The following is a 57,671-nucleotide window of genomic DNA, read 5'->3' as shown; positions in this document are numbered from 1 at the left end:
AAGACTAATCTTCCACAAGTCATCTGATGCTATCGTGAAAGAAAAAATGGCTGACTTAAAAGACAAGGGTATCTTTGAATTTAAGGGCGACTTCCATGAATTCTTGTGTGGTTTTGCCAAGGAAGATGAGACAAGGGAAACTATTAAGAAGGTCTTTGAAGAAGAAAAATATTTGATGGACCCCCACACAGGAGTGGCAAAAAACATTGTGGACAAGCTTGGCCTTGATAAGACAGTAATCTTATCAACAGCAAGTCCCTACAAGTTTTCTTCAACAGTCCTTGAAGCCTTAGGAGAAAATCTTTCAGATGACGAGTTTAAAAATATTGATTTACTTCATGAAAAAACTGGAGTTAAGATTCCATCTGAAATTAAAAAATTAAAAGATAAAAAAATTCTTCACAAGACAAAAATTTTAAAAAATGAAATTGAAGAAGAGGTCTTAAAATTTGCAAGACGTGGCAAGAGGATCTCCGTCCCAGCAAGTTCAGCCAATCTTGGACCTGGCTTTGACGTCCTTGGACTTGCCCTTGACCTTTCCAACACTTGCGAGTTTAAGTTAAGTGACGACAAAGAAGAATTTGAAAATAATTTGAATTCAAATTTAATCTACAAGGCCTACAAGTATGCCTTTGACTTTTATGGAGAGGAAGCCCTTCCTGTGGACTTTAATGTGGATACCAATGTTCCACTTTCTCGTGGACTCGGGTCTTCAGCTTCCTGCATAGTCATGGGGATCATGGCTGCCTTTGATGTCATGAAGAGAGACTTTGACAAGAAGGAAATTTTGAAACTTGCAACAAAGATGGAGGGCCATCCAGACAATGTAGCTCCAGCAATTTTTGGAAATGCTGTGGCATCAATCCTAAAAGATGACCAAGTTTACCTAGAAGAATTCGAAGTTTCAAATAATTTTAAATTCTTGGCAATAATTCCTGACTTTAAACTTCCAACTAAGGAAGCAAGAGATGCCTTGCCAAAAACTTACTCAAAGGAAGATGCTGTCTTTAACCTTTCAAGACTTTCCATGGTCATCTTGTCATTAATCTCTGGCAATGAAGAAAACTTAAAAGTTGCCCTTGATGATAAAATTCACGAGCCTTACAGGTTAAAATTAATTCCAGAAATCGACGAGATTGAAAAAATTATTGATGATTCAGAAGCCCTTGGCCACTACCTAAGTGGTGCCGGCTCAACTATCATGGTGGTCTTAAAGGCAAGCGACAAAACATCAGAAGACCAAATCAAAAATAAATTAGATAAGCTTTTAAATTCTTATGAAGTAAGACTTCTTGATATCGATGAGAAGGGCGCCTTCATAATTTAAAATCTTACAAAAAGTTTATAAATAAAAATTTTTAAAGCAAGGTCAATTGTCGACCTTGCTCTTTATTTATATGACAATTTCTGGTAAAATAATTCTAAATTATTTTTAAAAATGTGAAAGGAGCACTCATGAAAAATTTTAAGGTCAGAGACCTTGTCATCACTTCACTATTTATTGCACTTGTATATGTATTCACTTGGTTGGTAAAAATCCAACTACCCTTCTCCCCCAACGGAGGCCTAATTCACTTGGGCAATGTTCCCTTCTTCTTGGCTGCCATATTTTTTGACAAGAGAGTGGGCATGACAGCAGGAGCTTTGGGCATGGGACTCTTCGACCTAACAAGTGGATGGGTTCTTTGGTCTCCAATGACTGTGATCTCAGCCCTAATCATGGGCTACATCTTAAACAAGATGAACTACAAGAAGCACACTCTTAAAAGTTTAATTACATCTTTTATACTTGTTGCCCTTGTAAAAGTTGTGGTTTACTACATAGGAGAAATTTTTATCTTGTCTTCACTTGTCGCACCCCTTGCGTCAATCCCAGGCAACCTAATTCAAATTGCAGTTTCATCTGTCATAGTCCTTGTAGTTTTTAAACCCATGGAAAAAGTTTTTAACAATATAAGATAAAAGATCCAATAAAAAAGATAGCCGGATTAAATTTTCTAGCTATCTTTCTTTTTTTATAAAATTTTCTTTTAGTCTCTATAATCGATTTTAAAATAATCTAAATATGCCTTAAACCTATCTTGTGCTGAAAGGCAAGTTTCAACTAAGAATCCTCTTTCTTTTTTGTATTCTGCAAGCCCCCTATAATAGAAAAATTTTAGGTCTTCGCTAATTATAAAGGGAACAAAGTCATGCTTGAGACACTCTTTAAAAATAATAAGCCTTCCGACTCTACCATTCCCATCTTGGAAGGGATGAATTTTTTCAAACCTATAGTGGAAGTCAATTATATCTTCAAGTCTTTTCTCTTTCTTCTCATTGTAAGAATCTAGAAGTTTTTTCATTTCATGTGTCACATCTTCAGGCGAAGTCGTTTCATTTCCACCAACTTCATTTGGATAAGCCTTATAATCTCCAACCCTAAACCAATCTAGCTTGGAGTCACTTGTGCCAGCTTTTAAAACCTTGTGAAGGTCTTTTATATAAGCTTCTGTCAATTCTTCGTCATAGGAATCTATGACCTTATCAATTGATTGAAAATGATTTAAGGTTTCTATAATGTCATCGACATTTACTGATTCATTGACACCAAGTGTGTTGGTTTCAAATATCATCCTAGTTTGGTCTTCAGTCAACTTGCTTCCTTCTATGTGATTGGAGTTGTAAGTGAATTCAACTTGGAGTTTGTGATATATTCCACCACTTATTTTATTGTTTTTTTCATATTTTAAAACGTCTAATAATTTTCTACTCATAGGATCCTTACATTCCTTTAATTAATAATCATTAATTAATCAATATATATTAAATAGTTTTTAATTTATTTAGAAATTATCTTGGATTATAATTTCCCTGTTTTTATTTATGTCCTCGGCCTTCTTTAGCATTCTCTCAAGGTCTTCCTCGTCAAAATCGTAAACAGAGTTACAGAAGTAGCAATTCACTTCTGCCTTCTTATCCTCTTCTAGAATTTTTTTAATTTCTTGTGGTCCAACTGACACTATTGCATCTTCAACTTTATCACGAGAGCAATTGCACTTGTACTCAATTTCTCTCTTTTCTAGAACCTTGTAGTTCATGCCTTCCATTAAGATTTCAATTAACTTTTCTGCATCGTGGTACTCATCAATCACTGAAGTTACGTTGTTTATCTTTTTCAAGTTTTCTTCTAGTTTTGCAATTTCTTCTTCCCTGCAGTCCGGCATTAGTTGAACTATAAAGCCACCTGCTGCCTTGATTGAATAGTCAACATCAACAAGGACTCCAAGACCAACTGCTGATGGGACTTGGTCTGATTGCAAGAAATAAACTGCGAGATCTTCTGCGATCTCTCCACTTGTCAGGTTAACTGTTCCTGTGTAAGGCTTCTTCATCCCAACATCCATGGTCATAGTTAGGGTTCCTTGGCCAACGGCTCCAGCAACGTCAATCTTTCCATCAGACTCCCTTATTGGAAGGTCAGCTCCTGGTCTTGCTACATAACCCTTCACATAACCGTCATTTTTACAAGTTGCAACTATTGGACCTGCTGGACCATCTCCATTTATGGAAATAGTTACTGAATCCCTTTCATTTTTTTGCCATGATCCAATAATTGCTGTTGCAGTTAAAACTCTTCCCAGGGCTGCTGCAGTTGTCTTTGATAGTTTGTGAATCTTTGCTGCCTCTTCAACTACATCAGTTGTTATGGCAGCAGAAATTTTTATAGTTTCTGTCTCATCTATTGCTCTTAAAATATATCCCAAATTTACCTCCTTGCGGCTATTGTGTATCTTGAAGTTTTATCACTTGCTTCTTTAAAGTCATAGTCGTCATAAACTTCTAGATCACAAAATCCAATTTCTTCTAAAATATTTTTCACATAAGAAAGGTCATAGGCCCTCTCTAGGTGTTCTTCGTAAAATCTCTTGTAATTATTGTCTTCAGTGTTTCTGAAAAAATTAACTCCGTAAGTGTTTAGTTTTGATTCTTCATCAAAAATATTTTCCCAAATATAGAAGACATCTTCAACTTCGTCAACAGTTACAGGGTCAATATTCTTGAACTTGTACTCTGTGTTTAAGTCAAAGATAAAAATCCCACCCTCATTTAAGTGGTCATAGGCTGACTTTAAGGCAGCCTCAAAGTCTTCCTTATCTATTAAATAATTTAAGCTATCACCAACTGATACTATGGCGTCATAAGTTGATGGGGCAGAAAAACCTGCCATGTTTTGCTTAAAAAGTCTTAAGTTCCTGGTCTTAATCTTATTTTCACAAACTGCCAACATGTCCTCTGAAAGGTCAAAGGCATGGACCTTGTAGTCTTTCACTAGCTTTTCTGTGAGACCTCCAGTCCCACAAGCCATTTCTAAAATTAAGTCAGCTTCTAGAGTTTTTTTCCCTAGAAGCTCTCCTATAAATTTATAAATTTTTTCGTAGTCAAGGTCGTACATGAGTTTGTCGTAAAAATAAGCAAAATCTCCGTACATCATGATCTGGATTCAAGCTCCTTTAAAATTTCTTGTAAGACCCTAGTGGAGTTTTCGTGGATGACTACATCGGCACGCCTATCCATAGGTGTTGGGTCGTTGTTTATTATAATCAAGTGGTCCACATAGTTTGGCAAGAAGTTTACTGGTGAAACTGTAAGGGATGAGCCAACGACAATTAAGGTTTCTGTGGAGTCAAGTTCCCTTGCTCCCCTTTCAAAATCGTCAGGCATCATGTCGCCAAACATCACAACGTTAGGCCTGATCACTCCGCCACATTCATCACACTTAGGTGGAATTTCTCCAGCTTCAACCTTTTCTCTCATTACAGTAAAAGGATATTCCTTACCACACTTCATGCAGTGGGTTCCACGAGTTTCTCCGTGAACTTCATAAATATTTTTAGACCCTGCCTTGGCATGAAGGTTGTCAATATTTTGTGTGATTATACCAGCAAGATAACCTTCCTCTTCCATCTTGGCAAGAGCCTTGTGGCCTCCATTGGGTTCTTGGTCATTTAAGTCTTCTAAAATCTTGTAGCCTTCCTTGTAAAAAATTTCTGGATGGTTTAAAAGTCTGTCCTTGGAGAGGGCAAGGGCCGGGTCCATCTTTGAATAATAGCCAGATGATGACCTGAAGTCAGGAATACCTGAATCTGTAGAAATACCTGCGCCAGTTAGGGCAAAAACTTTCTTTGATTTTAAAATTAAATCTGCTGCTTCTCTTATCTTATCCATATCCTATCTCCTTAAAAAACAATGTAGTGATAGATGAAATACAAAATCACAAGGGCAATGAGGGGAACAAAGTTGAATAAATCAATTGCTTCCACGTCCCTATATCTTATCTTAACCTGACCTTCAGCCTTATTCTCCTCCTTCAAGCTTTTCATAATAAACCTGCCTAGGATTATTGAAAAAATTGAAAGGACAACTAGAATTATAATTATTGAAAGCTCAAGAGAGCCTATCTCACGAGAAAATTTAGTCTGTCTCAAAAAGTTAAAGAACCTTTCGTTTACATACCTGGCAGATAAAACTGCAAGAACATTGTTGACAAAGTGGGCCAAGATGGCAGGCAAAATTGAACCTGTGACTTCAATTAAACTTGCAAATAAAAGTCCCAACAAGAAGGGGGCTATAAAGTTTTGGATGTCAAAGTGGAAGAGGGCAAAGACAAGAGCCGATACCACTATGGCAAACCTCTCTCCATAGACATTGTAGGCATTGGTAAGAGTTCCCCTAAAGAAAACTTCTTCACAAATTGCCGGCACAAGACACATGAAAATCAAATAATTAAAAATTGGAACATTTTGTAGCATTAGCTCCATGGGAAAATTTTTGTATTCAATAAAGTTTGAAAGAAGGGACAAAAATACTCCATTGAAAAGCAAGATCACAGGATAAATTAATATCACAAGGATTATTGTAAGTCCCAGGCTCTTCATTGGGACCTTCTTGATCTTTAGAACCTCTTTTATCCTTCCTGTTGAAGAAATTAAAAGGGCAGGGATCAAAACTATGACCACCTCTGTTATAAAGGTTCCCCAAAAGCTAAAACGTTCCTGGATGTTAAATCCAATTGTCAAAAATATAATTGCAAGGACAAGGGTCAAGGAGTTGACGCTCATCACATTTAAAGTCTTCTTCTTAAAGTTTTTCATTTTTTTCTGTGTAAGTGTAGATGTAAGGGACATTTCTGTAGTGGTCGCCGTAGTTTAGGCCGTAACCAACTATAAAGAGGTCTTCAATTTCAAAACCAACATAGTCGGCACTTACATCTGCCTCTCTCCTTGAAGGTTTATCCAACAAGACACAAGTCTTTAAAGTTTTTGGCTTATAAGACATTAACTTTTCCTTCACAGCGTAAAGAGTGTTGCCTGTGTCCAATATGTCGTCAACTATTAAGACATTTCTGCCCTGGATATTAGTGCGAAGGTCTGTCAAAAACCTAACCTCACCACTGGAGCTTTCGCTGTGACCATAACTGGAAGTTGTTAAAAAATCTATCTCAACTAATCTATCTATCTCTCTAACTAAGTCTGCTGCAAAGATAAAACTTCCCCTTAAAAGAGAAATAACTACGAAATCATCTTCGAAGTCTTTTTCTATCATCTTGCCCAGGCTTACAACTTTTTCTTTGATCTCTTCACGAGAAAATAAAATTTCTTTTTCCATAATTCCTCCACCTACATTATATCAAAAACTTGTAAAAATTCATCTTTAATTGCCTTTATGAGCCTGGCTTTGGTATAATTACTTGGAAGGTGATCTTATGAAAAAAAGTTCTTTTGAACTTGCATTAAATAAATTATTAATCCTCTACATAATAGATAATTTCAATCACAGGCTCAAGGAAAATGACCTGTCCTATTTTGTATTGGATATTGAGCTCTTTAATTATTTTTACTTCAAGCAATATTTAAAGGAGCTAGAGTCAACAGGCCTTGTCCTATTTGACGACGACAAAAAATATTATCTTTCAGAAGATGGGACAAAGACCCTAAATATTTTCTACGAGCAAATACCTGAAGAAAATATAAAATTTTTAGACGAGAAGATGGAGGCCTACCACCACGACTTGCTCCTAAAAAATTCTGTATCAGGTCAAGTCATTGAAAGAGATGGAAGCCACTACGCTCATCTAAAAATTAGAGACGACGAGATTGATGTTCTTGATTTAAAAATCGAAACATCAGACCCCACTATGGCGAAAAAAATAACTACCAATTTCAAAAAAAATCCTGAAGAAATTTATTCAGAGATTTTGAGAATTTTGACAGAAGAAGAAAGTAAATAAGCATAGAAAAAAGGACCGCGAAGGTCCTCTTTTTTTTGAGATTTGGAAAAATATATTTTTACTTTTTTATTTACAAATTTATTTTAAATTGCGTAGTCCCTCATGTTTCTTCCTGCAATGGCAACTGTTGAGGCATTGTGGAGGAAGGCTGATCGAGTATTTGTCAAGTAACCCAAGACTCCTAGAATAATTAGGGCCCCGTTAAAGGAAATAATTTCCCTGTAATTTCTGTGGATCCTTCTCTCAAGTCCTCTTGCAATTTTTATTGCATCAACAAGTTCCTTTAAGGAGTCGGACTTAATAGAGATATCTGCAATTTCTTTTGCTATGTCTGCACCTTCATGCATGGAGATACCAACATCTGCCGATGATAGGGCAATGGAGTCGTTGATTCCGTCTCCAATCATGACAACAGTCCTGCCTGCTTCCCTTTCCCTGTCTACATAATTTTTCTTGTCTTCTGGCAAGACTTGTGACTCATAATAATCAAGTTCAAGCTCTTCTGCCACAGCTCTTGCAGAGTTCTCTGCGTCGCCAGTTAGCATGGCAATTTTTGTAAATCCAAGTTGTCTTAGGGCATCAATAGTAAGTTTTGCATCTTCACGCACTGGATCTTTTATACAAATTACTGCAATTAATTTCTCATCATAGGCTAGGTATAAGAGTGAGTAGTCTTCCTTTAACTCTTCAATCTTATCTTCTTGGGCCTTGTCGATTTGAATCTTTTCATCTTCAAGTATGAAGTGAGCCGATCCAATTAAGGCAGGTCTTCCCTCAATACTTGATTTTACACCATGAGCCACAATGTACTCTGGCTTCGAGTGCATCTCTTCATGCTTGAGGTCCTTATCCTTAGCGGCCTTAACAACTGCATTGGCAATGGAATGTGGGAAGTGTTCTTCAAGACAGGCTGCAATCCTTAGACATTCATCTTCATCGTGGTCGTAAAAGGCAATTACCTTCTCAACCTTTGGCTCAGACCTTGTAAGGGTTCCTGTCTTGTCAAAGACTATAGAGTCAGCTTGGGCCAACTTTTCAAGATACCTTCCACCCTTTACAAGGATTTCTCTTTCTGATGCCGATGAAATTGCCTTCATCGTTGCAATTGGCATTGTAAGTTTTAGGGCACAAGAGAAGTCCACCATTAAAAAGGACTTGGCCTTGATAAAGTTTCTTGTCAAAAGATAAGTTAGACCTGCTCCAAGGAAGGAATATTTTACAATAGAATCTGCAAGAGATTCTGCCCTCTTTTCTGCAAGGGACTTGTTCTTTTCACTTTCTCCAATTAATTCTATTATGTGATTGATCCTTGAGTCGTCATATTTTTTTGCAGTCCTCACTAAAAGAGCTCCCTCTTCAAGGGCAGTGCCTGCAAAGACAGTCTTGCCTTCAGTCTTCTTAACAGGAAGTGACTCGCCAGTTAGGGATGCTTCGTTGACCATGCCGTAACCTTTTACTATTTCTCCGTCAACAGGAATAGTTGACCCCATGCCGACTTCAACAAGCTCGCCAATCTCTACATCTTCAAGCTTCTTTAAATACTTCTTATCTCCATCAAGAACAAAGACCTTATCAACGTTTAACTTCAATGACTGAGCCAGGTTGTCCTTAGACTTTTTAAGTGTATAGTCTTCTAACTCTTCGCCAAGTTCTAGCAAGAACATAATGCTGCCTGCGTCAGCAAACTCTCCATCCAGTATTGAAACTCCAATAGCTGTGGCATCCAGTAGACTGACGTCAAGCTTTCTCTTCTTAAGGCTTTTTAGACCAGCCTTGATATAAGGAATAGACTTTATGATGACACCAATCGGCCTCAAGGGCATGGGCATAATTTTTGTAAAGAAAATCCTCCTATACATGGCATCACGCAAGATGTGAAAGACTTCCCTTTCATTTTGTGGGACAAAGTCTGAATCATCAATTTCAAAGTCATCTAAGTCACTTAAGTCGAAGTCCAAGATAAATCTTGCAATCTTTGGTAGAAACTTTTCTTCATAAGATACGACTATAGAATTAGCTAGTGGAGAAATTTTACAAAACTTAACTCCCTCAAGCTCTTCAATCTTGTATTTTAATTTATTTACATTGGACTCTGGCAGGATCCCCTCATAGGTGAAGCGAGTCCTTCCAATAGTCCTACTAGCAATAGAAGCAATCATCTTAGTCTTCTACTTCTTCTTCAACAACTTCTTCTTCAACAACTTCTTCTTCTACTTCTGCTTGGGAAACTTTTTCTATATCAACTTGAGCCTTTCTTTCAGCTTCCTTCTTTTCATCTTCTGCCTTTTTTACCTTTGCTTCGGCAAGAATGTCTTCACTAGAAACTTTTACAGCTTCAAGGTTTTTATCGATACCTTCTTTGATTTTTAGGCCACCAGCTACTGTGTTAACTGCTAATTTTTTTGCAGTTTCTGATGTAAGAATTTTCCCACCAAGGGCACCTGCTACTAAACCTAGTCCTAAATTAATTAATCTCTTGTTCATAATATCCTCCTAATAAAATCTATTTTAAGGATATAATAGCATTTATTTGTTTAGTTTTTTAAGAATATTAATCTTAATATTTTTAAAAAATCAAACAAAAAAGGACCGCGAAGGTCCTCTTTTTGTGTCTATAAAAATTTATAAAATTATTTTCTCTTTGGCTTCTTTAAAAGTAATTCAAAGGTCGTTCCTTGACCAAGTTGTGAATAAATCTTTACCTTGCCATCTATGTTTTGCAAAATGTGTTTTACTATTGAAAGGCCAAGACCTGTTCCACCAACTCTTCGTGACCTAGACTTGTCTACCCTGTAAAATCTTTCAAAAATCCTTGCAAGGTCTTCTTGTGGGATTCCAATTCCTGTGTCAGCAATGAGAACCTTGTAATTCTCCTCTTCTTCAGAAATTTTTATGTCAAGCCTTCCTCCCTCTTTGTTGTACTTAAGTCCGTTGTTGATTAAGTTGGAGAAAAGCTCCCAAATCATAGTCTTGTTTTCAAAAAGACTGCCATCTCCCTCAAAGTTAACTTTAATATTTTTTTCTTCAATTAAGCCTTCATAGCCCTTTAGGATTTCAGAAATTATTTCCCTTAGGTCAACTTCTTCCTTGTCATAGTCTCCTGCATTTTCAAGGCCTGAAATTTTCATAATATCTTCCACAAGACTTAATAGTCTCTTGGAGTCATTATAAATTAATTTATAAAAACCTTCCTTATCCTTGTCTTCTACCAAGTTGTTGACAAGAAGTTCTGAGAAACCAGAGATTGATGTAAGGGGAGTCTTTAACTCGTGACTAACATTGGATGAAAATTCTTCACGTAATCTTAGGGCCCTAATCTCTTCTGTCTCATCAATAAATAAAATTAAAAGTCCCCTAACCCTCTTGTCTTCAAAGACTGGATTTACGTAACACTTGTAGTCCCTGTTGCCAATTCTCGTTATGGCTTCAGTGCTCTTGCCCTCAAGAGCTTCATCAGCCATTTTTAAAATTTCTTCATCTCTAATAAGATTTATAATATTTTCTCCAAGAATGTCTCTCTTTGAATTAAAGATTTCTCTTGCAGAATCATTTACTGTCAAGAGATTTTTGTTTTCGTCAACAATAACAAGTGACTCCCTCATGTTTTTTAATATAGTATTTATTGTGTCCCTTTCTCTGGCAATCTCCTTGTAGTTTTCATCAATAGTTAGCTTTTGATTTTTAATCCTATTTATAAAAGGGCTTATCTCTGGAAAAATATTTGTGTCAATATTTATCAAATCTTCTTCAAGATTGTTTAGTGGATCAAAGGTCTTTTTAGTTAAACTACTTGAAACAAAAGTTGCAACAACAAAAATCGCAAGAGACATTAATATATCAAGGGGAAGGACCTTGGTGAAGGCACCAATTAAGTTGTCCATTTCTCTTGAAATCCTAATCATGTTTCCATCATCAAGCCTTAGGCTGACATAGTAGAGATCCTTGGATAGGGTGTTGGAATATCTTTCCACTTGGGCATAGCCAAGTTTTTTTGCTTCAATAACTTCTGGCCTGTCCTTGTGAGATGGCAAGAGTTTTACATCCTTCTTTGAATCATAAAGGACTTCTCCATCTTCTCTTATCAAGGTTATCCTAAAGTCTAATTTTTTATTTGCAAGTCCTTCCAAGTAAGCAATGTCATCTTCATGCTTGTTGAGACTTTCTCCCATAGTCATGACAATGTTTCTCAAGTCCTCGTTGGACCTCTTGGCGTAACCAGAATAAAATACAAACATGGAAGCCACAGTTGATAAAAATAAAGTCAAGAGGGCAATTCCAAGGAGGTATCTGAAAAATCTTTTTTTCATCTCATTCCTCCTTGGTCATCATGTAACCAATTCCCCTAATGGTTTTGATGCATCCCCTCTTGTCACCAAGCTTATCTCTTATTAACTTTATGTGCATGTCCACAGTCCTAGTTTCTCCCTCATAGTCGTAACCCCAAATTTCTGTCAAGAGTTTCTCACGAGAGATAACTATGTCCTTATTTAGAATTAAATATTTTAAAACTTCATATTCCTTTAAGCTAAAGTCAACTTGGGCTCCATCAATAGTGACAGACCTGTTCTTGTCTTTTATAACAATCCCATTGTAGTCAAGGACTCCTGTGTCCTTTGGCTTTTTGCTGGCTCGTCTTTCTACTGCCCCAACTCTTGATAAAAGTTCCATGACAGAGAATGGCTTCTTGATGTAATCGTCTGCTCCTTCGTCAAGAGCAGAAATCACGTCGTATTCTGAAGTCTTGGCAGTTATCATTATGACCCAGGTGTCAGAAGTTTCTTCTCTCTCCCTAAGCCTTTTTAAAATCTCGATTCCGTCCATGTCGGGAAGCATTATGTCAAGGAGGACTAAATCAGGCCTTTTTTCTTCAAGAACTTTAAAAAAGTCCTTGCCCTTTTCAAAGGCCCTGACCTCATAGCCCTTGGTATTTAGTGAGTATTCAATTAATTTTAAAATCGATGTATCATCTTCAACAAGATAAATTAGCATAAAATCATCCTTATTTTTTGATTTTTTTATTAGCTTCTTGAACCTTCTATAGTAAAGATCACCCAGTCAGCAATGTTAACTCCATGATCAGAAATTCTTTCCAAATATTTGGCAATCATTATATAATCAATGGCAGCTGCTGGATTAAAATCTGACTTTATTATATCAATTAACTGGTCCCTTATCATTACAAAATAATTGTCAATAACATCATCTTCGTCATCAATTTTCTTTGCAAGATCAAGATCTAAGTTTACAAAGGAATCAATGGACCTATTTAAAAGATTAACTGTTGCCTCTGCCATTTCCTTTATAAGAGGTAGGCTTGTAGTGTCACCGTCATCAGCTAGGCCCATGCAAATTTCTGCAATATCTCTTGCGTTATCCCCAATTCTTTCTAAGTCAGTAATCATCTTTAAGGCAGAAGAGACCCTTCTAAGGTCACTTGCTGCTGGTTGTTGCTCTACAAAAATTTTAAGGCATTGGTCTTGAATAATTTTTTCGTATTGGTCTGTCCTCTTTTCATCTTGGATGACTTCTTCTGCAATATTTTCGTCCTTTTCATCTAAAAGTGAAATTGCCTTTTTAATTGCAGATTCATTTAAACTTGCCATCTCTAAGACCAAGTCATTTAAGTGCCTTAATTCATCATCAAATCTTTTTCTCATTAGCCGAACCTTCCTGTTACATATAATTCTGTTTTTTCTTCCCTTGGGTTTGTAAAAATGTCCACTGTATTTCCCTTTTCAACAATAACTCCATTTAAGAAGAAGGCAGTTTGATCTGAAATTCTCGATGCCTGTTGCATGTTGTGGGTTACCATTACAATTGTGTACTTGTCCTTTAAGTCTTGGGCAAGGTCTTCAATTTTTCCTGTGGAAATCGGGTCAAGGGCAGATGTTGGTTCGTCCATTAATATTACTTCTGGATTAACTGCAAGAGCTCTTGCTATACAAAGTCTTTGTTGTTGTCCACCTGATATAGAAAGGGCAGACTTTTTTAAGTCATCTTTTACTTCATCCCAAATGGCAGCTTGCTTAAGTGATGACTCAACAATTTCATCAAGCTCAGCCTTATTTTTTATCCCATGGGTCTTTGGTCCATAGGCGATGTTTTCGTAGATGCTCATTGGGAAGGGGTTAGGTTGTTGGAAGACCATACCCACTCTTTTCCTAAGTTTATTTACATCATAATTCTTGGCGTAGATGTCATCGCCATCGAGTTTTATTTCTCCATCAATCTTGCAGCCAACAACTAGGTCGTTCATCCTATTTAAACATTTTAATAGGGTGGACTTGCCGCAACCTGATGGCCCAATAAAGGAAAGAATTTCTCTTTCTCTTATGTCTAAGTTTATATTGTGAAGAGCTTGAAAGTCTCCGTAGAAGAGATCAAGATCCTTAACGCTCATTTTTGTATTCATTATTCAACCTCACTAAGTTTGTTTGCAAGTTTTGTAGAAGACCAGTTTATTATTAAAACTAAAATCAAGAGGACCATGCCAGTTGCATAGGCTTCTCCAACGTGCTTTCCTTCTGATGAAAGAACGTACATGTGAAGAGCAAGAGTCCTTGATGATGATCTAATAGATGTTGGAAGAGATGTTGCTGTTCCCAGTGTGTACATAAGGGCAGCAGTTTCTCCAACTACACGGCCAACAGATAAAATTATGCCTGATAAAATCCCTGGGATTGCTATCGGAAGTACAACCTTAAAGATTGTCCTAAGCTTACCTGCACCAAGGGCAAGGGAACCTTGTCTCACTGATGGGTGAACTGACTTTAAAGCTTCTTCAGTTGATCTAATAATAATTGGCAAGATCATAATAGAAACTGTTAGGACACCAGAAATTACTGAAAATCCCATTTTTAATTTTAGTCCAAAGAATAACATTCCAAATAGTCCGTAGACAATGGAAGGTATGCCTGCAAGAGTTTCTGTTGCAAGTCTTATTGCCTTTACTAATTTGTTTTCCACTCTTGTGTACTCAACTAAAAATATTGCAGTAAAAATTCCTATAGGAGATGCCAATAAAATTGAAAGGACAACTGTTAAAAGTGTTGTTACTATGGCAGGACCCATGGAGAGATTTTCTGTTGAATAGTTAAGAGACAACATACTTGGTCTAAAGGATAGGGCTCCCTTTACTACAACAAATACAACTATAAAGACTAGGACTCCAAGAGTCATAGCTGAAAATAGTCTCGTTGTTATTTTATAAAAGGACATCTTTCCAACAAAATGAAGTCCAAGAATTGAGATTATAAATATAGCCAAAAGACTTAAAACAATTATTTTAGTCATTTTTTTCTCTCCTATTCTTAACTATGAAGAAACTTGTATTTATTATTAAGATAAAAATAAATAGGACTCCTGCTGTTGCTATTAGGGCTTGCCTGTGGTCGCCAGCAGCGTAAGCCATTTCCAAAACAATATTTGTAGTCATAGTTCTAATTCCCTTGAGAGGGTTAAGTGTAAGTCTTGTTTGGTTGCCAGCAACAAGGATTACTGCCATAGTTTCACCAATGGCACGACCAATTCCAAGTATAATTCCTGCAAAAATTCCTGATCTTGCAGCAGGTATCATAACTCTTGTTATAGTTTCATCGTGAGATGCACCAAGAGAAAGTGAGCCTGAGTAATAAGACTTTGGCACAGTCCTAAGTGAAGCTTCTGCCATAGAAATTATTGTTGGTAGGATCATTATTAAAAGCAAGATTGATGCACTTAAAATATTCATCCCATTGCCACCAAAGATAGACTTGTTAATAGGAACAATAATTGTTAGGGCAAAGAAACCATAAACTATCGATGGAATCCCTGTCATTAAATTAAGTCCTGGTTTTAAAATTTTATAGAATTTTTTGGGACAATCAAAGGCCAAATAAGCTGCCACCATAATGGCAACTGGCACTGCTCCTAAACATGATAGGGCTGTGATAATTATTGAGCCAAGAATCATGGATAAGATTCCATAAGTTGGCGGTTGATTCATAGGTGCCCAAGAGTCGCTTAAGATAAAATCCTTCACTCCCACTTTTCCAAAAAATTCTATTGAATCTTTGAAGATAAATACACAAATTAGAAGTAAGAAGAAAATTGAAAGTACAGAACAAAGTAGGAAGAAGTACTTAGATACTTCTTCCCACGAAAATGTCCTGGTCCTCTTGTCATCTCGAGGGGCCTTTATATTAATATTTTCCATTTTATTTCCTTTGCATTTTTTATTTTGCAAGTCCTGACCACTCAGTTAATTCTCCAGTAAAGATTTTTTGTAAATCATCCATAGTCACATCTTCACAAGCATTTTCTTTATTTACAATAACTGCGATACCGTCTCTTGCAATAACTGTGAAGTCAAGAGCATTCTTTTCTTCGTCCTTAAGTTCTCTTGATGCCATACCAATTTGTGCAGTTCCTTCCATTGCAGCAGTCATACCAGCTGATGAACCATTAGATTGAATATCAATCACAACATTAGGGTTCTTTGCCTTGTAAGCTTCAACAAGTTTTTCCATAAGAGGAGTAACAGAAGTTGAACCTGCAACAGTTAATTTTGCATCGCTATCAATTGGTTCATAAGTTTCGCCCTTAGCGTCTCCAACGTAACCTTCTTCTTCACAAATTTTTTGTCCTTCGTCAGACATAATGAATTTAACTAAGTCCATTGATTTTTCATCTACATCTTTTTTGTAAGCTAGGTTAAAAGGTCTAGCAAGCTTATAAGAGTTTGACTTGATGTTTTCTGGAGTAGCTTCAACTCCTTCAACCTTTAGGGCCTTAACATCGTCGTTTAAAGATCCAAGAGAAATGTAACCAATTGAACCTGCGTCATTTTGTACAGTAGTAAGAACTGCATCAGTGGAAGATTGAACAGCAGCTTCTTCATAAGTCTTGTCAACTTCCTTGTCGCCTTCCTTAACAAGAACTCCTGTTAGTTCAGTGAAGGCTGATCTTGTACCTGAACCTTGTTCCCTTGAAATAACATTAATAGTTCCAAGATCTTCTCCTTCTGCACTTCCACCAGCATTTGCAGTGGCATTTTCCTTTTTATTTCCTCCACAAGCAACAAGACTTGCACCTAGCGCAAGAACTACAGCAATCTTTCCAAAACTTTTTAACTTCATTAATTTTCATCCTTTCAAAATTTAATTTTATTTTTTATTTCATGGTCATTATAATTTTGATTTGTAAATTGCCAAGAAGTCTTTTGTAAATTTTGTGTAAATTATTTTGTCTTGTTAATTTTTTCTTTTAATTCAAGACAATAAAAAAAGAGCTAGTCTCCTAACTCTTTAGTCTTCTAATAAAAATCCCATCTCATCCAATACCACTTCTATCTCTTCCATAACTTCTTCATTTTCTGCTACAACTGTGTGATAGTGAACTCCACCTGTTAGCACGTCAAGGGGTTTGGATTTTTCTTCATTCATCTTTTCTAAAAAAATTTTTACGTCCCTTCTCGATGAACAATTGAGATCTTTTTTTATTTCACCATAAACCTTGTGGTGGACCATGACGTCCTTAACAAGTCCACCAAGGTCAACAATTGCTTCTAGTTCTTTTTTTATGTCCTTGTCACTGTGCTTGACCTTAAAAACTTTTTGGGTCCTGGCTTCGTTTAAGTAGTAGCCCCTATTAGTTGACACAATGTCCTTGCCGCTAGCTCTGAGTATTGCCATGTCCTGGACTATAACCTGCCTTGTGACATCAAACTTTTTTGCCAAGTTCTCTCCCGACATGGGCTTTTGATTTTCGTATAAAAATTGTAACAAATCTTCTCTTCTTGATTTTGGATCCAACATATCTCCCTCAATAGATTTTTAAATTTTTCATGGAAAGGTCCAAGACTCCTGCACTGTAAGTTATGGCACCCGAAGAAATATAATCAATATCTAGGTCCTTATAAGAATTAATATTTTCTAGGCTGACATTTCCTGAGCACTCAATGATGGCCCTCTTATTAATTATCTTGCAGGCTTCTCTTATCTCTTCTATTTCCATATTGTCTAACATTATTATATCAGCTTTTGCTTCTAGTGCTTCCCTCACTTGGTCAAAATTTTCCACTTCGACTTCAATTTTCTTTACAAAGGGATTGAGGCTCCTAACTTTTTCAACTGCTTCTCTTATCCCACCAGCAGCGTCTATGTGGTTGTCCTTTAACATAATTCCATCAGATAAATTGTACCTGTGGTTGTATCCTCCACCAAGAGTCACTGCATATTTTTCAAAAATTCTCATGTTTGGAGTTGTCTTTCTTGTATCAAGAATTTTTACATGTTCGCTATCTAGGGCGTCAACCATTTTTTTAGTGTAAGTTGCTATCCCGCTCATCCTTTGCAAGAAATTAAGGGCTGTCCTCTCTCCTTCAAGGATTGCCTTGGCCCTTCCACTTATTTTTCCGATTAAGTCCTTATTCTTAACTTGGTCTCCATCAGAAAAATAAAATTCAAAGGTCACATCTTCGTCCAAGATTTCAAAGACCCTCTTAAATACATCAAGGCCTGCAAGAATTCCCTTGTCCTTTGCAATTAAATTTACTTCAGCCTTCTCATCTTTTAAGATTGAATCTGTTGTTATGTCACCACTAGTCATGTCTTCCCTTAGGGCAGCAAGTATATACTTGTCAATTAAGATTGGCTTTAGCTCTCTCATCTTCTCTTATCCTTTCAAAAATAATTTTTTTCTTATCTTCTCCATCAAGGTCTTTTGTGTCAATTGTAAAGTCTACTTCTTTTTCTTCAAGTTTATTTTCGTTTAAGAAATCTGCCAAAATCCTCCCAAAAACCACGCACTCAAGAAGTGAATTGCAGGCAAGTCTATTGGCCCCATGGATACCAACATTGCCAGCTTCACCAACAACAAAGAGGCCTTCTAGGTTAGTCCTTCCCTTTATGTCACAAAGAATTCCTCCCATGGTGTAGTGTTGGCAGGGAACTATTGGAATATTTTCATATCTTGGATCAATTCCTCTGTCCCTCAACTCATCAAAAATCATTGGAAATCTCTTGGGAATTTTTTCTTCTCCAAGGGGCTTCATTGACAAGTACTCAAAGTCCACTCCTTCCTTTTCCATTTCATTTTTTATGGCTCCTGCAACAATGTCTCTTGGCTTCATTTCATCTGTGAATCTCTGGTCCTTGTGATTAAGCAAGACTGCCCCTTCTCCCCTTGCAGATTCGGAAATTAAAAGTTGCCTTTCAACTCCTTCTTCATAAAGTGAAGTTGGATGAAATTGAATGTAAGAAATGTCCTTTATCTTGACTCCATTTTTTATTGCAATGGCAAGTCCGTCGCCTGAGATATGAGGAAAGTTTGTTGACTTGTCAAAGAGTCCACCTAATCCACCAGTTGCAAGAACTACATTTGTAGAAATAAAAACTTCATCACGAGACCTTGCTCCGTAACACTTGCCATCTTTTACAATAAGATCAAGTATGGAAGTGTCTTCAAATATTTCTATATTTGATCTTTCTCTTAGCCTTTTGTAGAGGACATCTAGGATTCCCTTGCCTATTTCATCGTCAATGTGAAGGCCCCTTGATGCAGAGTGACCGCCCTCTCTTGCGTAATCAAGTCCTCCATCCTTCTTTGTGAACTCAACACCAAGGTCCATTAAAAACTCAATTGCCTCTTGGGACTTGTCCACCATGGTCTCAACTGACTTTAAATTATTCTTGTAGTGGCCTGCCTTCATGGTGTCTTCTATAAAAACTTGTCTGTCGTCACCATCTCTTAATACATTTATCCCTCCTTGAGCAAGATAAGAATTTGAATCTTCTAACTTTTTCTTTGTTACAAGACCAATCCTATAATCTTTACTCAACTCTAGGGCAGTGCTGACTCCAGCAAGACCTGAACCAACAATTAAAACATCAAATTTTTTCATATTATGCGCCTAACTCCAACATTTTTTCTAGGGGCTTCAAAGCTTTTTCCCTAATTTCTCTTGGGACTTCAACTTGATTTTTATTTTCTTCTAAGACTTCAATAATCTTATCTACACTTAATTTTTTCATGTCATCGCAAATTGCTCCCTTGGCAAGCTTCCTAAATTTAACATCTGGATATTTTTTCTTTAACTCAGTAAAAATTCCTTCTTCAGTGACAACTAAGACGTCATCATACTTGCCTGCTTCATTAATGATTGCCTTTGTAGATCCAATGAAGTCAGCAAGGTCTAAGACTTCTTTCCTACATTCTGGATGAGCCAAAATTTTTACCTTCCCCTTGTAAGCCTTCACATCCTCAAGATCTATCTCATCGTGAACAGGACAGTAGCCGTCGTTTAAAATGACATTTTTATCTGGCAAGGACTTTTTAATATAAGCCCCAAGATTTTTATCTGGTACAAAAAATATATTTTTTTCTTCTAATTTATTTACAATCTTTGCAGCGTTAGAAGATGTGACACAAATATCCGAGTAAGCCTTGATCTCTGCAGTAGAATTTATGTAAGTTACAACTGCTAGGTCATCGTACTTGTCTCTCATTTCCTTAATTTTTTCTACGCTAACCATGTGAGCCATGGGACAATCTGCTCCAAGATCAGGCATCAAAACATTCTTACTTGGATTTAAAATCTTAACACTTTCTCCCATGAAGTAGACTCCTGCCATGACTATGGTTTCTTCCTTGAGTTCTGTAGCCTTTTGAGCTAAGAAGAAAGAATCTCCTATGTAGTCAGCCACAGCTTGGATCTCTTCATCAACATAGTAGTGGGCAAGTATAACAGCATCTCTCTCTTCCTTTAATTTTTTTAATATTTCAATTTTTTCTTCTAAACTTAAATTTTCTAAATTTTTCAATTTCACCAATCTCCTAATAAATTTTACTTAAAATTATATTACAATGAAGCATACAGGACAAGTCAAGTGTATATACACTTACCTTTTATAGGCAAGTGACTTTATAATTTATTATTATCTTTCTAAGAAAAATATTTTTAAAATAATGACTAAGCTTATTTTTACCAACTTGCTTTTATTTCTAAAGTCCAATTTAATTTTCACTTTCAAATAATTTTTAAATCTCTTTATTCTAAAGCTTTTGTTATTTAAAATCTTTCAAGGGTATGATAGTAATGTAGAGTATTGTTTTAAATTGATAAAGGAAAGTGATTTTATGAAAAATGATGCTTTAAGAAGAAAAGAACACGAAGCTGTTAGATCAGACGTTGGTTATTACGACTTTACTCACCAAGTCCTAGATGTTAAGGGCAAGGATGCAGCAAAATTTTTAGACAAGATGTTTGTAAATGATATAAAAAATATGAAAGACACTCACGCTGTCTATACAACAATGCTAAACGAGGAAGGCAAGATTATTGACGATGTAATTGTCTTTAGACTAGAAGCAGATAAATTTTTGATCTCTACTCTCTACATCGACAAGATGATAGAATGGTTCGACAAGTTTAAAGATGGCTTTGATGTAGATTACAAGGACATCACAGATAATCTTACAATGTTTGCTATTCAAGGACCAAAGTCCAAGGACCTTGTAAATAAAATCGTGGACAAGGACATTTCAGATTTAAAATTCTTCACAATCGAAGACAACTCTCTTGGCGATTTGGACCTTATGGTGGCAAGGGCAGGATTCACTGGAGAACTTGGCTACGAACTATATGTACAATCAGATAAAAAAGATATCTTAGAAGAGAAAATCAAAGAAGCTGGAAAAGAATTTGACCTCGTAAACATTACTACAGATGTAATCGTTGGAAGTCTTCCAGGCGAAAAAGGCTACGTTCTTATGAGTGACCTTGAAGGAGCAAACCCACTTGAAGTTGGTTACGGCTGGACAGTAGATTGGGACAGTGACTTCATTGGCAAAGAAGCACTCCTAAAGGCAAGAGAAAATGTAACTCGTTATCTCTTTGGATTTGAATTATTAGAAGACGGCCAAGTAGAAGCAGGCGACGAAGTCTTACTTGACGGCAAAAAAATCGGCAAGGTAACAAAATTCACTTACGGCTACACAGTAGAAAAATTCATCGGCTACTGCATTATAGAAAAAGATAAGGCAGTGGAAGGCAAAGAAGTAGAAATAAAAACAAAAGCAGGAAGCATCCAAGGGAAACTATGCGATAGAGTGTTTTATGACAAGGATAACAAGAGAGTTAGAGGATAAAATTAAAAATAGTAATTTAATAATAGTTAAATTACTAAAATAAAAAAATAATATATTTTAAACAAAAAATTAAGGAGCCTGAATAAGGCTCCATTTTTTTGTTTAAAATATATTATTTTTTAAATTTAATAAATTTAAAAAAAGAAAAAGCACGAAACATACGCTTCGCACTCTTTCATCAAGGATTTATTATACTTTTAAATTAACTAGCTCTTTGTTTCATTGATTTCCTTAATGTAAAAACAACAGAAATTACAGCTATTGCTAAGAATATTAATGAAATTGGTTTTTGTAAAAATATCATCCAGTCACCTTTGTTTTGCATCAATGCTTGTCTTAAGTTCAATTCAGTCATACCACCTAAAATAAATCCTATTATTAAAGGAGTTGTCGGGATATCAAATTTTTTAAATACAAATCCCATTAAACCAAATAAGAAAACACAGATTACATCGAACAATGTAAAGTTAGCGCAATATGCACCTAAGATACAGCAAACCAATACTAAAGGAAGTAATATATATTTAGGAATATCTAGTAATTTGACAAAAAATCTTAAACCAGCTCTTTCAAAGATTAACATAAATACATTTGCAACTAACAGAGCTATAAAAATTCCATATACATATTTCCCACTCTTGTCAAAAATCAGTGGTCCTGGTGAAATACCGTGAATTGTTAATCCACCTAAAAATACAGCTGTTGCTACGTTTCCTGGTATTCCCATAGTGATTAATGGTATTAATGAGCCACCAATAACTGCGTTATTTGAACTTTCTGATGCTATTAACCCCCTAATATTTCCTTTACCATATGACTCAGGATTTTTAGAGCTGTTCTTTTCTGCAGTATAAGCTAATATACTAGCTGTTGAACCTCCTATACCCGGCAAAATTCCTATACCTAGTCCAATAAGAGCTGATCTAATTATATTAAACCAGTTTTCTCTCAACTCTTTAAAACTAATACCAAAGCCTTTTAAATTATAAGGAGTTTTCTCTGCTTTTATAACTATAGATTTTCTATTAAACCCAGCTATAATTATATCAGTTACCGCATAAACCCCTATAAGTATAACTACTGTTTCGAATCCACCATATAATTTAGACATTCCAAAAGTAAATCTTCTAACACCATCTATTGGTGCTAACCCTACCAATGAAAAAACAAGTCCAAGTAATCCCGATAACACACCTTTAATTATAGAGTCACCAGATAAACTTGCAATTATAGTTAGTGAAAAAACTGCTATTGCAAAATATTCTACTGAAGTAAATAACAATGTAACTTTAGAAAGTCCTGGCGATATAAACATCAAGGCAAATATACTTAGTAGACCACCAATAAATGAAACTAAAATACCTGTTCCTAATGCTTTACCAGCTTCACCATTCTCCGCCATAGGTGCACCATCAAATAAAGTAGCAATTGATGAAGGCGTACCTGGCATTTTTAATAATATAGCAGAAATAAGTCCACCTGAAATTCCACCAAGGTATAGACCAACTAGTAAAGCTATTCCATTCATTGGATCCATGCCAAAAGACATAGGCAGGAATAAAACCAAGGCCATTGTTGCAGAAAGACCTGGTATTGCTCCAAATACTATACCAATAACAACTCCCATCAATATTAATAATAGTGTGAAGGGATTGAATATCATAGTCATTGCTTCTAATATCATAATTTCCTCCTCTTAAAAACCAAAGATACCCTTAGGTAAAGGCATGTTTATTATTCTTGTGAATAAATAGTATACAAAAACTGAGAATACAACTGATATTATTGCAAATAACATAATATTTCTTTTTTCTTTAGGAGCTAATATTAATATTTGTAAAAACAAATATAAAGATGTTCCAATTAAAAAACCTACTTTTTGATAAAGCAGGGAATAAATCCCTATTAGGGCTATTGTAGATAATCCACCGAATAAATCACTCTTTGTGTTATTTTCATCTTCTATATGTGTCTTTTTTAAATTTAAAAATAAATTTAATATAGATAAAACTATCATAGTTCCTGCAACCACTTTAGGGAAATAACCAGAACCTAGTTCATTTTTCATAAGTGGTTCAATATTCATAGCTTGTATGTATATAAATATACCTACAAGCATGAATACAACAGAAATCAATATTTCTTTTACTTTTTTAGTCATAATTCTCTCCAATTATTTTATTCCAAATAATTCTCTTAATTTTTGAACTTCTTGCTTATCTTCTTCAATTGAAGTTTTTCCATCTCTATATTGAGGTTTTGCATAATATTTGTTCAAAGTTTCTTTAAATTCATCTGTTTCTGTTACTTTTTTAATAGATTCAGATAATTTATCAATAATAGCTTGATCAGTTCCTTTAGGATATCTAACTTCATATATTTTTGGTAATACAACATCATATCCTTGTTCTTTTAATGTTGGGAATTGTTCTAATCCTTCTAGTCTTTCCTCAGAACATACTCCAAGAACTGTAAAGTCACCTTTTTCAACATAATCTGCAACATTCATAAAGTTAACTACAATAATATCGCATTGATCTTGAATAAAAGATGTTAATCTTTCAGCTGTACTTGAACCTACGTCAATCTTATCAAGTTCAATACCCATAGTTTTTTCCATTTGAGATGCAACAGCATGTGTTGCACCATAGTAAGTGCTTGAGTATCTTAATTTTCCAGGGTTTTGTTTAGCCCATTCAATCATTTTATCAAGACTATCAAACTCACTTCCCGTTTTTGCTAGTAAAGTATAAGTGTCATCTTCAGCTACAGACGCCACGATATCAAAATCATCAATAAAGGAGAATTCATTAGCATTAGCTGCTTCTTGAGCTAGCGCAGCTCCAGTATGATTAAATAGCATAGTATTTCCATCTGGCTTTGCATCTAATACACTTGACGCACCTACTACACCCGCTGCTCCTGTAGTGTTAACAACAACAAAGTTTTGCTTTAAATCATCTTGTAACTGCATTGCCATTTGTCTTGCATAAGTATCTGTGTCTCCACCTGCACTGTATGGCACTACAACTGTTACCGTATCTTTAGGCCAATCAACACCACTATCAGATGTAGAAGCATCTTTATTATTGCTATTATTACAAGCTGTAAATAATAAACAACTTAATGTAGCTAAAGTAAATAATTTAACAATTTTCTTTTTCATAATATCCTCCTAATAATTTAATAACTATAAATGTCATCAATAATTTCAAAATCTTTATCTTCTAATAACTTGTCAACCCAATCTCTATTTATATTGTGTTTTCTTGTGTTAACAAGTTTTGCTTCATCTTTTTCTTTAAATTCTTTTGCATCTTCTAGAATTTTTTCAGCATCATTCTTTGGTATAACTACTACACCATCTGGATCAGCTAGAATAATATCTCCAGGGTTCACTGAGATTCCTCCGCAAGCTATCGGAACGTTAATTTCACCAGGCCCTTCTTTATAAGGCCCACCAGGAGTTGTTCCTGTACAATATACAGGGAAATCCCAATTTCCTATTTCATCAATATCTCTAATTGGTCCATCAAGTATAATTCCAGCAACTTTTTTTATTTCAAACAGATAGGCCATCATTACTTCGCCCATTAATGCTCTCGTATTGTCCTCTTCATTGGATACAACAAGAACATCGCCTTCTTGACAAATATTTAATGCAGCATGCAATGCTAGGTTATCTCCAGCTCTACATTTAACAGTTAAGGCTGGTCCACACATCATTTGTTCCTTTGGACTACTAACGAGTTTTATTCTAGGATTCATTGCTGAATTCCTCCCCATTACATCTCCTGTATTAGATGCAGGAATTTTTTTAAACTCATCAATTAGTTTTTTGTCTGGCAACTCTCTTTTTAGATAAATTCTTCTTCCTACTGCCATTTTACTTGTCTTCCTCCTTTAATATGCTTACAACATCTTCCCATGTTTTTGTATCTTTCTCAGCTACTTTAGAGAAATCATAACCTGATAAAATCTCAAGTTTTTTCTTAGTAGCAACGCTCATAAGTGAATCTAACTCTTTGTTTTCTAACATTTCTATGCTTCCACCTAATTCAAAAGCACGTCTTTTTGCATGAATAGCTGATCCAGTCACAATTCTATTTAAGTGACTCATAAAACTAGTTCCATCCATGCTATCACTTATAGAACCAAGTACATAATCAGAAACATCATAAGAGTCAGCAGCCATAACTAACTCAGTCATTAGTGCTGATAATCCTTTCATAAAAATACTTCTGATTAGTTTTATTGAAGTTGCAGATCCTGGAGTTTCATTTACATAAGTAATATTCATTCCAAATTTTTCAAAGTCTTCAATAAATTTTTTAGCATTTTTTCCACTTACATAAAAAGGAACTTTATGTTTTAGTTTTGGTAGTGAACCTAACATTGAAGCATCAAGATATGTTACATTTTTTTCATATAATAAATTATTACATTTCTCTTTAACTGCTGGAGAGCTGGCACTAACATCTACATAAGTGCATCCTTCTTTAATATAATTACTTATTTCTTTGCATGCATCCAAAGCTACAAAAGCTGGTACAGCGACAAAAACATAATCTCTATCATCAAAGAATTTCTCATAAGAATCTGTAACATCTATATTTAATTCTTGTGATCTTTTTTTTATTAATGCATTTTTTTCATTATCGAAAACATTTACATCGTATGCCTTCATATCTTTTAAGCCTTCACTACTTAGCCCATTTGCTAAACTATAGGAAGCTTCGCCGAATCCTACAAAACCTATTCTCATATTTCCTTCCTCCAATTGTTTTATCTTTAAGTTTATGGTAACATTTACCTATGTTAAAGACAATTTTGATTTTTTTCATTTTTTGACAAGTTTTTCTTGTGGAGGTTTTTTATGAATCTATTAAGTCTATATTATTTTGTTGAATTATCAAAAGATTTGCACTTTACAAAGACTGCCGAAAGATTATTCATATCGCAGCAAACTTTAAGCAATAACATCAAATCTTTAGAAAGTTATTACAACATTAAACTAATCAACAGGAAGCCAAAAGTTACTCTTACCTATGCTGGTGAAAGACTTTTAATATTTGCTAAGGAAGTCTTATTAAAAAATAGAGACTTAGAAGATATGTTTTCTGATATCAATGAAGACTTATCTGGATCAATAAGATTTGGCGCAAGTATATCTAGAGCAACTATATCATTGCCTAGGATTTTTCCTGTCTTTACAAAGGAATTTCCTAATGTGCATATTAAATATGTTGACGACATATCTCAAAATCTTGAACCCTTAATTGTAAATAATGAGCTGGATTTCGCTATAGTTATTAGTGAAAAACCTGGTTTAAATATTGAATCAATAAAGCTAATGGATGACCAAATATATCTATGTGTTACAGATAAATTGTTAAAAGAATACTATCCAAATTCTTTTGACATTCTAAAGAAAAAATCTCAAAAAGGTGCATGCGTTGAAGATTTTAAAAAATTACCCTTTTCCATGATGTCTAACAGATTAGGGAATAAAATAGAAAGCTTCTTCGTAGAAAAAAACATAAAACCTAAAATTACTTTTTCAAGTACTTACTCTCAATTGATACTACCTTTTTGTTCAAATTCTTTGTCTGCTTGCTTTGTTAGTCACGCAACTTTGATATGTTTAAAAGATGACGTTACAAAAGATATGAACTTATTTCCATTAGTTCATAATGACGAGTACGTCCTAAGACCTATTTCACTTATAACTCAAAAAGATCGATATATGAGTTCATATGCCAAATATTTTCAATCTCTTATAATTGATCATTTTGAAAATATTAAGAATATAAATCTACAAGAATATTTATTTAAAAATTAAAATTTTTCTTAATTATTTTTTTTATATTCAGGATTTACAATATGTCCAACTTTATCTTTTTTTATAAACTTATTTATATCTTCTGATAACATAGGTATTATAATATCTGATATATCTGCTGTACCTCCACCAATATGAGGTGTTACGATAATATTCGGATTTTTTAAAAGGCCATCATCTTTATTTAAAGGCTCATTCTCAACAACATCTAGTCCTGCACCTAATAATTTTCCTGACTCAATAGCTTCTAGCAAAGCTCTGTCATCAATTAAGCCACCTCTAGATGTATTTATTATTATTGAGCCTTTTTTCATCCTCTCAATTTCTTCCTTCCCTATTAAATGAAAGTTTTCATCTGTCAAAGGTATATGCAAACTTATAATATCTGAAGTTCTTAATATATCATCAAAACTCTTATACTTTAATTTATATTTTTTTTCATCATCTTCACTAAGTCTGTATTCATCAAAATATTGTGTTTTCGCACCAAAGATTTGAGCATTAGTCGCTACTCCCTTTCCAATATTACCAGCACCTATTATTCCCAAAGTTTTATTATTAAGCGTAAAGGATTCATTTAAAAAAGTGTTTTTGCTCCAAACTCCATTTTTTATGCATTCTTGATGAGCCATGATTTTCCTTCCTACAGAGAGCATTAATAAAATAGCTAGCTCAGCAACAGATGATGCATTAGCACCTGGAGTATTAGTTACTATTATCCCTTTTTCACTTGCATAGTTCACGTTAACTGAATCATAACCAGCTCCCCAACGCATAATCATTTTTAAATTTTTGTTATTATCAATTATATTTTTTGGTGCTTTAAATACTCTTAGAATAATTATTTCTGCATCTGTCATAGAATTGTATTCTTCTTCATTGTCAACTTTAACTAGTTCAACATAATTTGAATCTAAGACATCTTTTATTTTTTCATAGGTTTTATTAGGATATCTACCTGCAAGGGCAACTTTAATCATTTTGTCCTCCTAATTTTTCAGCGATGCTTTTAATTAAATCCTCAGTTGGATTTTTCTTGTTAATTTCTGATACTTTTACTATTAATTTAAACAAATCAACATTTAATTCTTTTGCAGTTTTCTCAAATAATGGAGTGTTCTTTGAATGCGCTCCACTTAATCCCAACACTAAATCTAAAGGCTTGATGAAGTTTTTAAAATTTATATTTTCTAAAAGCGGTATTATATCTTCTAATTCTTTTAGTAAATCATAAAAATCTATATTTTGCTCTACTCCTTTTCTTTCTAAATTAGCTATCATAACTTCTGTTGGTATATTACCTGCACTTCTCGCCATACCAAAAATACCGCAATCGATTATATCAGCTCCTGCATCTACTGCAGCCAATCCATTTGCAACAGATAAACCTAAATTATTATGTCCATGAAATGCAATCTTCATACTTGTATTTTCTTTTAATTGATAAATATACTTCTCTACTTGATTTGGAGTCATTGTACCAGCAGAATCCATTATTGTGAAAATCTTTAGTCCTGCCTTTTCTAATTCCTTTGCGCTTTTTACAATACCCTCAGGACTTACTATATAGGCTTTCATAGAAGAGTAGTAAGCTTCAATATCTGAATTACATATTTTTTCTATAATTGGCAGAGCTTGTTCATAATCATCGGCATTTGTTCCAACTCTTAAGAAATCTAAGTTATAATTTTTTGCTAAATCAACATATTTTTCAACATATCTAGAACCATTAAGAAACATCCCTAATTTTGACTCTTTACCTAAATACTTTTCACTTATTTTCAAATATTCCTCATCTTTCAAAGCAGAAGTAAAATTAGATACTTCATAAGCACCTATACCACCTGCATTTCCAAATTCTATATAAGGAACCTTACATTTTGTAAGTGTCATCAAAACTTTATCTGTTAATTCTGAAGAGAATCCATTCCCAACTATATTTGCACCATCTCTTAAGGTGCAATCCATTATTTCTACTTTCATCAAATATCTCCTTTCTATTAATTTAAACTCTTTATTACTTTACGCTATTATAGTATCAGCTTTTTCTAACAAAATCTAACAGGTGTTTTTTCCCTTTTTAACAATTTTTACTTGTTATTTTTTGATAACTTCGTATAAGTTTGAAATTTATCCACAAAAAAAGCAAGTGGTCTTTAACACTTGCTTTTTGTTTATCAGATTTTATTTTTCAAATCCTATGTCCCATCTTATTCGTTTGACTTCAAGGCATCTATGGCCTTTATCTTCTTTATCTTGTAGTGAAAGATTATCATTATAAGTGTATTTACAAGGGCTGTTATTATTCCTGCCAAGATGAAGGGTCTTGGGCTCAAGTCTTCTGGCAGCATGGCCATAAATGGAACTACTATTTGTAGAACTGAGTAGTGGAGGATTTTTCCAACTCCCAGTCCAATTATGATTCCAATTATTGCCAAGATATAGGTTTCCTTGTAAATGTATGAGGTTGTCTCTCTTGGATAAAAACCAAGGACTTTTATTGTTGAGACTTCTCTTATCCTCTCTTCGATGTTTATGTTTGTGAGGTTGTAGAGGACTACGACTTCCAAAATTGTTGTCACTATTAGGATAATTATCTCAACCTTAGTTATTGAAAACAGGAATTGATTCAATACATCCTTCATGTCGCCAACATTTCCTATATTAAAGACGGACTTCTTTTCTATTGTTGACTTTATAAAGTCATCCTTGTCAAAGCCTTTAGGAACTTTTATTAGGTCTGTGTTGGACTTGAAATCTGATCCCGTTACTTTTTCAAAGTAGTCCCTATCCATGTAGACATTGTGTCCAAGATAAAATTCACTGATTCCGGTGACTTCTACTTCAAATTCATTTCCATAGACGTCTCTAATTTCTAGTGGGTCACCAACTTTTAACTTTTTAAGTTTGGACAACTTCTCTGTAATTATGGCACCTCTCTTTGGCAGTTCTAATTCTTCTTTAGTATCTCTGTCAAAAAGGGATACGTAGTTTTTGAAATCTGCCTTGTCCCTTGGAACTATGACATTTACTGACTGGTCAATTTCTTTGTAGTCAACTGTAAATAATTCTTGATAGGACTCTGTGTAGTCCAAGTTTTTCTCTGCCAAGGACTTCTTGTATTCTTCGTAAGAGTCTTCATCTAGGTCCTTGTCATAAAGTATTGACAGGTCGTACTTCAAAATATTTTTAAATTGTAGGGTCTCAACGTCCTTTACTGATTCAGATATACCAAATCCAAGGACTAAGAGGGCTGCACAACCCATTACTCCCACCACTGTCATGAACATCCTCTTCTTCGACAAGAAAAGATTTCTCGCTGTTACCTTTGCTAAAAAGCTCATCCTATTCCAAATAAAGGGAATTTTTTCCAAAAGGATCCTGTTTCCCTTAGAAGGTGCCTTTGCTCTTAAGAGGTCGGCTGTCTTTTCATCTAGATTTTTATTTACTGTTATCATGGCAGCTACGCTTGTGAATAAAAATCCAATGACAATAGCGAAGATAACTCTTAGTGGAAAGATATTTATTAATAATTTATTTTCAAAGATCGTCTTCGTTGAGTAGGCGTTTCCAATTATATAGGTCAAGATGTAGGAACCAGAAATTGCTCCCAAGGTCCCACCGATTAATGATGCAAGTGACCCATAGAGGAAGAACTTCCTTCCAATTTCTTTCTTGGTGTAGCCAAGGGCCTTGTAGGCTCCGATTACAAGCCTGTTTTCATCCACCATCCTAGTCATTGTTGTAAAGCAAACTAGGAGGGCAATGGCAAAGAAAAATATTGGGAAGATAAAGGAAAGACCGTCAACTCTCTTTGCGTAGTCAAGATAGGTGTTGATGTCTGTCGACAAGTGCCTTGGGGTTATTGTGTAGCGAGGCTGTTTGATTAAACTTAGATATTTTCTTCCATCAGCAATTTTTTCTCTTGCGTCAGAAATTTTTTCTTCAGCTTCTTGGGACTTGTCTTGGTATTCATCTTCGCCCTTTTTCAAATCTTTTTCTGCCTTATAGAGTTTTGACTTGGCATCATTTAACTGGTCTTTGCCAGTTTTTAATTCTTCATCAAGTCTTTCTTGGCCCCTGTCTAGTTCATCTCTTCCAGACAAGTACTTTTCCTTGGCTCTTGAAAGTTTTTCCCTGCCTTCCACATATTCATCATACTTTTCCTCGTATTCTTTTTTTCCAGACTCGTAGTCAGCAGTTCCCTTATTTAATTTTTCTTCTGATTCATTTAATTTGTTTTTTGCCTTTTCTAATTCTTCTCTGGCTTCTTGAAGTTTTCTCTTGTTTTTCTCGATTTCATCCTTGCTCTTGGCATAGTCGGCTTCTCCCTTTTCTGCTTCAGCAATCCCATCTTCAAGTTGTTTTCTTCCCTCTTCAATTTGCTTTTTGCTGGCATCAAGAGTGGCCCTTGCTCCTGCAAGTTTCTTTTCATTTTCTTGGATAGCTATAATCCCAGCCTTGCCTTCTTTTAATTTTGCCTTTAAGTCAGACAAGTTGCCTGTGATTCCACCAGGGACTTCCTTATTTATTTCTTCCACTGCCTTGTCAATTTCTTCCTTTGATGTCTTTAGGAAGTCTAACTTTTTATTTAAGTCAGCCTTATTCTTTTCCAGTTCAGATTTTTTTCCTTCAAGACCTGCAATTTGTCCCTCTATATTTTGTCTATCTTCATCAGACAGGTCGGGATTATTTAAAGAATTTTTTAAGGAAGAAATTTGTCCATTAATTTGTGAAAGGCCACTATCGACTTGCTTTATTTGTGAAGAAGTTTTTGCAATTTCATCTTCAATAGTCGGAAGTTTTTTTACAAGCTCTTCTCCAGTTTCCAAGGCCTTGTCTAGGGCGTAGATTTTTTCCACAGCATCTTCATAGGAAGAAGCCCCCATTTGGGAAACTAATTTATTTTTGCCAGCTTCAAGCTTATTAATGCCATCCTGGTATTCTCTTTCTCCCTCTTCATACTTTTCCATACCATCAGCAAGTTTTTTTCTCGATTCTTCGATTTTGTCCCAACCATCATCAAGCTTTTTTCTTCCATCAGCTAGCTGGTCTTCTCCTTGCCTTAGGGCTTTTTCTGAAGCTTCCACTTCTCCAAGTCCTTTTTGGTACTTTTCCTTACCCTCTGTCAGCTTCTTTCTTCCAGAATTTAATTCAGACTTGGCATCATCAAGTTTCTTCTTGCCATCAGATAATTTTTCGTAGCCATCAATTAACTTTCTCTCACCGTCATCGATTTCCACAGATGCCTTATAAAGCTTGTCCCTATTTTTAGAAATTTCCGACTCTGCTTTTTCCTTTTCTTCATTGTACTTGTCAAGGCCTTCCTTGTAGTCGGACTTACCCTTGTTGAGGTCTTCTCGCCCCTTGACTAGCTTGTCCTTAGCATCAGATAGCTTAGTTTCTGCATCGTTAATCTTATCCTCTGCGTCAGTGATTTTATCTGAGATTCCCCCCTGGATTGAGGCAAGTCTTTCCTTGGGTCTAGACTTCAAGTCAATTTTAAGGGCCCTCTTCTTCTTATCCATGTAGTCAACATAGTCCTTGTCAGAAGTTTTTAAGCCTTCAGTCCCCAAAAATTTTATCCTTGCAAGAGTTGGGTCACCAGAAAAATTTCCATCGTCAATGAAGGCAAAATAAGAAATTTGCCCGTAACCTCTTTCTGAGTAAGTTGCATTGTTTTCTTGGAGGAAGTCCAGAGAATTTGCAAAGCCAACAACCTTAAAGGAAAGCCTCTTTAGGTCATTGTCCTCATCATCGTCGTTGTCTTCCTTAAAGCTTATTGTGTCCCCAATTTTGCTCCCAGCCTTTTTCATTCTAGAGTCCAAAATAATTTCATCAGGTCCCTCAAGTTCTCTTCCCTCAATTATTTCAGGCTTGGAAATTTCATAGGGCATGTTCAAAACTTTTATAACAGTTGGGTCTCCATCAAGAAAGACATCCTTGTCATAACCGTATTCAAGCTCCTTGATGTCCTCTTGGTCCTCGATAATTTGTCGGTCCTTAGCTTCAAGTCCAATGGGAACGGAAACCTTTAGGTCCTCTTGATTTAATTTTTCAATTTTATCATCAATTGTGTTCCTCATGACCTTGCCTGTAGAAATAAGTCCAATCAAGACAAAGACTCCGAGGAAGACAATTATCATTATTGAAATAAATCTCGGTAGGGAATTTTTTATCTCCCTGAGATTATCCTTGTCGCGAGCTTTCACCCTCCACCTACCATTCTATATCCATTATGTCCCTTGGGTCGTCGTTTACAAAAACATCCTTTACCTTGGCGTCAGAAATTTCAATTAGCCTGTCTGCCGAATTTTTAATTGCAGAGTTGTGGGTTATTAGAACCACAGTTGTGTCCGTTGTCCTAGTAAGGTCCTGCAAGAGCTTTAAAATTTGCTTGCCTGTCTTGTAGTCAAGGGCACCTGTTGGCTCATCACACAATAAAAGTTTTGGATTTTTTGCAATGGCACGAGCTATTGAAACCCTCTGTTGCTCTCCACCAGATAATTGTGATGGGAAATTGTCCATCCTATCGCCAAGACCAACTGACTTTAAAACCTCAACTGGGTCCTTGGCATTTTTTACAATTTGACTGGCAAGCTCAACATTTTCAAGAGCAGTCAAGTTGGGAATCAAATTGTAAAATTGAAAGACAAAGCCCATGTCGTAACGTCTGTAAGTTGTCAGTTCTCTTTCCCTATATTTTGCAATATTTTTGCCATCAACTAAGAGGTCACCAGATGATGCCGTGTCGAGACCTCCTAAAATATTTAGAAAGGTTGACTTGCCGGCACCTGATGCACCTAGAATTATTGCAAACTCATTTTTTTCTATTTCAAAATTTAATTTATCATTTGCCATGACAGACCTTTCTCCAATCCTGTAAACTTTTGAAAGGTCCTTAACTTCGATAAAAGCCATAATATCACCTGGGCTTATTATATCAAAAAATATATTTCTTTTAATCATTAACCCATTATTTAAATGTTTTTAGCTTTTATAAATTTTTTGTTTATTAATTAAAAAGCCAATCTTTTCTTGAAAGAGATTATTTTATTTTGTATGCTTATATTATAAGTAGAAAATATTATATGTATTTTAAGGTTAAAGGTGATTTAGAATGAATGACAAAAGCAAAAAAATTTTAAAATATTTATCTATTTATTTAATAATCTATCTACTTTATAAAGTATCTTTTGCAAGCAGAAGTCACATAGCTTTTAATGAATTTGACGGAAAAAATCATACTCTTAATTATTTTATAAGCTTACTTACATTTAACATACTGGGAATATTTTTAATAAAAAAGTCTATAATAGGACATAATTTTTATCTTATTTTAATTTCATTTAATGTCATAGATGCAATAGGTGCATCAGGTGATATCGCTTATTCTCAAAATGACAATTATTTATTTTTTATAATTCCATGTATATTTATCATCTTTGAATGTTTTCAATATTATAAAGAAAACAAAAAATTAAAATCAAAATAAATTATTATAAAAAACAAGCACTCAGTATTTGAGTGCTTGTCTTAGTTTCTTATCAACTTCTCTTTTCTTCATTGTCTCTCTCTTGTCCCAAAGTTTCTTACCCTTGGCCTTGGCAATTAGGACCTTGACCTTGCCCCTCTTGAGATAAACTTTTAGGGGGATGATTGTGTAACCATCTTGGGTCTTAACTTTTTCTAGGCGAAGGATCTCTGCCTTGTGCATGAGAAGTTTTCTCTTCCTCATGGGATCCACATTATAAATATTTCCCTGCTCGTAGGGTGAAATGTGCATACCTGATACAAAAATTTCTCCCTTGTTAATGTCACAGTAGGCATCCTTGATGTTGACATGGCCTGCCCTTATGGACTTGACCTCAGTCCCAACAAGTTCAATGCCTGCTTCATAAGTATCCTCTATAAAATAAAGATGGCTGGCTTTTTTGTTGTTTGCTATTGCATTGTTCTTATCCTTACTCATCTTCATCACCTACCATTTTAAAATCAATGTTGCCCATGTTGAGGTCAACATTTACAACTTTTATTGTCACATCGTCGCCAATGTGAAATTCTTTTTTCGTCCTGTAGTCAATGGCCCTGTAATTGTCTTGGTCAAACTCGTAGTAGCCGTCCATGGTCCTGTAGCCCACAAGTCCTTCGACTAGGTTATCAAGTTCAACAAACATTCCAAAGTTTGTGATAGAAGAAATCCTACCCTTGTAGACTTCTCCAATTCTCTCAGACATGTATTCAGCCATCTTAATGTCTTCAACTTGTCTTTCTGCTTCTTGGGCAACTTTTTCTGTCTTAGAAACTTGCTCTGCTATGTCTGGCAAGTTTGCTTTTAAGTTTGTTATGTCTCCCTTGGAAAGTTTTCCCTCAATCTTCTTCTTAATGATCCTGTGGATCGTGAGGTCAGCATACCTTCTTATTGGAGAAGTGAAGTGGGAATAGTGGTCAAAGGCCAAGCCAAAGTGAATGTCATTTACTTCAGAATACCTTGCCTTTGCCATGGACCTTAGGGTCATAGTTGAGACAAACATCTCTTCCTTAGTCCCCTTTGCCTTTTCAAGAACCTTTTGCACATCTCTTGGCTCTACTTCTTCGTCAAAGTTAATCATGTAACCAAGAGGTCGCAAGTAGGAGTTGAGTTCTGAAATTTTTTCATCCTTTGGTCTCTCGTGGATCCTGTATAAAAATGGAATTTTCTTAAAATAATATTCCTTTGCCACGCAGACATTGGCCATAAGCATAAAGTCTTCGATGAGTTTGTTGGCAGTCCTCCTGTCCCTCTTGTGGATATCTTGTGGCCAACCTCCCTCGTCAACTTCTATTATGACTTCTGGTATGTCAAAGTCTATGGCGCCACCCTTTTCTCTCTTGTCTTCCAAGATTTTTGCAAGTTCATACATCTTGTCTAGGGTCTTTTCAAGTCCCTTTAGAGATGGGTGGGAAATATTTTTTTCTAAGTAGTCAGAGACATTTTCATAAACTAATCTTCTCTTAGAATTAATTACAGACTCAAGAATTTCATATTTTACTACTTGGCCCTTCTTGTCAATTTCTGCAAGGACTGAAAGAGTTAACCTATCTACACCTTCATTTAGGGAACAAATTCCATTTGAAAGTTCAAAGGGCAGCATTGGTATAACCTTGTTTAAGAGATAAACTGAGTTCCCCCTCTTGAAGGCTTCTTCATCTATTGGAGAGTATTCTTCAACATAGTGGGACACATCGGCAATGTGAACTCCCAAAATGTAGTTGCCGTTTTCTGCAACTTCAAGAGAAATTGCGTCGTCAAAGTCCTTGGAATCTGCGCCGTCAATTGTAAAAGTTGTGAGGTCTCTTAGATCTCTTCTTCCCTTCAAGTCATCTTCTCTAACTTTTTGTGGAAGGGCCTTTGCTTCCGATAGGGCAGCTTTTGGAAATTCCATGGGAAGGTCAAGGCCTGCAGCCACAGAAAGAATATCGACGTCAGGATCATCTGGATATCCCAAGACTTCTACAATTCTTCCCTCAGGTTTTTTATTGGCCTCTGGCCATTTTTCTATTTTTACAACAACCTTTTGACCGTTCTTCGCCCCATTAAATTTCTTCTTTGGAACATAAATATCCATGGCCATCTTGCTCTCATCTGATACTACAAAGCCAAAGTCCCTTTTGTTTTGAAAGACTCCAACAAATTTTGTGTTTACCCTCCTCACAATAGAGAGGACCTTGCCCTCTGGCTTGTCACCAGAGGACTCCCTATATCTTCTTACGATTACCTCATCGCCATTTAAAGCTGAGTTAAGGTTGTTTTTTGATATATAAATATCTTCGTCAAGATTTTCGCTTATCAAAAATCCAAAACCCTTAGCATTTGTTTGAAGTTTTCCAAAAAAGAATTTGTCATTGTCCACAAGTCTATATTTCTTCCTGTGGTCCATGAAAATTAGGCCCTCGTCTTCAAGTTCCTCTAGAATCCTATTAAATTCTCTTTTCTCCTTGCTTTTAATTTTAAATAACCTAGCAAGCTCATCTTTTGTTCTTGGCTTTGACTTTTCAATAAGTCCTAAAATCTTTTCTTTAATCATTAAATCTTTGCTCCATAACTTGTCATATTAAATAAATTTGAATCAATGGAATAGTTATTTGCAGCTCTCTCACTGTGTCTTTCCTTGCCAAGTTCAATTAGCCTTGTGATTAAGTCTTTGATCATAAGTCCGTCAACCTCGTAGAGGTAGAAGGCAATGGAACCAGGAAGGGTATTTATTTCATTTACATAAGCCTTGTCGCCGTCAACTAAGAAGTCAATTCTTGCAACACCTGCACCGTCAATTGCTGAGAAGGCTTTTTTTGCAAGTTCTTTAATTTCCTTTTCAAGCTCTGGCTTAAGTTCTGCTGGAAGCTTTTTGTTTTGGTGCTTTTGAGATGATTTAGCTCCCTTAGAACCAGAAACATACTTATCTTCGTACTTTAAAAGGTCCTTAAAACCAAGAGGTTCTTCTGCTGCAGAAACCCTTAGGTCATCTTCATAACCAAGGACTGCCACGTTAATTTCTCTTGGGTTAACAACAGCTTCTTCCACAATAATTTTTCTGTCATAGTGGGCTGCAACTTCTAAAGCCTTTGAAAGGTCAAGGGCATTTTCAACTCTTGAAATCCCTATTGATGAGCCAAGGTTAGCTGGCTTAACAAAAAGTGGGAAGTTTAGGTCCTTGCACTTTTCTATAACTCCCTTTAGGTTTTTAAGTTCTTCTCTGAAGAAGTACTTATATCTAGTCATTGGGATGTCTTCTGATTCAAAGACCTTCCTCATAATGACCTTGTCCATACCTACAGCAGCAGACATAACTCCGCAGCCTGTGTAAGGCATGCCCATAAGTTCAAAAAGTCCTTGAGTACATCCATCTTCACCAAAAGTTCCGTGGAGGGCAAAGAATATGCCATCAATTTTTTCGTAAACTTCTACTGAATCGTATTCTGCCTTAAATAACTTCTTTGGATTGTGCTTCACATAGTATAAGTTTTTGTTGCCATATTCTGGCTTGAAGAAGACTTCTACTCCATCGTGGAAGTCTTGGTCCTTGTAGGACTTGAAGTTCTTTAGACTTTCTCCTGACAAGAACTTGCCATCTTTTGTAATATAAATTGGAATAGGATTGTACTTGGACTTATCCATATTTTCAATAATTTGCATTCCTGTAATAACAGAAACTTCGTGTTCAACGGATCTTCCTCCGAAGATTACACCTATATTTTCCATTTTTTCACTCCTCATTGTAATTATCAGGAAGGTCATTTTCAAAGAGAACGACATCTCCCGCCATTGAAATCTTTGCGAGAACCTGAGTTGCCTCGTCTAGTGAAGAAACCCTATAAATTTTTTCTTCATCAAAGTTTTTATCCTTAAGGCCTTCATAGATTGGAAGAGTTCTCTTTTTGCCAACTAAAATTGCAAAATCAAGGACATCTGCCATAACTTGACCTATTTTTCTATTTTCTTCTTCTTCCATATCTCCAAGCTCAACCATGCCTGGTGTTATTATTATCTTCCTGTGGTCCTTAAATTCTCTCAAAACATCGAGAGCAGCCCTAAAGCCCACTGGGTTTGAGTTAAAGGCATCGTCAATAACTATGGTGTCATTTGATGACGGAATAAGTGAAAGTCTGTGTTCCACTGGCTCAACCTTGGAGATTCCTCTTTGGATTTCTTCTAGACTAAGTCCCAAGACGTGGGCAGCAGTCGCTGATGCAAGAAGGTTGGAGATGTTGTGAACTCCAAGAAGTCTTGTTGAACACTTAATTTCTCCTGCCCCTTTGATGTGGAGGACAAATTCTGATCCTCTTTCATTTACTTTTATGTCATCTGCATATACATCTAGCTTGTCAAAGTCCTTAGTTCCATACCTATAAGTCTTTTTCTTAGTCTTGTCTGCAAGGGGTTTGACATAGTCGTTGTCGTAGTTGAAAATTGCAATCCCATCTTCTGGCAGGTCTTCAATTAACTCGTACTTTGTCTTTTGTATATTTTCAATTGTCTTAAAAAGGTGCATGTGAGTTGGCCCAATAGCAGTTATTATCCCAATATCTGGTTGGACAAGTTCTGCAACCTCGTGGATTTCTCCAGGAACCTTGGCACCTAGCTCTGCAATGAAAACTTCCCTGTCACTTTTAAGTTCGTTGTTGATGATTTTTGAAAGTCCCATAGGTGTGTTAAAGGATGATGGTGTGTTTTTAACCCTTAGGCCTTCAGATAAGATTGTGTCTGAAATAAATTTAACTGAAGTCTTTCCAAAAGACCCTGTAATTCCAAGGACCTTTAGGCCATCTTCTTCCTTGAATTTTTTAATCTTTGCCTGAGCTGACTTATAGAAGCCCATGTTTATCTTATCTTCAGTAGGTTTTGCCCACTTGTTTGTCAAAATTAGTAGCCTATATTGGTAAAAGTAAATTAAAAATGACAAGATCAATGTAGCTAAAATTGAAATCACATAGGATCCTGATCCATCAAAAAGACCTAGCGAAAAAACAACTACAAGGACAAAGGCAATATAGTTTACAAGCTTGTGCTTCTTTAAAAGTCTCTTTGCCCTGTCAGTCCAAACTATGGGAGTCTTTTGATTTTTGTCTAGCTTATAAACTAGCTTGTTCATCTTTTCCTTGTTGTTCTTCAAAAATGTCTTGTATTCATCATTGTCGTAGCCCTCTAATTGGAGCATGTGAATGGGAAAATTACTCCTAATTAGGGAATAATAAAGTGCCACACATATAATTACAAAATCTATTAAAAAAATTGGCAGTCTCTGTAAAAAATATTCCATTAAAATCTCCTAATCTAAAAACGAATTAATAACTGCATTAAACTGACCGAACTTGTCAAGGTAGGAATAGTGTCCAGCCCCCTCTAGAACAACTAGGCCAGAGTTTTTTATTTCCTCTTCAAAAATCTTACCCATGTAGAGGGGAGTTGCATCGTCCTTATCTCCCCAGATGAGGAGGGTTTCTGCATCAATATTTTTGAATTCTTCCCTTGTGGACTCATTAACCACCTTTACAAAACACTTTCTCATAATTCCATCTGCTGCCTGATAGTCGTCTGACCCGTGTTTTTTATAAAACTTTGCCATGGACTCTTCATTATTGCCATGAGTTAGCATATAGAACTTTTTTGCTGCCTTAAAGGAATAGACCTTGGCATAATAAGAAAGCTTTCTCTTTGGAAGGACTCCTGATGCGTCGATTATTATAAGCTTTTCAACCCTTTCCTTATTTTTTGACCCTAAAATCGTAAGGGTCTTTCCACCAAAGGAGTGACCAACAAAAGTTGCCTTCTTGATTTTAAAGTGGTCTAAGAACTTTAAGAGAAATTCATAATAATCATAAGTCCCCATGACTTCTCTTGGGTTTTCGCTGTCCCCAAAGCCTGGTGCATCATAGGCATAAACTGTGTAGTCTTCGGGGATTGCATTAAAAATTGGCATAATTGACTCAATATATGCACCCCAACCGTGGAGAATGACAAGGACTTTCTCGCCGCCTTCCCTCTTTATATATGCAGTTTTTATCCCGTCTATTTCAACAAATTCTTTATCTATTTTCATCTTCATCTTCTTCTATAAAAATTATTGAGCCCTGGTCTTCTTCATGGGAAGTATCTTTTTCATCCCTAACAAAAATTGAAGAAGAAGCCTCATATCCTGGGCTAGTCACATCTTCTGTAAATTCAATTCCAGAAGTCTTTTCACTTAGGTCAAGGCCCATCTTTAGTGAAGATATTCTTGACTCTAGCCTATCAATCTCCTGCAAGGTCTCACTAACATCGAGATCAGACCCCTCTCCCCTAAGGGACTTGTATTGGTGTCTGCCAAGCTTTTCAAAGGCTTCGCTAAGTTTTCTCTCTTCATTTAAAAGTTCATATCTCAACCTTGCTGTTTTTTTAATTTCTTGTGATTCGTTCACAAGTTTTTTCTTTAGATAATTTAAATTTCCAGCTAGGTCATTTAAATTGCCATCAAGACTGTCAAAAAATCCCACAATATCACCTCGAATCTATGTTATTATACCAAAAATCTCTAATCTTTTAAATACTGCCCTTGTTTTCTTTCCCCTTAAATGGGTAATAAAAGATTGGAGGGATAATATGGAAAAATTAACTTTATATGTAGGAACAACTTGCCCATTTTGTAAAAAAGTAGAATCTTTTATGGAAGACAAGGGCATTGATTCTGTAGAAATTAAAAATATAGACGAAGACAAAGAAGCACGTGAATACCTTATTGAAAAGGGCGGCAAAAAACAAGTGCCTTGCCTATTCATTGGTGATAAGCCTCTTTATGAATCACTAGACATTATTAAATATCTAAAAGAAAATGTAGCATAAAATTTAAACAAAAGAAAAGACAGGGATTGGCCTTAAGTTCAATCTCTGTCTTTTTTGTTTCTTCTTCTGTTTTTCTTTCTCTTTTTTCGCGATAACAATATATTTTTTGACTTAGAAATAGTGTAAGAATTTAAAATTAAATTAATAATATTGCATAGGATTATTATCTTTATGGCAAAGATCCTTGGCATAAAATAGCTTGTAACAAAAATCAAACTAATAATGCTAAAGATGTCCACAAAATATTCCACATACATAGTCATGGAAAAAATTGTGTTTTCTGAAAATTTCAAGTTGACAGAAAGCACATTTATAAAAAATAAAATCATGACAAAGGAATAAGTCACTATGGAAATATTAATGCTGGCAGTCAAAATGTAAATCTGTAGCATAAAAAACATAGAAAACTTAACCATGAGTAGTCCAATCTCATAAACTTCAAGCTTTAGCTTTTTGGATTCATAAAGCTTATCAATGTCCCATTCTTCCATTAGGGCATTTAAAATCTTTGTAGTCTTAATCTTTTCGCAGATCCAAGATGGCAAAAGACTCAAGATAAAAATGCTAACGACAAGACTCTTTAAGACGTCAAACAAACCTGTCCCTTGAAAGCGTCTAAAGTAGTTAAAGGTAAAGACTATAAGTCCAATAAGGGCAGATATTGATAAAATCTTTAAAAATGCCTTAAAAATTTCATAGTTCTTCCCACTTATGAGAAAATTGCCTGGTTCGCTATAGGCTCCTGCAAACTCGTAGGGGTTTCCCATCCTATTTAATTCTTTTTTTATATCTTCTTCCGTGTAAATTTCCGGAAGTCTATCTCTCAGTATATCTAAAAAATCCTCTTTGGCAGCTTCTTGCTTGTCATAGGGAATGTATCTTTGCAAATAATAAATATATCTATCGACGAGTTCATGTTCATTTAATTTCATAAAATCATCCTCGTTTATATTATAAGTTAAATATTGGTTCTTTTAAATGAATAATATTAAATTTAAAAATTATTTTGACTTTCTCTCTACAAGTTATAAATTTTAATTTTCTTGTAGATTTTTCAAAGGTAAATTTTTTAAAATTTAAAATTTTCTATAAATCAAAAATTCCAATAAAAAAAGTCCTGTTACCAGGACTCTCTTAATCAAGTACATAAACTTTTACATTTCTTCTGCCAAAATTTCTAGCTTGGGCACTTGTGCTGTAGAATAAGTCAATTCTATTTCCCTTAATTGCTCCACCAGTATCTTCTGCTGTAGCATATCCGTAAGTTGCAAAGCCGTCCATACTTTCGATGTAAAGCTTTGAGCCTAGTGGTATAACCTTAGGGTCAACTGCAACTGCCCCAACTCTTGCTCTTGTTCCCATAGCAGTTTTTGAACCTGCTGTAGGGTCGTAAGCAGTAGCTTGCATAACAATTACTCTCTTAGCTGACTTGCCATTAGGAGCTGCAGTTCCTTTTTTAGTTCCAACTTCAACAACTTCCTTTACAGGCTCCTTTGTAATTTCACTTTTTATAACTTCAGTTGATTCTAAATTTCCATTTACATAAGTGTTCTTTAGGTTTTCTAGCTTTTCTCCAACTTGTCCCTTAGTGATTACATTTTTTTCACCTTCAAACATTTCATTGTTTTCACGAGTTTCTGTTTCAAAAGGAATTTCTAGCTTGTTTTCTATGTTTTCTTCAACAACTCTGTCGATCTTGATTTCCATTCCTTCTTTAGCAATTTCGTCAAGTGGAAGAGAAACCCTATCAAGTTTACTTAGTTTAATGCCAAGATTTTCAAGTACATCAGCAACTGTGTAGCCATTAGCTTCGGCAATTAAAGTCTTGTTACCATCTTTTATGTGGTAAGACTTTGGTGAAGTAATCACAATCTTTGAATCCTTAGTAATCTCTTCATCAAGGCTTGGGCTTACAAGGTCCTTGTTCTTAAGAACAATGCCTTCTTTTTCCAAGAAGCTGCCTACTGTCTTTTCGTATGTAAATACTGTCTTTGTTTGTCCGTTGATATTTAGTTCAACGTCTTTGCCTAGAGCCGTGCTAAAACCCATTGTTAGGATTGACACAAGGGCCAAGGCTATAAGTATAAATTTCGCATTTCTAAAAATGTTCTTTTTACTCAAAAATATTACCTCCATAAATTCAGTTACAAGTTTGTAAATTTTGTTACTACTTTGTAACCTCTTCTAACCTTTAAAGAGTATATTAAAAAATTTAAGATTTGTCAATTTTTCTGTAACTTTTTTGTAAATCTCCTATAAATTGGCTTGGTTGAGCCATTCTATAATTTGAACAAAATAGATGTATTTTAAATCAAAAATATCTATAGGCTGAAAGCAAGTAATATAGCCATTCTTCTCCTTATATTACATTTTTATTACAAAAAACCTTGACATTTCTATGCTTTTTTGTCAATTTTTGAATAAAAATTTATTATTTACACCTAAAATTTGTCTCGTAAGTCTTTTATAATTTCTAATTTATTAACCAAGTAAAAAATATTTTCTTTCTATAGAAAACTTATTATTTTAAATTGAATTAAAAATTAATTTTAATCTTAAAATGTATAAAATTTATTTTCCTAAAATGTTTTCAATATAAAATAGAAAATAAAAAAGCTTAAAAAATTATTATCCACTTATAATTTTCTAAGCTTTTTTTATAAATTTTAAATTAAGACATTAGGTTTTCTACAAACCTTCTTGCCATCTTGGCAGTAAATCCCCAGATAATTTCATCTTCATATTCATAGAAGAGGACTTCTTCTCTCCCCCTCTTAAACTTGTAGTTGACTCCATTGGGTATCAAGTGATAAGGAAACTCCTTGTTCCTCTCAACCCTTAAATTGATCTTGTAGGATTTTGGTTTAGTCTTTAAGAAATAAGAAAGAGGAACTGTAAAAACTTTTTCCACCTCATCCTCAGATGGAGAAATTTTATCAAAATCCTTTTTGATTTCTCCAACAAAGGTGTAAATAATTGCAGCGTAGGGATTGACCACAAAGTCTCCCTCAGAATAAATTTCAATTTCCCTTTCTGAAATCAAAAGCTCTTCTGCAGTCTCTCTAACAGCTGCCTCTCTTGGACTCTCTCCCTTTTCAATCCTTCCCCCTGGAAAAGAAATTTCACCAGGTTGATTTCTAAGAGTGAAGGCCCTCTTCTCAAATAAAAGGTGGATATCCCCGTCTCTTTTTATAAGGGGAATCATCACGGAAAACCTATTTTTCACATCAACAGGTAGAGGCTTTCTTCCTTGGACCTTGGCTTTAATTTTTCTTAAATTTAAGTCTTGGTCAGTTGACATTTTCTATCTCCCTCATAAATTCTTCTACTGTATAAACTCTAAATCTGTCAATTTTCTTCCTATTACCCTCTTTTTCCAGAAGCTTATATAAGAGCTCATCATACCTAAAGTTCTCTGACATCTCCAAGTCTTCAGCAAGCTTTGGAGCATAATCCTCAAAGATTGTCCTGGCAAGCTTATTTTCGCTTTCATTGATCTTATCCTTTAAGAGCCTGTAAATATACTTTAAGCTCTCTTCTTCATCAAGGGGCATAATATAATATTCTTCACCCCTGAGGCCCTTAACAGCACGAAAGGCATCAAAATAGCCAAGTTTTATCAAGTCATCGGCTCTGTTCTTGTCAAAGCCAAGAGAAGACCCTAAATCATGACTTGGCTTAATAATATAATTTGCCCTCTCAATATTTTTAAGAGGAGTCTTAGAAAGTCTAACTAAGACAATGTCAGTGTCGTCATCAATCATCTCCATGGGAGCTGGTGATGCAAAACCTCCGTCAATAAAATACTTGCCGTGAAGACGTTGTAGCTTGAAAACAGGAAGGTAACAAGAAGCAATAATATAGTCCTTTAAAAGTCCCTTTTCAATATCTTCCTTAAATAGTCTATCAACCTTGAGGTCAGACACATTTACTGTGCAAATTCCAAAGTCCACATCAGATTCCCTTAGTTTATCTTCATCTATAAATTGATCCACCAACTTAAAGAGAGGATAAGGTGACCTAGTTAACTCTGGAATCCTGATATCATGTTGACGAAGCTTTTCAACTATTTTTGTAAGAAAATTTTCGTCTCTCTCTATTTCTTGTAATTCATTTTCAAAAGCCGAAAAGTCCAAAGACTTCCAAGCCTTAAAACATTCATAGGCATCCCCTTGGGCAAACATAGCTCCATTAAAGGCACCTATGCTAGTTCCAACAATTTTTGAAAAGTCGAATCCCATTTCCATGAGGGCGAAGTAGGCGCCTACTTGGTAGGCACCCTTAGCACCTCCACCTTCGAGGACTAATGCCCATTTTTTCATTTTACACTTCCTAATTCAGATGTACAGTGTGGACATCTTGTTGCATTAATATCAATTTTAGACTTACAGAAAGGACATTCCTTTTCAGTTGGAGCTGGAGCTTCTTCTTCCTTCTTGAATTTGTCAGTAACCTTTGCAATTTGTTTAATCATTAAGAAAATAACAAAGGCAATAATCAAGAAGTCAAAAACTGATTGTAAAAATATTCCGTACTTAACCTCAGCAGTTCCCACTGTAACAGCAAGATCTTCAAAGCTAACTCCGCCAAGTAAGATGCCAATTAAAGGCATTAAAATATTTTCTACAAGGCTTGAAACGATTTTACCAAAGGCACCACCTATGATAACACCCACAGCCATGTCCATAACATTTCCTTGCGCTATAAACTCTTTAAACTCATCAATAAAATTCTTCATTTTTCCTCCTTTAATTAAAATAATATAGTAAAAATAATTTCTTACTGATATCTATTACCCATATTGAAGATAAAAAAACTATAAATAAAAAATCCCAAGCCAATTACATGACTTGAGACAATTTCTTCTATAATATATTGATTTTTTATTTTAAGTTAAGCTTCAATTTCTTTTACTTCTTCCTTACTTAAGAAGATATCCACCAAGGCACCTCCAAGTATAAATGCCATGCCTATTATTACATTTCTTGGAGGGACTTCTCCATTAAAGAGCAAGACCCAAATTGGATTTAGAATTGGTTCTGCAAGTCCAATTATAACTGCCTTCTCTAACTTGACCCTTCTTAGCCCCCAAGAGTAAAGAGCATAAGAAAGTCCTGAAATTAAAATTCCCGCCAAAGCAATTAAAATAATGTCAGAAATCTTTGTGGGTGGATTCCCAAAGTTAAAAGGAAGAGCCAAGGCATAAAGACCACAGCAAATTAAATTTATAATTGAAACTATGCCAAGGGGGTTTCCTTCTTCAACCTTTTGTAAAAATTGCGAATAGCATACAAAGGACAATCCTATGGCAAGTCCTGTTAGTATAGCTAGGTAATTCCTATCCCTAAAGATCCCCAAAATATTTACTAAAACTCCAATAAATATGAAAGTGAAGACAAGTATATTCTTCTTTTTTATATTTTTATATTTAATAAAGTTATAAGCAATTAGATACATAGGAGCTGTATACTGTAGAGAAATAGCCATAGCTGAAGTTGAAATCTGTGTTGTAATTGTCAGTGTCAACAAGAAGAGTGACATTGCTATTGCTGCCAATACTAGGTATTTTTTTGGTCTAATAGGTTTGGATTTAATAAATCCCGAAAGAAATATAAATCCACCAGCACTTCTTATTAGGGTTATCCAAATTGCACTTGCATCGACAGTCTTTACAATAAATCCCGACAAGCTCCAAAGAACTACTGCAATAAAAATTGAAATATAACCTTTCTTTTCATAGCTCATAATTCTTCTCTATTTAAGAGACTCCACCTCCTAAGATTTCAGTAATTAGGTGTTGTATTCGTCAAAATAAAAATAAATGGATTTTTATCAGACTTTTCTAATTAATTAATTCTAGTCCCTTAGTTATTAAATATATTGTGCCAAAATCATTTTATTAATTACTAATAAAAATATAATAAGGAGACGAGCCTGTAAGCAGCCTCGCCCCTTTCAATTTCATTATTTATTTACAAAACTTTTATTCTTAATAAAATATTAAAATATCTTCCCATTAATCTATTTCTTTTAGAAACACTTTAAAAGATTCATAAAAATTTATCACAGATGGAATATTTGCTGATTCAGAAGGACTGTGAAGACCTGTGTGATCTGGCCCAACACTAATAATATCAAGACTAGGCTTCTTGTTTATTAGATATCCTGCTTCTAAACCGGCAGGTGAGACTTTTATTTCTAATTTTTTATTGAGTTCTTTTTCAAAAATTTCCTTATAGATATCTCTTAATTTGCTATCAGGGTTAAATCTCCAACCTGGGTATTCTGCATAGATCTTTACATCACCACCATATATATCCGAAATCGTAGAAATTTTATTGTAAGTGTATTCTACTTGAGATTTTTCCATAGCCCTTATCTCATTAATAAATTTAACACAATCATCTTCAATTTTAACTTCGCCTAAATTATTAGATGAAATAACTACATGATTTTTAGGATCTACTTCAAAAATTCCATTAGGATATAATTTTATAATATTTATTATCTTATTAAAATCTTCAGAATTTATTGCTTCTTGTTCAGAGTTTGACTCTTCAGAATTAACACAAATAGTATCTGAAAAAGAATTATATTCATAATGAAGCTCTCTTTCAAAGTTATCAAGAATCTTGTCTATTTGATCTTTATCCAAATCTGTACTAATAATTGCGTAAGCTTCTCTTGGAATAGCAAGTCTAAAAGTACCACCATTGATGTCCAAAATTTCTATATTATCCTCAAGTTTTTCTAATAGTCGAGATAAAGTTATAATAGCGTTACCTCTACCTTTTTCTATATCTTCTCCAGAATGCCCTCCTAAAAATCCACTAACTTTTATTTTAAAAGTATTTTTGAATTGTCTTTTTTGTCTGTTGATTTTTAAAGAGAAAGTTACTCCAGCTCCACCATTACTTCCTGCTATAATTTCATCATCTTTACTATTATCAATGTTAATAGCTCTATTTCCTATTATCCAATCCTTTGATAGATTATTTACACCGCTAAAATCATCTTCCTCTACAGTGGTAAATATTGCTGTTATTGGAGGGTGTGACGTTTCCTTATCTTCTAAAATCGACATTATTACTGCCACACCAATTCCATTATCAGCACCAAGAGTTGTCTTTCCACCTGTATTAAGTTCATCTCCGTCAATTTGAACAGGGATAGGATCATTATCAAAGTCAAAATCAAAGCCATCTTGCTTTTGACAAACCATATCTAAGTGAGCTTGCAAGATTAATTCTTCTTTATTTTCTCCACCATTTTGACCATCTTTTAAAATTAGTAGATTAAAATTATCGTCTTGTTTAAAATCAAGATTAAGTTTTTCTGCCCAATTTTTTAAATAATTTGACACTTTTTCTTCTTTAAATGATGGTCTAGGAATTTCTGTAAGCTTTAAAAAATTGTTAAAAATTTGAATTTCCTTAAGTTCATTGATTGAGTTATATTTTTTCATTATTACCTCCTAGAATGGTCCAAGGCCAATGTTTACAGCAACAATACATGCTACAATTCCTATTAGGTACCATAATAAAACTAGTTTCCAGAACCATTTAATCCACTTTCCATAAGATATGTTCATCATTCCAAGAGCAACCATTATTGTAGCTTCTGCTGGTGAAAGCAAGTTAGTTATTCCATCACCCATGTGGAAAGCTAGTGCAACAGTTTGTCTTGTTATACCAAGAACATCTGCCATTGGTACCAAAATAGGCATAACTAGTACGGCTTTTCCTGAACCTGAAGGTACAAATAAGTTTATTATTGATATTACGATAAATGATAATGGAGCAGATACTATAGAAGGAACATTTGCTAAAAATCCTGTTAAAGCATGTACAATAACATCAAGTATATGACCATCCATCATTACTATTGTCAAACCTCTTGCTAAACCAACACATAAACAAGGATATAGTAAATCAGCAGCACCATTTACAAAAGCATTCACTCCTTCGTTTATTGGTTTACCTGAAATAATTGTTATAACTATAGTTAATAGAATAAAAACTGCTGCCATTTCTCCTAAGTAAAAATGATATACAATTACTCCATAAATAATTCCTATAACAGCTAATACAAAAGATAACAATACCAATTTATGTCTTGTGGAAAATTCAACATCTGTAGAAATTTCTTCCCTATATTTGCTTGTCTTATCTTCTTCATATGATAATGATAGCTGAGGATTTTTATGAATTTTATCTGCATATCTATATATATAAGCAATTGTCACAATAAGTGCAACAACCCATATTACTAATCTGAAACCAATTCCAGAATATGGTGGTAGTTCTGCTATTTGTTGAGAAATCCCTAAAGTGAAAGGGTTCATAACTCCACCTATATAACCAACAGCAACACCACATATACCTATTACAACACCTGTTATAGAGTCAAATCCTAAGGCCAAGCACAAAGTTATTTGCATTGGTAAAAAAGCTAGACACTCTTCAAAGTTTCCTAGAAAAGCTCCTCCCAAAGCCCACAAAGTTACGAAAAATACCACTACGAGTTTTTCTTTTCCCTTTAACTTAGTTGCTGTTTTTGAAAGCAATGCTTCCAAAGCGCCTGTTAAATTAAGTACTCCAAAAGCTCCACCTATAATTAATAGGAATGAAGTTATTTCAGAAGAATCAACAAGTCCTTGATGGACAGAAGATAGCACTTTCCAAAGACCAACTGGTGTATTTTCAATATAATGGAATGAACTTGGATCAACCATTTCTCTACCAGTTTCAGGATCTAATATCCTTGTGTATTCTCCAGCTGGAACTAAATAAGTTAAAATTGATACAACTACCATTAAAATGCATATTAATAGTAGAGCATCGGGTGATTTGAATTTTTTTAATTTTTCTTTTAATTTACTCATTTTAATACCTCCTAAATAAAATATAACACCCTTAGAAACACAATTATAATAATAGTGATTGCAATATACTACTTTCACTAAATCGACTTTCAGGACAATATCAAACAATAACTAATATAATTATTCCTTTTAATTAATTCTTTATATATTTTTATACTCAAAATATTGATAATAGGATAATTGTCCTCTTTCTCTACAACAAAACTCATTTTCTTATATTTAACTTAATCCCCCCTTATAATCACAAAATCCTAGACTTGTCTTTTTACAATAAATAAAAATAGTCATCTAGGATTAGGAATCAATTCTGATGTTAAAATTCATATCATATACTGTTATATATTTAAATATAATGAATTTTCTCAACTTCCTTTAGACTTACTTTTATATAAAAAGTTTTAATATAACCTTTTCCCATAACTCAGACTTATTTTATAAATCTTTTTTATGTAAATATTTTTTACTAGTGCTATTTTGCATTATCTAATAGATAGTCAAAAATTTCTAAAAAAGACTTTTCGTGTGAGTCTAGGTCCAATTTATCTCCTTGGATCATGGCCTCGTAAACATAGGACTCGTGCACGCTTATGATTATCTTTAGGGTTATATCAGATTTTTTATCCTCTATTGTCCCTTCACTAACTAGTTGGTCTACTATTTGCTTATCTCTAGAATACATATTTCCCTGAGTCAAGAGACCCCTTAGAAGCTCATCGTGACCCTCAAGATCGTCAGGAAATATATCATAGTATTCTTTTATAACTTCTAATAACATAGGACTGTATTTTCCAAAAAACATATTGTGAAATATAACTGGCGACCTAAAGGCATAGTGGTTAAAAGTTTCATAAACTGTCCTATACTTTTCTATAGTTGTCATACCTTTTTTTATATTTCTTGCTAAGGCAGATGTATATTCTCTCAAGTACCTAATTGATGCAAATAAAATTAAGTGTTCTAAATCTTCAAAGTAGTAGTAAAGCGTTGCTGAATTGTAGCCTGCCCTCTTAGCTATTTTTCTTATGGAAATTTTATCTATATCGTCTTCCTTCATTAGGTCTTCTGTAGCCTCAATGAAGCATGTCATGACTTTTTTCTTTTTTTCGATAACATTCATAACTTTATCAACTCCTTTCATATTTTTAATCACGATTATATTATCTAATATTTACTTTGTCAACACTTTATTAAAATAAATTTATAAAAAATAGAAAAAGACCTAGGAGTAAATCCTAGATCTTTCGTCATCCAACACTTTCAAATTTGTTTTAACTTCACCTTATTCTTCTTTATAAGTTCCATAGCGTAGTCGTCTACCCTATAGGCTTCATGGTAGATTATTTCTCCTATGCCTGCTTGGATAAGGGCCTTGGTGCAATTAAGGCAAGGGAAGTGTGTTACATAGGCCTTGGCTCCCCTAACTGATATTCCTTCTTTTGCACAATACAAGAGGGCATTCATCTCTGCATGGATTGTTGCTATGCAGTGACCGTCACGCATTGTGTGGCCGACTTCGTCGCAGTGGGGGTTACCTGTCACTGATCCATTGTAGCCTGTTGAGACTATCCTGTTGTCAGAGTTCACAAGGACACAACCCACAAAGGCCCTGTCACAAGTGGACCTTGTCGCCACCATTTCTGTTATCTCCATAAAATATTCATCCCAAGATTTTCTCATTTTGCCTCCTTTGCAAGTTTATCCACAAGTTCATTGTACTTGACCCCAGTGTGGGCCTCTACTTTTATAAATTTTACCTCTAATTTGTCCTTTATTGAATCATAAAAGCTTTTATAGTAAATTGTTCCTTCTTTATTGGTCTTCCAAAATCCAAGGGCCCAAGATCTTATGCCCTCGTAGTCGTAGTGTAAGTAGATTTTTTTCTTGCCCAGCTTAACTGCTTCTTCCATAGCACGCATGGCTCCCTTGATTTCTCCTGACACATTTCTCATCTCTGAGTCCTTGAAAAATCTCTTTGAATAAGTATATTCTTCTTCATGATTAAACATGTAAACTCCATAGGAGTGGGACTTGTCCTTATTCCTGTAGGACCCATCAACATAAACTACAAGTTCATCTTTTTCTGCTGATTCCTTCTTCTCTTCTTCTACTTCATTTATAAAAGCTTCTGCATCCTCACGATTGGAAAACTTTTTGAAACTTGCTCCCTTAAAGCCCATAGTTTCTCTCTTGCACTCATCCCAAGTGTGATAGATGCCAGGATTTCTTCCTATTCTAACTGCGTAATACTTCATATTCACCTCAAAATTTTGTCATTTGTCAACTATGTCTACTTATTATATAATTAGAAGTAATTAGAAGTCTAGACTTTTGGAGGTAAAAATGAACAAAGAACAATTTGAAAGAATGAAAAATGGCAAGGGCTTTATTGCTGCTCTTGATCAATCTGGTGGATCAACACCAAAGGCCCTATTAAATTATGGTGTTACTGAAGATGCTTATTCAAACGAAGAAGAAATGTTTGATAAGGTTCATGAAATGAGAAAGAGAATTATAAAAGACGAAGCCTTTACATCTGATAGAATTTTAGCTGCAATCTTATTTAAGGTAACTATGAATTCTAAAATCGACGGCAAGTTCACTGGCGATTACCTTTGGGAAGAAAAGGGCATAGTTCCAATCCTTAAAGTTGACGAAGGCCTTGATGTAGAAAAAGACGGTGCTCAACTTATGAAGCCTTTTAAACACATTGACGAACTTCTTGCAAACGCAAAGAAAAGAAATATTTTTGGAACTAAGATGCGTTCTGTTGTAAAGGAACTTAATGAAGAGTCTATTAAAAAAGTTGTCGAACAACAATTTGATTACGCGAAGAAAATATCTAAGGCAGGTTTTGTTCCTATTATCGAGCCAGAAGTTGATATCCACGCTAAGGACAAGGCTGAAATCGAAGAAGTCCTTAAAAAATATCTTGTGGAAGAATTAAAAAAATTAGACAAAGAAACTTATGTAATGTTTAAGTTAACTCTTCCAGAAAAGGAAAATCTTTACGAAGACCTTTACGACTTTGACCAAACTGTTAGGGTTGTTGCACTTTCTGGTGGCTACTCAAGAGATGATGCCAACGAAAAACTTAGAAAAAATAAGGGCGTAATTGCTTCTTACTCAAGAGCCCTTACTGAAGGCCTAAATGTAAATCAAACTGATGAAGAATTTACAAAGATGCTTGACGATTCTATTGAAAAGAATTACTCAGCTTCAGTTGAAAAATAAAATTAATTATTAAGCCTCTGATTTTTCAGAGGTTTTTTTACATTTTTTTTTGCTTTACCTGTCTTAATAGCCTTCTTATTGACATTGACAAGGGCCTAATGTAAACTATTTCATAAGTATAATTTTCTTGACCTATTGAATTTAAACCAAGAGGATAATTTATAAATAAGTCCTAAGAGGACTAACTAGGAGAAGAATTATGGATAACAAATTAAAAACTCGTGACGGTTTTAAAAGTAAGTGGGGCTTTATCCTCGCCTGTATTGGCTCTGCAGTTGGAATGGGAAATATTTGGAGATTCCCAACAATGGTATCAGCCTATGGCGGCATGACCTTTCTTATACCCTACTTAATTTTCGTAGCCCTAATTGGGTCCACTGGAGTTATATCAGAGATGGCCCTGGGAAGATCTGCCCAAGCAGGTCCAGTTGATGCCTTTGGTGATTGCACCGAACTTAGGTGGCAAAATAGGAAAATTGGAGAAGTCATTGGCCTTATACCAGTCCTTGGTTCCCTTGCCCTTGCCATAGGTTACACTTGTGTCATGGGTTGGATCTTTAAATATACATATCTTGGAATCTCTGGCAATCTTTATGAGCTAGGACAAGACATGGATGCAATTGGTGGGACCTTTGGCCAAACTGCATCTGCCTTTGGGGCAAATATGTGGATAGTAATTGCAATATTAGCAAGTTTTGCCATTATGGTCATGGGAATTTCCGATGGAATTGAGAAGGCAAACAAAATCATGATGCCTACTCTTTTCATTCTATTCATTGGACTTGCAATTTATATCTTTAATCTTCCTGGATCACACGAAGGTTATAAGTATATTTTTTCTGTAAATCCTGAAGGACTAAAGAGTCGTGAAGTATGGATCTATGCCTTTGGACAAGCCTTCTTCTCCTTATCAGTAGCAGGCAATGGAACAGTTATCTATGGGTCTTACCTACCTAAGGATGAATGCATCCCATCATCAGCAAGAAACGTTGCAGTCTTTGACACCATAGCAGCAATGATGGCGGCAATAGTAATTATTCCAGCCATGGCAGCAGCATCAGCTGAACTTGATGCAGGTGGCCCTGGTCTTATGTTTATCTATCTTGTAAATGTCTTTAACGGAATGCCCATTGGAAGAATTGTGGGAATGATTTTCTACATCTGTATTCTTTTCGCAGGACTCAGCTCCATAATAAATCTTTATGAAGCTCCAGTTGCTTATTTTCAAGAGAGATTCCATTTCTCAAGGACTCTTGCAACAGTTATAATCCACATCATAGGTTGCACAGCAGCTATAATGATTCAGGGAATAGTAAGTGGTTGGATGGACGTAGTTTCCATTTACATTTGTCCACTTGGTGCAGCCCTTGCAGGCATAATGTTCCTTTGGGTTGCAGGTAAAGACCATGTCCTTGCTGCAGTAAATGAAGGTTCACCAAAAGGCATTGGATCTTGGTACTACCCACTTGCAAAGTATGTATATGTAACAGCAGCCATTGTTGCCCTAATAGCAGGCGCAAGACTAGGTGGCATAGGTTAATAAAATATTGAAAATAAAAAAGTGTTGGCTTTTATAATAGCCAGCACTTTTATTTTGCTTATATTTTCTTAAAAATTATCTTTTTTATTTCTAAAGTCGATAAATTCATCTAAGTCCTTTGCCAAGAAGAAGGGATTTATTTTTTTCTCTTTTCCAATTGTAGTAGGAAGAGTGATCTCGTCTTCATCTCTAAGCTTCTTTACTCTTTCATATTCCCTATCCAGGTCATCACTCGAGATTACAGACTTGGCAAATTCTAAATTGGCAAGAGAATACTCATGAGCAGGATAAACCACGGTGTCGTCATCTAGGTCTTTTAACTTATTAAGTCCTTCGTAAGCTTTTTTATAGTCCTTAGTGAATACCCTACCACAACCTGCAAGAAAGAGGGCATCGCCACAGAATAAGTTGCCATCAGCTAGATAAGAAATATGGTCTTCAGTGTGACCTCCTGTTGAAATAACTTTGAAGGCTTCTCCGAAAATTTCAAATTCGTCTCCATCCTTTAAAGTCACGTCGTTATATTCACTAGTTTCTATAGGTCCATAAACCTTGGCTCCGTATTTAATCTTAAGCTCGTCAACACCACCAACGTGGTCCATGTGCTTGTGGGTTAGAATAATATAGTCAAGTTTTTTATTCTTCAAATAATCTATAACAGGACCTGCATCGCCAGGATCAACAACAAGAACCTTGCCATCCTTCTCAATAGTCCAAATATAATTGTCGTTAAAAGCTTTAATAAAATTAATATTCATAAAACACCTCATAATATTCTTACTCTTATTGGTGGGGTTTAAACAAGTATAGGTTTAAAAAAAAATATTTCGCGATTTAATAATGTGCTATAATAAAATTATAAAATATTAGGAGGTCCATATGAAAAGATTTTTACTTGTTCTTGCTGCAATATTTTTAATTGGCGGCCTAATGTATTTTTCACAAGATCACAATTTAAAAGAAAATTCAACAAGTCCGAGAAAACTAAGTTCCGACACGAGAATATATAAAAGGGATGACAAGGGCGACTTTAAAATATACAAGGAAAAAAATTACCAAGATGGTCACTACTTATTGAAAAAAAGAATATTTTCTGAGAGTAAGTCTAATGAATTTGATTTGTGCCTGATTTTTAGTATAGAAAACCAGAAAATAGTTTCTGTGAAAGATGTCTCCTTAGAAACTGAAGACAAGGGCTTCCAAGGAACTGTTTATGTAGAAATTGTCAGTGATGGAAAAAGTTTGGTCTACGATATTATAGGAAACTTAAATGAGGGACCTTTAGAAAGACCAACTTTGGATATAAAGGATACGGGAAGAAAGATTGATGCATCTTTTTCCTCTTTAAGTGAATCTAAATCTCTTGATCATGTGGAAGAAATTGGGGCTATATTTTTACCTTGGATGTTTTAAAATTATAAGAAATATAAAGAAAGTAGTCTTGTGCTTTTAAGACTACTTTTTGTTTTTTTATTTAAGTTGTTTCAAGATATCCGACTCACTCAAAAATGTTTCCTATTCGGTCGCTAGATAAGATTTTTCATTAGTTCATACATATTATCTCAATATTCCTGTGTGAATATAAAAAAATGAATGGTAATAAATTGAAACCATCTTGCTAAGAATATCCTATGTAAAAAATTGTCTTATTTTCCAATCGAAGAACTTCGACCAAAATCGCATTGTTTGAGCGAAGCGAGTTTGCGATTTTAGAAGTTCAAGATTTAGAAAATAGCAATTTTTGTAATGAGATATTCGAGCAAGATGGTTTTCTATATTGATGAACTTTTTAAGAATTGTCTTTTTTACTTAACCTAAAAAAAGACAGTCAACTTTGTGACTGCCTTTTGAGGTTTTTTCTAGACTTACTTAATCCGACTCACTCGACAATGCTCCCTATTCGGTCGCATTGGCTGAGACTTGATCAAATTTCTAAAAGAAATTTCGATAAGTCTGCCCGCAGATTTTTGCTTGCAAACAATCTGTGTTCCTTAATTTTTCGCTGGATAAGATTTTTTATCGCTTTTCTTGAAATTAAAAAGACAGTCAACTTTGTGACTGCCTTTTGAGGTTTTTTCTAGACTTACTTAATTCGACTCACTCGACAATGCTCATTATTCAGTCGAATTGGCTGAGACTTGATCAAATTTCTAAAAGAAATTTTGATAAGTCTGCCCGCAGATTTTTGCTCGTCAAAAATCTGTGTTCCTTAATTTTTCGCTGGATAAGCTTCTTCATCTACTCAGCCTTCGCTTACGCTCGACCTCGTAGTGAAAACCGTAAAAAAGTAGCCTTATGGTTTTAAGACTACTTTTTGTTTTTTATTTAAGTTGTTTCAAGATATCCGACTCACTCAAAAATGTTCCCTATTCGGTCACATTTTTTTCGTTCGCTGGATAAGATTTTTCATCAGCTCATGCG

The 57,671-nt window shown here is 34.9% G+C and carries 55 protein-coding genes (1 of these 55 running past the window's edge); 9 read left to right on the top strand and 46 right to left on the bottom strand.

Features of this window, described 5'->3' with window-relative positions; genetic code table 11:
- Both thrB and HMPREF3023_RS02920 read left to right on the top strand, forming a co-directional pair.
- A protein-coding gene (thrB, locus tag HMPREF3023_RS02925) for a homoserine kinase (protein ID WP_070700468.1) crosses the window boundary here: on the top strand, positions 1–1,327 show its 3' portion. The gene continues 968 nt to the left of window position 1, outside the view; the window shows 1,327 of its 2,295 coding nt (coding positions 969–2,295); its start codon lies beyond the left edge, outside the window; its stop codon occupies positions 1,325–1,327.
- A 128-nt stretch (positions 1,328–1,455) separates the two neighbouring features.
- Entirely contained in the window at positions 1,456–1,962 is a 507-nt protein-coding gene (locus HMPREF3023_RS02920; RefSeq protein ID WP_070700465.1) for an ECF transporter S component, read from the top strand.
- Positions 1,963–2,030: 68 nt separating this feature from the next.
- On the opposite strand, the gene HMPREF3023_RS02915 is transcribed toward HMPREF3023_RS02920, so the two are convergent.
- From HMPREF3023_RS02915 to hpt, 6 genes are all read right to left on the bottom strand, one after another.
- Complete coding sequence (locus tag HMPREF3023_RS02915) at positions 2,031–2,756, bottom strand: Fic family protein (protein ID WP_070700462.1); 726 nt, start codon at positions 2,754–2,756, stop codon at positions 2,031–2,033.
- 69 nt (positions 2,757–2,825) lie between these two features.
- Positions 2,826–3,746, bottom strand: coding sequence for an Hsp33 family molecular chaperone HslO (gene hslO, locus HMPREF3023_RS02910; protein WP_070700460.1), 921 nt, complete (start codon positions 3,744–3,746; stop codon positions 2,826–2,828).
- Positions 3,747–3,748: 2 nt separating this feature from the next.
- The gene (locus HMPREF3023_RS02905) at positions 3,749–4,474 is read right to left on the bottom strand and encodes a class I SAM-dependent DNA methyltransferase (protein ID WP_070700457.1); all 726 of its coding nucleotides are present in this window, start codon (positions 4,472–4,474) and stop codon (positions 3,749–3,751) included.
- Positions 4,471–5,208, bottom strand: a complete 738-nt coding sequence (locus HMPREF3023_RS02900; RefSeq protein WP_070700454.1) for an SIR2 family NAD-dependent protein deacylase — start codon at positions 5,206–5,208, stop codon at positions 4,471–4,473. Before HMPREF3023_RS02900 ends, HMPREF3023_RS02905 begins: the two co-directional genes overlap by 4 nt.
- A gap of 11 nt (positions 5,209–5,219) precedes the next feature.
- Positions 5,220–6,134 carry a type II CAAX endopeptidase family protein gene (locus HMPREF3023_RS02895; protein WP_070700451.1) on the bottom strand — a complete coding sequence of 305 codons (915 nt, stop codon included), beginning with the start codon at positions 6,132–6,134 and terminating at the stop codon, positions 5,220–5,222.
- Positions 6,121–6,648 carry a hypoxanthine phosphoribosyltransferase gene (hpt, locus tag HMPREF3023_RS02890; protein ID WP_070700448.1) on the bottom strand — a complete coding sequence of 176 codons (528 nt, stop codon included), beginning with the start codon at positions 6,646–6,648 and terminating at the stop codon, positions 6,121–6,123. The genes HMPREF3023_RS02895 and hpt overlap by 14 nt, the downstream gene beginning before the upstream one ends.
- Positions 6,649–6,745: 97 nt before the next feature.
- Here hpt and HMPREF3023_RS02885 point away from each other — a divergent pair, with 97 nt between their 5' ends.
- Positions 6,746–7,270: a DUF4364 family protein gene (locus tag HMPREF3023_RS02885; RefSeq protein WP_070700445.1), complete on the top strand. Its 525-nt coding sequence runs from the start codon at positions 6,746–6,748 to the stop codon at positions 7,268–7,270.
- An 83-nt stretch (positions 7,271–7,353) separates the two neighbouring features.
- Here the strand turns inward: HMPREF3023_RS02885 and HMPREF3023_RS02880 are convergent, their stop codons facing one another.
- The 13 genes from HMPREF3023_RS02880 to nadA form a co-directional block, all read right to left on the bottom strand.
- On the bottom strand, positions 7,354–9,429 hold the full coding sequence (locus HMPREF3023_RS02880) for a heavy metal translocating P-type ATPase (protein ID WP_070700442.1): 2,076 nt from the start codon (positions 9,427–9,429) through the stop codon (positions 7,354–7,356).
- A 1-nt stretch (position 9,430) separates the two neighbouring features.
- Positions 9,431–9,754, bottom strand: coding sequence for a DUF6110 family protein (locus tag HMPREF3023_RS02875; protein ID WP_070700439.1), 324 nt, complete (start codon positions 9,752–9,754; stop codon positions 9,431–9,433).
- Between the two features lie 146 nt (positions 9,755–9,900).
- Complete coding sequence (locus HMPREF3023_RS02870; RefSeq protein WP_070700436.1) at positions 9,901–11,577, bottom strand: sensor histidine kinase; 1,677 nt, start codon at positions 11,575–11,577, stop codon at positions 9,901–9,903.
- 1 nt (position 11,578) lies between these two features.
- A complete protein-coding gene (locus HMPREF3023_RS02865; RefSeq protein ID WP_070700433.1) occupies positions 11,579–12,259 on the bottom strand; it encodes a response regulator transcription factor in 681 nt (226 codons plus the stop codon).
- 29 nt (positions 12,260–12,288) lie between these two features.
- Complete coding sequence (gene phoU / locus HMPREF3023_RS02860; protein WP_070700430.1) at positions 12,289–12,927, bottom strand: phosphate signaling complex protein PhoU; 639 nt, start codon at positions 12,925–12,927, stop codon at positions 12,289–12,291.
- Positions 12,927–13,682, bottom strand: a complete 756-nt coding sequence (gene pstB, locus HMPREF3023_RS02855; RefSeq protein WP_070700427.1) for a phosphate ABC transporter ATP-binding protein PstB — start codon at positions 13,680–13,682, stop codon at positions 12,927–12,929. Before pstB ends, phoU begins: the two co-directional genes overlap by 1 nt.
- Complete coding sequence (gene pstA / locus HMPREF3023_RS02850; protein ID WP_070700425.1) at positions 13,682–14,563, bottom strand: phosphate ABC transporter permease PstA; 882 nt, start codon at positions 14,561–14,563, stop codon at positions 13,682–13,684. Before pstA ends, pstB begins: the two co-directional genes overlap by 1 nt.
- Positions 14,556–15,464: a phosphate ABC transporter permease subunit PstC gene (pstC, locus tag HMPREF3023_RS02845; protein WP_070700512.1), complete on the bottom strand. Its 909-nt coding sequence runs from the start codon at positions 15,462–15,464 to the stop codon at positions 14,556–14,558. The genes pstA and pstC overlap by 8 nt, the downstream gene beginning before the upstream one ends.
- Positions 15,465–15,483: 19 nt before the next feature.
- Positions 15,484–16,386 (bottom strand): substrate-binding domain-containing protein, encoded by a 903-nt coding sequence (locus HMPREF3023_RS02840; protein WP_070700420.1) that lies wholly within the window; start codon positions 16,384–16,386, stop codon positions 15,484–15,486.
- Positions 16,387–16,554: 168 nt separating this feature from the next.
- A complete protein-coding gene (locus HMPREF3023_RS02835) occupies positions 16,555–17,064 on the bottom strand; it encodes a transcription repressor NadR (RefSeq protein WP_070700417.1) in 510 nt (169 codons plus the stop codon).
- Between the two features lie 7 nt (positions 17,065–17,071).
- Complete coding sequence (gene nadC, locus HMPREF3023_RS02830; RefSeq protein WP_070700414.1) at positions 17,072–17,917, bottom strand: carboxylating nicotinate-nucleotide diphosphorylase; 846 nt, start codon at positions 17,915–17,917, stop codon at positions 17,072–17,074.
- Complete coding sequence (locus HMPREF3023_RS02825; RefSeq protein ID WP_070700412.1) at positions 17,889–19,151, bottom strand: L-aspartate oxidase; 1,263 nt, start codon at positions 19,149–19,151, stop codon at positions 17,889–17,891. Before HMPREF3023_RS02825 ends, nadC begins: the two co-directional genes overlap by 29 nt.
- Before the next feature lies 1 nt (position 19,152).
- Positions 19,153–20,070, bottom strand: coding sequence for a quinolinate synthase NadA (gene nadA / locus HMPREF3023_RS02820; protein ID WP_070700410.1), 918 nt, complete (start codon positions 20,068–20,070; stop codon positions 19,153–19,155).
- 241 nt (positions 20,071–20,311) lie between these two features.
- Here nadA and HMPREF3023_RS02815 point away from each other — a divergent pair, with 241 nt between their 5' ends.
- Positions 20,312–21,397 carry an aminomethyl transferase family protein gene (locus HMPREF3023_RS02815; RefSeq protein WP_256373638.1) on the top strand — a complete coding sequence of 362 codons (1,086 nt, stop codon included), beginning with the start codon at positions 20,312–20,314 and terminating at the stop codon, positions 21,395–21,397.
- A 202-nt stretch (positions 21,398–21,599) separates the two neighbouring features.
- Here the strand turns inward: HMPREF3023_RS02815 and HMPREF3023_RS02810 are convergent, their stop codons facing one another.
- Genes HMPREF3023_RS02810 through HMPREF3023_RS02790 form a run of 5 tightly spaced genes read right to left on the bottom strand, consistent with a single transcriptional unit; the run spans position 21,600 to position 26,162 of the window.
- Positions 21,600–23,081, bottom strand: coding sequence for a tripartite tricarboxylate transporter permease (locus tag HMPREF3023_RS02810; protein WP_070700402.1), 1,482 nt, complete (start codon positions 23,079–23,081; stop codon positions 21,600–21,602).
- Between the two features lie 12 nt (positions 23,082–23,093).
- On the bottom strand, positions 23,094–23,558 hold the full coding sequence (locus HMPREF3023_RS02805) for a tripartite tricarboxylate transporter TctB family protein (protein WP_070700399.1): 465 nt from the start codon (positions 23,556–23,558) through the stop codon (positions 23,094–23,096).
- A 12-nt stretch (positions 23,559–23,570) separates the two neighbouring features.
- Positions 23,571–24,563, bottom strand: a complete 993-nt coding sequence (locus tag HMPREF3023_RS02800) for a tripartite tricarboxylate transporter substrate binding protein (RefSeq protein WP_070700397.1) — start codon at positions 24,561–24,563, stop codon at positions 23,571–23,573.
- A gap of 17 nt (positions 24,564–24,580) precedes the next feature.
- Complete coding sequence (locus HMPREF3023_RS02795) at positions 24,581–25,282, bottom strand: RraA family protein (RefSeq protein ID WP_070700394.1); 702 nt, start codon at positions 25,280–25,282, stop codon at positions 24,581–24,583.
- A 1-nt stretch (position 25,283) separates the two neighbouring features.
- The gene (locus HMPREF3023_RS02790) at positions 25,284–26,162 is read right to left on the bottom strand and encodes an NAD(P)-dependent oxidoreductase (RefSeq protein WP_070700391.1); all 879 of its coding nucleotides are present in this window, start codon (positions 26,160–26,162) and stop codon (positions 25,284–25,286) included.
- Positions 26,163–26,273: 111 nt separating this feature from the next.
- Between HMPREF3023_RS02790 and HMPREF3023_RS02785 the strand changes: the two genes are divergently transcribed.
- Entirely contained in the window at positions 26,274–27,239 is a 966-nt protein-coding gene (locus HMPREF3023_RS02785; RefSeq protein ID WP_070700388.1) for a LysR family transcriptional regulator, read from the top strand.
- An 8-nt stretch (positions 27,240–27,247) separates the two neighbouring features.
- On the opposite strand, the gene HMPREF3023_RS02780 is transcribed toward HMPREF3023_RS02785, so the two are convergent.
- From HMPREF3023_RS02780 to HMPREF3023_RS02730, 10 genes are all read right to left on the bottom strand, one after another.
- On the bottom strand, positions 27,248–28,219 hold the full coding sequence (locus tag HMPREF3023_RS02780; protein ID WP_070700385.1) for a 2-hydroxyacid dehydrogenase: 972 nt from the start codon (positions 28,217–28,219) through the stop codon (positions 27,248–27,250).
- The gene (locus HMPREF3023_RS02775; RefSeq protein ID WP_070700382.1) at positions 28,212–29,222 is read right to left on the bottom strand and encodes a beta/alpha barrel domain-containing protein; all 1,011 of its coding nucleotides are present in this window, start codon (positions 29,220–29,222) and stop codon (positions 28,212–28,214) included. Before HMPREF3023_RS02775 ends, HMPREF3023_RS02780 begins: the two co-directional genes overlap by 8 nt.
- A 227-nt stretch (positions 29,223–29,449) precedes the next feature.
- Positions 29,450–33,451 carry an FtsX-like permease family protein gene (locus tag HMPREF3023_RS02770; RefSeq protein ID WP_070700379.1) on the bottom strand — a complete coding sequence of 1,334 codons (4,002 nt, stop codon included), beginning with the start codon at positions 33,449–33,451 and terminating at the stop codon, positions 29,450–29,452.
- A gap of 7 nt (positions 33,452–33,458) precedes the next feature.
- Positions 33,459–34,160: an ABC transporter ATP-binding protein gene (locus tag HMPREF3023_RS02765; protein ID WP_070700376.1), complete on the bottom strand. Its 702-nt coding sequence runs from the start codon at positions 34,158–34,160 to the stop codon at positions 33,459–33,461.
- Positions 34,161–34,755: 595 nt separating this feature from the next.
- Entirely contained in the window at positions 34,756–35,211 is a 456-nt protein-coding gene (gene smpB / locus HMPREF3023_RS02755) for an SsrA-binding protein SmpB (RefSeq protein WP_083315496.1), read from the bottom strand.
- The gene (rnr, locus tag HMPREF3023_RS02750) at positions 35,204–37,306 is read right to left on the bottom strand and encodes a ribonuclease R (RefSeq protein WP_070700367.1); all 2,103 of its coding nucleotides are present in this window, start codon (positions 37,304–37,306) and stop codon (positions 35,204–35,206) included. The genes smpB and rnr overlap by 8 nt, the downstream gene beginning before the upstream one ends.
- Entirely contained in the window at positions 37,306–38,478 is a 1,173-nt protein-coding gene (locus HMPREF3023_RS02745) for a D-alanine--D-alanine ligase family protein (RefSeq protein WP_070700364.1), read from the bottom strand. Before HMPREF3023_RS02745 ends, rnr begins: the two co-directional genes overlap by 1 nt.
- 4 nt (positions 38,479–38,482) lie before the next feature.
- The gene (murF, locus tag HMPREF3023_RS02740) at positions 38,483–40,036 is read right to left on the bottom strand and encodes a UDP-N-acetylmuramoyl-tripeptide--D-alanyl-D-alanine ligase (RefSeq protein WP_070700361.1); all 1,554 of its coding nucleotides are present in this window, start codon (positions 40,034–40,036) and stop codon (positions 38,483–38,485) included.
- A gap of 9 nt (positions 40,037–40,045) precedes the next feature.
- Positions 40,046–40,816: an alpha/beta fold hydrolase gene (locus HMPREF3023_RS02735; protein ID WP_070700358.1), complete on the bottom strand. Its 771-nt coding sequence runs from the start codon at positions 40,814–40,816 to the stop codon at positions 40,046–40,048.
- A complete protein-coding gene (locus HMPREF3023_RS02730; RefSeq protein WP_070700356.1) occupies positions 40,803–41,249 on the bottom strand; it encodes a hypothetical protein in 447 nt (148 codons plus the stop codon). The genes HMPREF3023_RS02735 and HMPREF3023_RS02730 overlap by 14 nt, the downstream gene beginning before the upstream one ends.
- A gap of 106 nt (positions 41,250–41,355) precedes the next feature.
- On the opposite strand from HMPREF3023_RS02730, the gene HMPREF3023_RS02725 reads away from it, so the two are divergent.
- The gene (locus HMPREF3023_RS02725) at positions 41,356–41,595 is read left to right on the top strand and encodes a glutaredoxin family protein (protein ID WP_070700353.1); all 240 of its coding nucleotides are present in this window, start codon (positions 41,356–41,358) and stop codon (positions 41,593–41,595) included.
- Between the two features lie 38 nt (positions 41,596–41,633).
- On the opposite strand, the gene HMPREF3023_RS02720 is transcribed toward HMPREF3023_RS02725, so the two are convergent.
- From HMPREF3023_RS02720 to HMPREF3023_RS02670, 11 genes are all read right to left on the bottom strand, one after another.
- Positions 41,634–42,527: a hypothetical protein gene (locus HMPREF3023_RS02720; protein WP_070700350.1), complete on the bottom strand. Its 894-nt coding sequence runs from the start codon at positions 42,525–42,527 to the stop codon at positions 41,634–41,636.
- 202 nt (positions 42,528–42,729) lie between these two features.
- Positions 42,730–43,716, bottom strand: a complete 987-nt coding sequence (locus HMPREF3023_RS02715) for a 3D domain-containing protein (RefSeq protein WP_083315495.1) — start codon at positions 43,714–43,716, stop codon at positions 42,730–42,732.
- Positions 43,717–44,266: 550 nt separating this feature from the next.
- The gene (locus HMPREF3023_RS02710) at positions 44,267–44,896 is read right to left on the bottom strand and encodes an NUDIX hydrolase (protein ID WP_070700345.1); all 630 of its coding nucleotides are present in this window, start codon (positions 44,894–44,896) and stop codon (positions 44,267–44,269) included.
- A complete protein-coding gene (locus HMPREF3023_RS02705) occupies positions 44,886–45,917 on the bottom strand; it encodes a patatin-like phospholipase family protein (RefSeq protein WP_070700342.1) in 1,032 nt (343 codons plus the stop codon). Before HMPREF3023_RS02705 ends, HMPREF3023_RS02710 begins: the two co-directional genes overlap by 11 nt.
- Positions 45,914–46,333, bottom strand: a complete 420-nt coding sequence (gene mscL / locus HMPREF3023_RS02700) for a large conductance mechanosensitive channel protein MscL (protein ID WP_070700339.1) — start codon at positions 46,331–46,333, stop codon at positions 45,914–45,916. The genes HMPREF3023_RS02705 and mscL overlap by 4 nt, the downstream gene beginning before the upstream one ends.
- Positions 46,334–46,488: 155 nt before the next feature.
- Positions 46,489–47,340: a DMT family transporter gene (locus HMPREF3023_RS02695; protein WP_070700336.1), complete on the bottom strand. Its 852-nt coding sequence runs from the start codon at positions 47,338–47,340 to the stop codon at positions 46,489–46,491.
- A gap of 271 nt (positions 47,341–47,611) precedes the next feature.
- Complete coding sequence (gene pepD, locus HMPREF3023_RS02690) at positions 47,612–49,060, bottom strand: beta-Ala-His dipeptidase (RefSeq protein ID WP_070700333.1); 1,449 nt, start codon at positions 49,058–49,060, stop codon at positions 47,612–47,614.
- A 9-nt stretch (positions 49,061–49,069) separates the two neighbouring features.
- Positions 49,070–50,479 (bottom strand): YfcC family protein, encoded by a 1,410-nt coding sequence (locus HMPREF3023_RS02685; protein WP_070700330.1) that lies wholly within the window; start codon positions 50,477–50,479, stop codon positions 49,070–49,072.
- A gap of 469 nt (positions 50,480–50,948) precedes the next feature.
- The gene (locus tag HMPREF3023_RS02680) at positions 50,949–51,596 is read right to left on the bottom strand and encodes a TetR/AcrR family transcriptional regulator (RefSeq protein ID WP_070700327.1); all 648 of its coding nucleotides are present in this window, start codon (positions 51,594–51,596) and stop codon (positions 50,949–50,951) included.
- A 140-nt stretch (positions 51,597–51,736) separates the two neighbouring features.
- A complete protein-coding gene (locus HMPREF3023_RS02675; protein WP_070700325.1) occupies positions 51,737–52,156 on the bottom strand; it encodes a deoxycytidylate deaminase in 420 nt (139 codons plus the stop codon).
- Positions 52,153–52,731 carry a ribonuclease H1 domain-containing protein gene (locus HMPREF3023_RS02670; protein ID WP_070700322.1) on the bottom strand — a complete coding sequence of 193 codons (579 nt, stop codon included), beginning with the start codon at positions 52,729–52,731 and terminating at the stop codon, positions 52,153–52,155. The genes HMPREF3023_RS02675 and HMPREF3023_RS02670 overlap by 4 nt, the downstream gene beginning before the upstream one ends.
- A gap of 88 nt (positions 52,732–52,819) precedes the next feature.
- Here HMPREF3023_RS02670 and HMPREF3023_RS02665 point away from each other — a divergent pair, with 88 nt between their 5' ends.
- Entirely contained in the window at positions 52,820–53,710 is an 891-nt protein-coding gene (locus HMPREF3023_RS02665; RefSeq protein WP_070700319.1) for a fructose bisphosphate aldolase, read from the top strand.
- A gap of 199 nt (positions 53,711–53,909) precedes the next feature.
- On the top strand, positions 53,910–55,250 hold the full coding sequence (locus tag HMPREF3023_RS02660) for a sodium-dependent transporter (RefSeq protein ID WP_070700316.1): 1,341 nt from the start codon (positions 53,910–53,912) through the stop codon (positions 55,248–55,250).
- 68 nt (positions 55,251–55,318) lie between these two features.
- Here the strand turns inward: HMPREF3023_RS02660 and gloB are convergent, their stop codons facing one another.
- A complete protein-coding gene (gene gloB, locus HMPREF3023_RS02655) occupies positions 55,319–56,008 on the bottom strand; it encodes a hydroxyacylglutathione hydrolase (RefSeq protein WP_070700314.1) in 690 nt (229 codons plus the stop codon).
- 121 nt (positions 56,009–56,129) lie between these two features.
- On the opposite strand from gloB, the gene HMPREF3023_RS02650 reads away from it, so the two are divergent.
- Positions 56,130–56,663, top strand: a complete 534-nt coding sequence (locus tag HMPREF3023_RS02650) for a hypothetical protein (RefSeq protein ID WP_070700312.1) — start codon at positions 56,130–56,132, stop codon at positions 56,661–56,663.
- Positions 56,664–57,671: the final 1,008 nt, after the last annotated feature.

The organism is Peptoniphilus sp. HMSC075B08 (assembly GCF_001815405.1).
GTDB lineage: Bacteria > Bacillota > Clostridia > Tissierellales > Peptoniphilaceae > Peptoniphilus_A > Peptoniphilus_A harei.
Note: the sequence above shows the minus strand (reverse complement) of the source record. Positions and strands in the feature narration are given on the sequence as shown.

Bases quoted from the DNA above. Each gene is read 5' to 3' on its own strand.
- rnr (WP_070700367.1), bottom strand. From the start codon at position 37,306: ATGATTAAAGAAAAGATTTTAGGACTTATTGAAAAGTCAAAGCCAAGA.
- HMPREF3023_RS02875 (WP_070700439.1), bottom strand. From the start codon at position 9,754: ATGAACAAGAGATTAATTAATTTAGGACTAGGTTTAGTAGCAGGTGCC.
- HMPREF3023_RS02680 (WP_070700327.1), bottom strand. From the start codon at position 51,596: ATGAATGTTATCGAAAAAAAGAAAAAAGTCATGACATGCTTCATTGAG.
- murF (WP_070700361.1), bottom strand. From the start codon at position 40,036: ATGGAATATTTTTTACAGAGACTGCCAATTTTTTTAATAGATTTTGTA.
- HMPREF3023_RS02870 (WP_070700436.1), bottom strand. From the start codon at position 11,577: ATGAAAAAAAGATTTTTCAGATACCTCCTTGGAATTGCCCTCTTGACT.
- HMPREF3023_RS02650 (WP_070700312.1), top strand. From the start codon at position 56,130: ATGAAAAGATTTTTACTTGTTCTTGCTGCAATATTTTTAATTGGCGGC.
- HMPREF3023_RS02705 (WP_070700342.1), bottom strand. From the start codon at position 45,917: ATGAAAAAATGGGCATTAGTCCTCGAAGGTGGAGGTGCTAAGGGTGCC.
- HMPREF3023_RS02790 (WP_070700391.1), bottom strand. From the start codon at position 26,162: ATGAGAATAGGTTTTGTAGGATTCGGCGAAGCTTCCTATAGTTTAGCA.
- HMPREF3023_RS02905 (WP_070700457.1), bottom strand. From the start codon at position 4,474: ATGATGTACGGAGATTTTGCTTATTTTTACGACAAACTCATGTACGAC.
- HMPREF3023_RS02765 (WP_070700376.1), bottom strand. From the start codon at position 34,160: ATGGCTTTTATCGAAGTTAAGGACCTTTCAAAAGTTTACAGGATTGGA.
- HMPREF3023_RS02880 (WP_070700442.1), bottom strand. From the start codon at position 9,429: ATGATTGCTTCTATTGCTAGTAGGACTATTGGAAGGACTCGCTTCACC.
- pepD (WP_070700333.1), bottom strand. From the start codon at position 49,060: ATGAAAAAATATAACTCAATCAATGAACTTAAGGAAATTCAAATTTTT.
- HMPREF3023_RS02745 (WP_070700364.1), bottom strand. From the start codon at position 38,478: ATGGAAAATATAGGTGTAATCTTCGGAGGAAGATCCGTTGAACACGAA.
- HMPREF3023_RS02895 (WP_070700451.1), bottom strand. From the start codon at position 6,134: ATGAAAAACTTTAAGAAGAAGACTTTAAATGTGATGAGCGTCAACTCC.
- HMPREF3023_RS02675 (WP_070700325.1), bottom strand. From the start codon at position 52,156: ATGAGAAAATCTTGGGATGAATATTTTATGGAGATAACAGAAATGGTG.
- pstC (WP_070700512.1), bottom strand. From the start codon at position 15,464: ATGGAAAATATTAATATAAAGGCCCCTCGAGATGACAAGAGGACCAGG.
- smpB (WP_083315496.1), bottom strand. From the start codon at position 35,211: ATGAGTAAGGATAAGAACAATGCAATAGCAAACAACAAAAAAGCCAGC.
- HMPREF3023_RS02900 (WP_070700454.1), bottom strand. From the start codon at position 5,208: ATGGATAAGATAAGAGAAGCAGCAGATTTAATTTTAAAATCAAAGAAA.
- phoU (WP_070700430.1), bottom strand. From the start codon at position 12,927: ATGAGAAAAAGATTTGATGATGAATTAAGGCACTTAAATGACTTGGTC.
- HMPREF3023_RS02720 (WP_070700350.1), bottom strand. From the start codon at position 42,527: ATGAAATTAAATGAACATGAACTCGTCGATAGATATATTTATTATTTG.
- HMPREF3023_RS02885 (WP_070700445.1), top strand. From the start codon at position 6,746: ATGAAAAAAAGTTCTTTTGAACTTGCATTAAATAAATTATTAATCCTC.
- pstA (WP_070700425.1), bottom strand. From the start codon at position 14,563: ATGACTAAAATAATTGTTTTAAGTCTTTTGGCTATATTTATAATCTCA.
- HMPREF3023_RS02825 (WP_070700412.1), bottom strand. From the start codon at position 19,151: ATGAAAAAATTTGATGTTTTAATTGTTGGTTCAGGTCTTGCTGGAGTC.
- HMPREF3023_RS02865 (WP_070700433.1), bottom strand. From the start codon at position 12,259: ATGCTAATTTATCTTGTTGAAGATGATACATCGATTTTAAAATTAATT.
- HMPREF3023_RS02795 (WP_070700394.1), bottom strand. From the start codon at position 25,282: ATGGCAGTAGGAAGAAGAATTTATCTAAAAAGAGAGTTGCCAGACAAA.
- pstB (WP_070700427.1), bottom strand. From the start codon at position 13,682: ATGAATACAAAAATGAGCGTTAAGGATCTTGATCTCTTCTACGGAGAC.
- HMPREF3023_RS02915 (WP_070700462.1), bottom strand. From the start codon at position 2,756: ATGAGTAGAAAATTATTAGACGTTTTAAAATATGAAAAAAACAATAAA.
- HMPREF3023_RS02725 (WP_070700353.1), top strand. From the start codon at position 41,356: ATGGAAAAATTAACTTTATATGTAGGAACAACTTGCCCATTTTGTAAA.
- HMPREF3023_RS02775 (WP_070700382.1), bottom strand. From the start codon at position 29,222: ATGAAAGTAGAAATAATGGATTGCACCTTAAGAGATGGTGCAAATATA.
- gloB (WP_070700314.1), bottom strand. From the start codon at position 56,008: ATGAATATTAATTTTATTAAAGCTTTTAACGACAATTATATTTGGACT.
- HMPREF3023_RS02785 (WP_070700388.1), top strand. From the start codon at position 26,274: ATGAATCTATTAAGTCTATATTATTTTGTTGAATTATCAAAAGATTTG.
- HMPREF3023_RS02810 (WP_070700402.1), bottom strand. From the start codon at position 23,081: ATGATATTAGAAGCAATGACTATGATATTCAATCCCTTCACACTATTA.
- hpt (WP_070700448.1), bottom strand. From the start codon at position 6,648: ATGGAAAAAGAAATTTTATTTTCTCGTGAAGAGATCAAAGAAAAAGTT.
- HMPREF3023_RS02840 (WP_070700420.1), bottom strand. From the start codon at position 16,386: ATGAAGTTAAAAAGTTTTGGAAAGATTGCTGTAGTTCTTGCGCTAGGT.
- HMPREF3023_RS02835 (WP_070700417.1), bottom strand. From the start codon at position 17,064: ATGTTGGATCCAAAATCAAGAAGAGAAGATTTGTTACAATTTTTATAC.
- HMPREF3023_RS02800 (WP_070700397.1), bottom strand. From the start codon at position 24,563: ATGAAAAAGAAAATTGTTAAATTATTTACTTTAGCTACATTAAGTTGT.
- nadC (WP_070700414.1), bottom strand. From the start codon at position 17,917: ATGAGAGAGCTAAAGCCAATCTTAATTGACAAGTATATACTTGCTGCC.
- HMPREF3023_RS02685 (WP_070700330.1), bottom strand. From the start codon at position 50,479: ATGAGTAAATTAAAAGAAAAATTAAAAAAATTCAAATCACCCGATGCT.
- mscL (WP_070700339.1), bottom strand. From the start codon at position 46,333: ATGAAGAATTTTATTGATGAGTTTAAAGAGTTTATAGCGCAAGGAAAT.
- HMPREF3023_RS02710 (WP_070700345.1), bottom strand. From the start codon at position 44,896: ATGTCAACTGACCAAGACTTAAATTTAAGAAAAATTAAAGCCAAGGTC.
- HMPREF3023_RS02665 (WP_070700319.1), top strand. From the start codon at position 52,820: ATGAACAAAGAACAATTTGAAAGAATGAAAAATGGCAAGGGCTTTATT.
- HMPREF3023_RS02920 (WP_070700465.1), top strand. From the start codon at position 1,456: ATGAAAAATTTTAAGGTCAGAGACCTTGTCATCACTTCACTATTTATT.
- HMPREF3023_RS02780 (WP_070700385.1), bottom strand. From the start codon at position 28,219: ATGATTAAAGTTGCCCTTGCAGGTAGATATCCTAATAAAACCTATGAA.
- HMPREF3023_RS02670 (WP_070700322.1), bottom strand. From the start codon at position 52,731: ATGAAGTATTACGCAGTTAGAATAGGAAGAAATCCTGGCATCTATCAC.
- HMPREF3023_RS02660 (WP_070700316.1), top strand. From the start codon at position 53,910: ATGGATAACAAATTAAAAACTCGTGACGGTTTTAAAAGTAAGTGGGGC.
- HMPREF3023_RS02735 (WP_070700358.1), bottom strand. From the start codon at position 40,816: ATGAAAATAGATAAAGAATTTGTTGAAATAGACGGGATAAAAACTGCA.
- HMPREF3023_RS02805 (WP_070700399.1), bottom strand. From the start codon at position 23,558: ATGACTAAAAAAGTAAAAGAAATATTGATTTCTGTTGTATTCATGCTT.
- HMPREF3023_RS02695 (WP_070700336.1), bottom strand. From the start codon at position 47,340: ATGAGCTATGAAAAGAAAGGTTATATTTCAATTTTTATTGCAGTAGTT.